The organism is Kroppenstedtia guangzhouensis (assembly GCF_014637345.1).
GTDB lineage: Bacteria > Bacillota > Bacilli > Thermoactinomycetales > DSM-45169 > Kroppenstedtia > Kroppenstedtia guangzhouensis.
In genome coordinates this window covers 114569-171556 of sequence record NZ_BMEX01000003.1, presented here as the reverse complement: position 1 = coordinate 171556, position 56988 = coordinate 114569, and the positions used below count along the sequence as shown (strand labels likewise).

At 53.4% G+C, this 56988-nt stretch carries 65 protein-coding genes (2 of these 65 only partly in view); 57 read left to right on the top strand and 8 right to left on the bottom strand.

Annotated features, from left to right (window positions below):
* Nucleotides 1–405: the beginning of an MFS transporter gene (locus tag IEV46_RS05395; protein ID WP_188430707.1), read on the bottom strand. It extends 891 nt beyond the left edge of the window; the window shows 405 of its 1296 coding nt (coding positions 1–405); it begins with the start codon at nucleotides 403–405; its stop codon lies off the left edge, out of view.
* A gap of 111 nt (nucleotides 406–516) precedes the next feature.
* On the opposite strand from IEV46_RS05395, the gene IEV46_RS05390 reads away from it, so the two are divergent.
* The 32 genes from IEV46_RS05390 to IEV46_RS05235 all read left to right on the top strand — a co-directional run bounded on the left by IEV46_RS05390 (nucleotide 517) and on the right by IEV46_RS05235 (nucleotide 27633).
* On the top strand, nucleotides 517–957 hold the full coding sequence (locus IEV46_RS05390; RefSeq protein ID WP_188430705.1) for a CD1247 N-terminal domain-containing protein: 441 nt from the start codon (nucleotides 517–519) through the stop codon (nucleotides 955–957).
* Nucleotides 958–1107: 150 nt separating this feature from the next.
* On the top strand, nucleotides 1108–2070 hold the full coding sequence (spoIIIAA, locus tag IEV46_RS05385; RefSeq protein WP_188430703.1) for a stage III sporulation protein AA: 963 nt from the start codon (nucleotides 1108–1110) through the stop codon (nucleotides 2068–2070).
* Entirely contained in the window at nucleotides 2064–2582 is a 519-nt protein-coding gene (spoIIIAB, locus tag IEV46_RS05380) for a stage III sporulation protein SpoIIIAB (RefSeq protein WP_188430701.1), read from the top strand. The genes spoIIIAA and spoIIIAB overlap by 7 nt, the downstream gene beginning before the upstream one ends.
* Nucleotides 2583–2600: 18 nt before the next feature.
* Nucleotides 2601–2804 (top strand): stage III sporulation protein AC, encoded by a 204-nt coding sequence (spoIIIAC, locus tag IEV46_RS05375; RefSeq protein ID WP_009708351.1) that lies wholly within the window; start codon nucleotides 2601–2603, stop codon nucleotides 2802–2804.
* A gap of 14 nt (nucleotides 2805–2818) precedes the next feature.
* Entirely contained in the window at nucleotides 2819–3208 is a 390-nt protein-coding gene (gene spoIIIAD / locus IEV46_RS05370; RefSeq protein WP_188430699.1) for a stage III sporulation protein AD, read from the top strand.
* Nucleotides 3209–3219: 11 nt separating this feature from the next.
* A complete protein-coding gene (gene spoIIIAE / locus IEV46_RS05365; RefSeq protein WP_229735915.1) occupies nucleotides 3220–4407 on the top strand; it encodes a stage III sporulation protein AE in 1188 nt (395 codons plus the stop codon).
* 8 nt (nucleotides 4408–4415) lie between these two features.
* Entirely contained in the window at nucleotides 4416–5084 is a 669-nt protein-coding gene (spoIIIAF, locus tag IEV46_RS05360; protein ID WP_188430695.1) for a stage III sporulation protein AF, read from the top strand.
* Nucleotides 5085–5090: 6 nt separating this feature from the next.
* A complete protein-coding gene (spoIIIAG, locus tag IEV46_RS05355; protein WP_188430693.1) occupies nucleotides 5091–5720 on the top strand; it encodes a stage III sporulation protein AG in 630 nt (209 codons plus the stop codon).
* Between the two features lie 19 nt (nucleotides 5721–5739).
* On the top strand, nucleotides 5740–6312 hold the full coding sequence (locus IEV46_RS05350; RefSeq protein ID WP_229735945.1) for a SpoIIIAH-like family protein: 573 nt from the start codon (nucleotides 5740–5742) through the stop codon (nucleotides 6310–6312).
* 283 nt (nucleotides 6313–6595) lie between these two features.
* Nucleotides 6596–7105, top strand: a complete 510-nt coding sequence (gene accB, locus IEV46_RS05345; protein ID WP_188431149.1) for an acetyl-CoA carboxylase biotin carboxyl carrier protein — start codon at nucleotides 6596–6598, stop codon at nucleotides 7103–7105.
* A gap of 20 nt (nucleotides 7106–7125) precedes the next feature.
* Complete coding sequence (gene accC, locus IEV46_RS05340) at nucleotides 7126–8475, top strand: acetyl-CoA carboxylase biotin carboxylase subunit (RefSeq protein ID WP_188430688.1); 1350 nt, start codon at nucleotides 7126–7128, stop codon at nucleotides 8473–8475.
* Nucleotide 8476: 1 nt separating this feature from the next.
* A complete protein-coding gene (locus tag IEV46_RS05335) occupies nucleotides 8477–8893 on the top strand; it encodes an Asp23/Gls24 family envelope stress response protein (RefSeq protein WP_188430686.1) in 417 nt (138 codons plus the stop codon).
* A 31-nt stretch (nucleotides 8894–8924) separates the two neighbouring features.
* Nucleotides 8925–9488 (top strand): alkaline shock response membrane anchor protein AmaP, encoded by a 564-nt coding sequence (gene amaP / locus IEV46_RS05330; protein ID WP_188430684.1) that lies wholly within the window; start codon nucleotides 8925–8927, stop codon nucleotides 9486–9488.
* Nucleotides 9489–9500: 12 nt separating this feature from the next.
* Nucleotides 9501–9716, top strand: coding sequence for a DUF2273 domain-containing protein (locus tag IEV46_RS05325; protein WP_188430682.1), 216 nt, complete (start codon nucleotides 9501–9503; stop codon nucleotides 9714–9716).
* Between the two features lie 55 nt (nucleotides 9717–9771).
* A complete protein-coding gene (gene nusB, locus IEV46_RS05320) occupies nucleotides 9772–10218 on the top strand; it encodes a transcription antitermination factor NusB (RefSeq protein WP_188430680.1) in 447 nt (148 codons plus the stop codon).
* Nucleotides 10215–11186 carry a tRNA (adenosine(37)-N6)-threonylcarbamoyltransferase complex transferase subunit TsaD gene (locus IEV46_RS05315; RefSeq protein ID WP_188430678.1) on the top strand — a complete coding sequence of 324 codons (972 nt, stop codon included), beginning with the start codon at nucleotides 10215–10217 and terminating at the stop codon, nucleotides 11184–11186. The genes nusB and IEV46_RS05315 overlap by 4 nt, the downstream gene beginning before the upstream one ends.
* Nucleotides 11187–11272: 86 nt before the next feature.
* A complete protein-coding gene (gene folD, locus IEV46_RS05310; protein ID WP_188430676.1) occupies nucleotides 11273–12124 on the top strand; it encodes a bifunctional methylenetetrahydrofolate dehydrogenase/methenyltetrahydrofolate cyclohydrolase FolD in 852 nt (283 codons plus the stop codon).
* 132 nt (nucleotides 12125–12256) lie between these two features.
* Nucleotides 12257–13627: an exodeoxyribonuclease VII large subunit gene (gene xseA / locus IEV46_RS05305; RefSeq protein WP_188430674.1), complete on the top strand. Its 1371-nt coding sequence runs from the start codon at nucleotides 12257–12259 to the stop codon at nucleotides 13625–13627.
* On the top strand, nucleotides 13611–13880 hold the full coding sequence (gene xseB, locus IEV46_RS05300) for an exodeoxyribonuclease VII small subunit (RefSeq protein WP_188430671.1): 270 nt from the start codon (nucleotides 13611–13613) through the stop codon (nucleotides 13878–13880). Before xseA ends, xseB begins: the two co-directional genes overlap by 17 nt.
* 2 nt (nucleotides 13881–13882) lie before the next feature.
* The gene (locus tag IEV46_RS05295; RefSeq protein WP_188430669.1) at nucleotides 13883–14779 is read left to right on the top strand and encodes a polyprenyl synthetase family protein; all 897 of its coding nucleotides are present in this window, start codon (nucleotides 13883–13885) and stop codon (nucleotides 14777–14779) included.
* A gap of 587 nt (nucleotides 14780–15366) precedes the next feature.
* Entirely contained in the window at nucleotides 15367–17253 is a 1887-nt protein-coding gene (dxs, locus tag IEV46_RS05290; RefSeq protein ID WP_188430668.1) for a 1-deoxy-D-xylulose-5-phosphate synthase, read from the top strand.
* Between the two features lie 12 nt (nucleotides 17254–17265).
* Nucleotides 17266–18084, top strand: a complete 819-nt coding sequence (locus tag IEV46_RS05285) for a TlyA family RNA methyltransferase (RefSeq protein ID WP_188430666.1) — start codon at nucleotides 17266–17268, stop codon at nucleotides 18082–18084.
* A gap of 58 nt (nucleotides 18085–18142) precedes the next feature.
* Nucleotides 18143–18661 (top strand): hypothetical protein, encoded by a 519-nt coding sequence (locus IEV46_RS05280; protein WP_188430664.1) that lies wholly within the window; start codon nucleotides 18143–18145, stop codon nucleotides 18659–18661.
* A gap of 31 nt (nucleotides 18662–18692) precedes the next feature.
* Nucleotides 18693–19577, top strand: coding sequence for an NAD(+)/NADH kinase (locus IEV46_RS05275; protein ID WP_188430662.1), 885 nt, complete (start codon nucleotides 18693–18695; stop codon nucleotides 19575–19577).
* Complete coding sequence (gene ahrC, locus IEV46_RS05270) at nucleotides 19574–20020, top strand: transcriptional regulator AhrC/ArgR (RefSeq protein WP_188430660.1); 447 nt, start codon at nucleotides 19574–19576, stop codon at nucleotides 20018–20020. Before IEV46_RS05275 ends, ahrC begins: the two co-directional genes overlap by 4 nt.
* A gap of 13 nt (nucleotides 20021–20033) precedes the next feature.
* On the top strand, nucleotides 20034–21728 hold the full coding sequence (gene recN / locus IEV46_RS05265) for a DNA repair protein RecN (protein ID WP_188430658.1): 1695 nt from the start codon (nucleotides 20034–20036) through the stop codon (nucleotides 21726–21728).
* Between the two features lie 155 nt (nucleotides 21729–21883).
* Nucleotides 21884–23254, top strand: a complete 1371-nt coding sequence (gene spoIVB, locus IEV46_RS05260; protein ID WP_188430657.1) for a SpoIVB peptidase — start codon at nucleotides 21884–21886, stop codon at nucleotides 23252–23254.
* Between the two features lie 67 nt (nucleotides 23255–23321).
* Complete coding sequence (spo0A, locus tag IEV46_RS05255; RefSeq protein WP_188430656.1) at nucleotides 23322–24098, top strand: sporulation transcription factor Spo0A; 777 nt, start codon at nucleotides 23322–23324, stop codon at nucleotides 24096–24098.
* A 193-nt stretch (nucleotides 24099–24291) separates the two neighbouring features.
* The gene (gene steA, locus IEV46_RS05250) at nucleotides 24292–25473 is read left to right on the top strand and encodes a putative cytokinetic ring protein SteA (protein ID WP_188430655.1); all 1182 of its coding nucleotides are present in this window, start codon (nucleotides 24292–24294) and stop codon (nucleotides 25471–25473) included.
* The gene (locus IEV46_RS05245; protein WP_188430654.1) at nucleotides 25470–26117 is read left to right on the top strand and encodes a copper transporter; all 648 of its coding nucleotides are present in this window, start codon (nucleotides 25470–25472) and stop codon (nucleotides 26115–26117) included. The genes steA and IEV46_RS05245 overlap by 4 nt, the downstream gene beginning before the upstream one ends.
* Nucleotides 26114–26797, top strand: a complete 684-nt coding sequence (locus IEV46_RS05240; protein ID WP_188430653.1) for a glycosyltransferase family 2 protein — start codon at nucleotides 26114–26116, stop codon at nucleotides 26795–26797. Before IEV46_RS05245 ends, IEV46_RS05240 begins: the two co-directional genes overlap by 4 nt.
* Entirely contained in the window at nucleotides 26794–27633 is an 840-nt protein-coding gene (locus IEV46_RS05235) for a hypothetical protein (RefSeq protein ID WP_188430652.1), read from the top strand. Before IEV46_RS05240 ends, IEV46_RS05235 begins: the two co-directional genes overlap by 4 nt.
* 47 nt (nucleotides 27634–27680) lie before the next feature.
* On the opposite strand, the gene IEV46_RS05230 is transcribed toward IEV46_RS05235, so the two are convergent.
* Both IEV46_RS05230 and IEV46_RS05225 read right to left on the bottom strand, forming a co-directional pair.
* Nucleotides 27681–28781 (bottom strand): M24 family metallopeptidase, encoded by a 1101-nt coding sequence (locus tag IEV46_RS05230; RefSeq protein ID WP_188430651.1) that lies wholly within the window; start codon nucleotides 28779–28781, stop codon nucleotides 27681–27683.
* Between the two features lie 193 nt (nucleotides 28782–28974).
* Nucleotides 28975–29253: a DUF2627 family protein gene (locus tag IEV46_RS05225; protein ID WP_188430650.1), complete on the bottom strand. Its 279-nt coding sequence runs from the start codon at nucleotides 29251–29253 to the stop codon at nucleotides 28975–28977.
* Between the two features lie 119 nt (nucleotides 29254–29372).
* Between IEV46_RS05225 and IEV46_RS05220 the strand changes: the two genes are divergently transcribed.
* The 11 genes from IEV46_RS05220 (at nucleotide 29373) to IEV46_RS05170 (ending at nucleotide 41432) form a co-directional block, all read left to right on the top strand.
* A complete protein-coding gene (locus tag IEV46_RS05220) occupies nucleotides 29373–31445 on the top strand; it encodes a sigma-54 interaction domain-containing protein (RefSeq protein WP_188430649.1) in 2073 nt (690 codons plus the stop codon).
* Nucleotides 31446–31820: 375 nt separating this feature from the next.
* Nucleotides 31821–32921 (top strand): Glu/Leu/Phe/Val family dehydrogenase, encoded by a 1101-nt coding sequence (locus IEV46_RS05215; RefSeq protein WP_188430648.1) that lies wholly within the window; start codon nucleotides 31821–31823, stop codon nucleotides 32919–32921.
* Nucleotides 32922–32961: 40 nt separating this feature from the next.
* Nucleotides 32962–34386, top strand: coding sequence for a dihydrolipoyl dehydrogenase (lpdA, locus tag IEV46_RS05210; protein ID WP_188430647.1), 1425 nt, complete (start codon nucleotides 32962–32964; stop codon nucleotides 34384–34386).
* 28 nt (nucleotides 34387–34414) lie between these two features.
* Nucleotides 34415–35407: a thiamine pyrophosphate-dependent dehydrogenase E1 component subunit alpha gene (locus IEV46_RS05205; protein ID WP_188430646.1), complete on the top strand. Its 993-nt coding sequence runs from the start codon at nucleotides 34415–34417 to the stop codon at nucleotides 35405–35407.
* 12 nt (nucleotides 35408–35419) lie between these two features.
* Nucleotides 35420–36403 (top strand): alpha-ketoacid dehydrogenase subunit beta, encoded by a 984-nt coding sequence (locus IEV46_RS05200; protein ID WP_188430645.1) that lies wholly within the window; start codon nucleotides 35420–35422, stop codon nucleotides 36401–36403.
* 15 nt (nucleotides 36404–36418) lie between these two features.
* Complete coding sequence (locus tag IEV46_RS05195) at nucleotides 36419–37696, top strand: dihydrolipoamide acetyltransferase family protein (protein ID WP_188430644.1); 1278 nt, start codon at nucleotides 36419–36421, stop codon at nucleotides 37694–37696.
* Nucleotides 37697–37898: 202 nt separating this feature from the next.
* Nucleotides 37899–38291, top strand: coding sequence for a VOC family protein (locus IEV46_RS05190; RefSeq protein WP_229735913.1), 393 nt, complete (start codon nucleotides 37899–37901; stop codon nucleotides 38289–38291).
* A gap of 97 nt (nucleotides 38292–38388) precedes the next feature.
* A complete protein-coding gene (locus tag IEV46_RS05185; RefSeq protein WP_188431198.1) occupies nucleotides 38389–38613 on the top strand; it encodes a hypothetical protein in 225 nt (74 codons plus the stop codon).
* Between the two features lie 203 nt (nucleotides 38614–38816).
* Entirely contained in the window at nucleotides 38817–39524 is a 708-nt protein-coding gene (locus tag IEV46_RS05180) for a GntR family transcriptional regulator (RefSeq protein WP_188430642.1), read from the top strand.
* Nucleotides 39521–40471, top strand: a complete 951-nt coding sequence (locus tag IEV46_RS05175; protein ID WP_188430641.1) for a DMT family transporter — start codon at nucleotides 39521–39523, stop codon at nucleotides 40469–40471. Before IEV46_RS05180 ends, IEV46_RS05175 begins: the two co-directional genes overlap by 4 nt.
* 28 nt (nucleotides 40472–40499) lie before the next feature.
* Entirely contained in the window at nucleotides 40500–41432 is a 933-nt protein-coding gene (locus IEV46_RS05170; protein ID WP_308420273.1) for an EamA family transporter, read from the top strand.
* 54 nt (nucleotides 41433–41486) lie between these two features.
* Here IEV46_RS05170 and IEV46_RS05165 read toward each other — a convergent pair whose 3' ends face one another.
* Together IEV46_RS05165 and prli42 are read right to left on the bottom strand one after the other, a co-directional pair.
* Entirely contained in the window at nucleotides 41487–41657 is a 171-nt protein-coding gene (locus tag IEV46_RS05165) for a hypothetical protein (protein WP_188430639.1), read from the bottom strand.
* Nucleotides 41658–41822: 165 nt separating this feature from the next.
* A complete protein-coding gene (gene prli42, locus IEV46_RS05160; protein WP_188430637.1) occupies nucleotides 41823–41915 on the bottom strand; it encodes a stressosome-associated protein Prli42 in 93 nt (30 codons plus the stop codon).
* Nucleotides 41916–42048: 133 nt separating this feature from the next.
* On the opposite strand from prli42, the gene IEV46_RS05155 reads away from it, so the two are divergent.
* From IEV46_RS05155 to IEV46_RS05120, 8 genes are all read left to right on the top strand, one after another.
* Nucleotides 42049–43719 carry an acyl-CoA mutase large subunit family protein gene (locus tag IEV46_RS05155; protein WP_188430629.1) on the top strand — a complete coding sequence of 557 codons (1671 nt, stop codon included), beginning with the start codon at nucleotides 42049–42051 and terminating at the stop codon, nucleotides 43717–43719.
* Between the two features lie 20 nt (nucleotides 43720–43739).
* Complete coding sequence (locus IEV46_RS05150) at nucleotides 43740–44147, top strand: cobalamin B12-binding domain-containing protein (RefSeq protein WP_188430627.1); 408 nt, start codon at nucleotides 43740–43742, stop codon at nucleotides 44145–44147.
* A 1-nt stretch (nucleotide 44148) separates the two neighbouring features.
* The gene (mce, locus tag IEV46_RS05145; protein WP_188430625.1) at nucleotides 44149–44580 is read left to right on the top strand and encodes a methylmalonyl-CoA epimerase; all 432 of its coding nucleotides are present in this window, start codon (nucleotides 44149–44151) and stop codon (nucleotides 44578–44580) included.
* A 237-nt stretch (nucleotides 44581–44817) separates the two neighbouring features.
* The gene (locus IEV46_RS05140; protein ID WP_188430622.1) at nucleotides 44818–46347 is read left to right on the top strand and encodes an acyl-CoA carboxylase subunit beta; all 1530 of its coding nucleotides are present in this window, start codon (nucleotides 44818–44820) and stop codon (nucleotides 46345–46347) included.
* A gap of 16 nt (nucleotides 46348–46363) precedes the next feature.
* On the top strand, nucleotides 46364–46627 hold the full coding sequence (locus tag IEV46_RS05135; protein ID WP_188430621.1) for a hypothetical protein: 264 nt from the start codon (nucleotides 46364–46366) through the stop codon (nucleotides 46625–46627).
* A gap of 113 nt (nucleotides 46628–46740) precedes the next feature.
* Nucleotides 46741–47859, top strand: a complete 1119-nt coding sequence (locus IEV46_RS05130; RefSeq protein WP_188430619.1) for a M20/M25/M40 family metallo-hydrolase — start codon at nucleotides 46741–46743, stop codon at nucleotides 47857–47859.
* A gap of 63 nt (nucleotides 47860–47922) precedes the next feature.
* Entirely contained in the window at nucleotides 47923–48498 is a 576-nt protein-coding gene (locus tag IEV46_RS05125) for a GNAT family N-acetyltransferase (protein ID WP_188430617.1), read from the top strand.
* Between the two features lie 55 nt (nucleotides 48499–48553).
* On the top strand, nucleotides 48554–48865 hold the full coding sequence (locus tag IEV46_RS05120; RefSeq protein WP_188430615.1) for a hypothetical protein: 312 nt from the start codon (nucleotides 48554–48556) through the stop codon (nucleotides 48863–48865).
* Between the two features lie 176 nt (nucleotides 48866–49041).
* On the opposite strand, the gene IEV46_RS05115 is transcribed toward IEV46_RS05120, so the two are convergent.
* Genes IEV46_RS05115 through IEV46_RS05105 form a run of 3 tightly spaced genes read right to left on the bottom strand, consistent with a single transcriptional unit; the run spans nucleotide 49042 to nucleotide 51800 of the window.
* Nucleotides 49042–49911, bottom strand: coding sequence for a diacylglycerol/lipid kinase family protein (locus IEV46_RS05115; RefSeq protein WP_188430613.1), 870 nt, complete (start codon nucleotides 49909–49911; stop codon nucleotides 49042–49044).
* 4 nt (nucleotides 49912–49915) lie between these two features.
* Nucleotides 49916–50695, bottom strand: coding sequence for an SDR family NAD(P)-dependent oxidoreductase (locus IEV46_RS05110; RefSeq protein WP_188430611.1), 780 nt, complete (start codon nucleotides 50693–50695; stop codon nucleotides 49916–49918).
* 13 nt (nucleotides 50696–50708) lie between these two features.
* Nucleotides 50709–51800 carry a class II aldolase/adducin family protein gene (locus tag IEV46_RS05105; protein WP_188430609.1) on the bottom strand — a complete coding sequence of 364 codons (1092 nt, stop codon included), beginning with the start codon at nucleotides 51798–51800 and terminating at the stop codon, nucleotides 50709–50711.
* 166 nt (nucleotides 51801–51966) lie between these two features.
* Here IEV46_RS05105 and IEV46_RS05100 point away from each other — a divergent pair, with 166 nt between their 5' ends.
* The 6 genes from IEV46_RS05100 to ald form a co-directional block, all read left to right on the top strand.
* Complete coding sequence (locus IEV46_RS05100) at nucleotides 51967–53115, top strand: DUF3866 family protein (protein ID WP_188430608.1); 1149 nt, start codon at nucleotides 51967–51969, stop codon at nucleotides 53113–53115.
* A gap of 180 nt (nucleotides 53116–53295) precedes the next feature.
* Nucleotides 53296–53868, top strand: coding sequence for an NUDIX domain-containing protein (locus tag IEV46_RS05095; RefSeq protein ID WP_308420272.1), 573 nt, complete (start codon nucleotides 53296–53298; stop codon nucleotides 53866–53868).
* Nucleotides 53865–55073: an endonuclease Q family protein gene (locus tag IEV46_RS05090; protein ID WP_188430603.1), complete on the top strand. Its 1209-nt coding sequence runs from the start codon at nucleotides 53865–53867 to the stop codon at nucleotides 55071–55073. Before IEV46_RS05095 ends, IEV46_RS05090 begins: the two co-directional genes overlap by 4 nt.
* Before the next feature lie 436 nt (nucleotides 55074–55509).
* Nucleotides 55510–56145 (top strand): stage II sporulation protein M, encoded by a 636-nt coding sequence (gene spoIIM / locus IEV46_RS05085; protein WP_188430602.1) that lies wholly within the window; start codon nucleotides 55510–55512, stop codon nucleotides 56143–56145.
* A gap of 101 nt (nucleotides 56146–56246) precedes the next feature.
* On the top strand, nucleotides 56247–56726 hold the full coding sequence (gene fur / locus IEV46_RS05080; RefSeq protein WP_188430599.1) for a ferric iron uptake transcriptional regulator: 480 nt from the start codon (nucleotides 56247–56249) through the stop codon (nucleotides 56724–56726).
* Between the two features lie 100 nt (nucleotides 56727–56826).
* On the top strand, nucleotides 56827–56988 hold the 5' portion of the coding sequence (gene ald / locus IEV46_RS05075) for an alanine dehydrogenase (protein ID WP_188430597.1). Its footprint extends 972 nt past the window's final position; the window shows 162 of its 1134 coding nt (coding positions 1–162); its start codon is at nucleotides 56827–56829; its stop codon lies beyond the right edge, outside the window.

Here is a 56988-nt window from a genome sequence, read left to right as displayed (position 1 = left end):
CGGTGCTGTCCCCGCCGCCCCAATGCCTTGAATGATCCGTCCCGTGAGCATCAGCCAATAAACCCCTTCCCCCCAGATGGCGGCGAAACCAGTGAGCAATCCCCCTGCCCCGTAGAGGAGGAGGGAGGGGGCGATCACCCTTTTCCGCCCGTAACGATCTGAAAGAATACCACTTAAGGGTATGATGATTCCTGCCGGAATGGAAAACAGGGTAATCAACAGACTGACCTGCAACGGGCTGATTTTCAGATCGGATTGGATGGTGGGCAGAACTGGAATTAACATGGAATTCCCAAGAACCATAATCACGGGCACCGCGCTTAGAATGGCGAGAACGAGTACTTTGCTTTGCTTCTCTTGATGGATTTTTCCGGACGCCGCCACACTGATCACCTCACGACTCATTTCCCTTGGTATAGATTGGCCCAAATCGTCGGGAACTATTTTGATGAATGTCGGAGTAGAAAAATGGTGAATGATAATAGATGCAATCCAACCTGAAGGGATGAGATGTCATTGGAATACCAATCTCATGTTCCATCCAACCGCCTGCGGAGGGATTTGGCCTTCATCAGAGGGTTGATGGAAGGACAGGGAAACGCGGAAGAGACTCCCGAGGGAAAAGTCCTGGGGCGGTTGGTTCATGTTTTGGATGAACTGGCAGAGGAGAATGAAAAGCTGACCGTACGCCTTACTGAACTGGAGGAGTACGTGGAGGCGGTGGACGAAGACCTGAATGAACTGGAACTGATTATTTATGATGGTGAGGAGTTTGACGACGAAGACATCGGTTTTTGGGATGTAAAATGCACTAATTGCGGTGAACCTGTGTTGGTGGACGAGGAAATTTTTGAGTCCGCTGAAGAGGCGGATCTCTTATGTCCCCAGTGTAATACGGTTCTTCGTGTCAATGACGAAGGAAATATCCTGGAAGAATCGGTGCTGATCGAGCAGTGATTGAATTGAATCGATTTTTTGGCCCCATGGGGCCTTTTTTATTTTCAGTCTGATAGATTGACACACTTCTTTTTTGCATGGCGGGGGGAATAATGATTGTCCTCTTGCCATATGGATTAGGTAAATCCAGTGTGGACAGGAGGTCGGAGGATGCTTGCTCCCGTATTGGAAGTGCTCCCTCTGTCCATTCGCGGGTTGGTAGAATCCCTTCCGTCTCGGGTGTATGAATCTCTGGAAGAGATTCGGGTACGTCAGGAGAGTCCGTTGGAGGTGGCGACCCCTTTTCAATCCATGTTCCTCAGCCCCTCAGGTCGGATGGTGACACGGGAGAGGGAAGGGTATCGGCCCAACAGAGAAGATTGTCAGAAGATGCTGAACCTGATCAGCCGCCATTCGCTATATGCCCTGGAAGAGGAGCTGCGAAGGGGATATGTCACAATCCGGGGAGGTCACCGGGTCGGTTTGTCAGGCCGGGTGGTGGTGGAGACCGGAAAAGTGAAACATATCCGCGACGTTACCGGATTCAATCTGCGTGTGGCCCGTCAGGTGAAGGGAGCTGCACGGAGGTTGCTTCCCTGGATCCTTCCGGGGGGACAGCTGGAAAATATGTTGATCGTCTCCCCGCCCCAATGCGGCAAGACGACTCTGCTCCGGGATCTGACCCGGATTGTCAGCTCGGGGGAAACGATCCCGTCCAGGAAAGTCGGGGTGGTGGATGAACGATCGGAAATTGCCGGATGTGTGGAAGGGGTTCCCCAACATGACGTAGGTCCCCGAACCGATGTACTGGATGGATGCCCCAAGGCAGAGGGGATGATGATGTTGATCCGATCCATGTCTCCCGAACTCCTGGTGGTGGACGAGATCGGCCGCCAGGAAGACGGAGAGGCAGTCTTCGAGGCAGTACACGCCGGTGTTTCTCTTTTCACTACTGCCCACGGAGGTTCGATGGAGGAAGTTTGCCGGCGACCTGGTATCGCTCAACTGGTTCGGGAAGGTGTCTTTGCCCGCTATATTCTATTGAGCCGAAAACAGGGACCCGGGACGATTGAAGCGATCTACGACAGGGGACTGAGCCCGGTGAAGGAATCTGGGGTGGAGACGGGATGTTGAAAATGGTCGGGGCGTGTATGATCCTCCTGTCCACCACAGCCTTCGGATTTCGGAAGGCCCGAGCCTATGCGGAACGACCCCGGCAAATCCGGCAGATGCGGGGAGCACTCTCCCTCATACGGACGGAAATCTCTTTTGGTTCCAGGCGGTTGGACCAGATTTGTGAACAGATCGGTCACCGGGAAAAGGAGCCGGTCCGAAGCTTGTATACCCGTTGTGCTCAGTATCTCAGAGAGATGGATGGTGTTTCCACCTTCGAATGTTGGAAACGGGCAGTAGAGGAAACTTGGCCAGCCACTGAATTGAAACAGCCGGAGAAGGAAGTGATCATCGATTTTGGAAAGACCTTGGGGATCTCTGACCGGGAGGACCAACTCGCCCATCTGGCCCGGACACAGACCCATCTGGAAGTGGAGGAAGGCCGGGCAAGGGAGGAACAGGAGCGTTACGAGAAGATGTGCAAAAGCCTGGGGATCCTGGGGGGAGCACTGATCGTGATCCTGATTTACTGAAGGCGGGGGGAGAAACCGATGCCTTATAATGTCGATGCCATCTTTCAGATCGCAGGCATAGGTATTATCGTGGCCATGTTGCACACGGTTTTGAAACAGATGGGAAAAGAGGAATACGCCCACTGGGTCACGTTGATCGGTTTTATCGTCGTGTTGTTCATGGTGGTGGTATTGGTGGAAGATTTGTTTCAAACCATCAAAAACGTGTTTCTATTTTCATAGCAGGGGGCGATCACTTGGAAATGGTCCAGGTGGTGGGCCTGGGACTGATCGCCACCTTTTTGATTCTGGTCATCAAAGAACAGAAACCGGTGTTTGCTTTCCTGTTGGCCACTTTTACCGGTGTGGTGATCTTCCTCAGCCTGGTCGACAAAATTGCTGATGTACTCGGGATTCTGACCCAACTGGCCGAAAAGGCACGGGTGAACTCCATGTTTTTGGAAACTGTTTTAAAAATCATCGGAATCGCATATATCGCGGAGTTTGGGGCGCAAGTGACACGAGATGCGGGTCAGGGGTCCATCGCCTCCAAAATTGAATTGGCTGGAAAAATTCTAATCATGGTGATGGCCATTCCAATTATCACGATGATGATCGAAACTGTAGTGCAAATACTTCCTTCATGAGGATGGTTTCCATGGGTGTTTGGCTCCGTGTGCTCGCTCCGGTGATCCTCCTCCTCGTCACACTTCCCTCTCCCGTTGCGACAGCGGCGGAAGGGGAAGGTTTGGAGGAAAGGGTGGTTCGGACTCAGCTGGACCAACTTCATACGGAGGAGTTGGAATCTTTCTGGGAGGAATTGAGGAGGGAATACGGACGTTTTTTCCCCGGAGATCAGCCCCGGGACCTCTTTGATCTGGCAGGCTCTTCCGGAAAGGGGGCCACAGATTGGAAGTCGTATCTGGTTGCTTTCGGCAGATATCTGTTTCATGAAGTGCTCTATAACGGCAAGTTGTTGGGGACGATTATTGTACTGACGGTGTTCAGCATGATTTTGCGAACATTGCAGACTGCTTTTGAACGGAATCAAGTAAGCAAGATCGCCTATGCCATCGCCTTTATGGTGATTATCATCTTGGCGGTGGACAGCTTCTCCGTGGCGGTTGAATCCGCCCGGACCGCGATTTCTCGCATGATCCATTTGATGATGGCTTTGGTTCCCCTGGTGTTGACATTGTTGGCTTCCATGGGAAGCCTGGGTTCAGTCGGAATGTTTCATCCGATGATCGTCCTGATGATCCACCTCATCGGAACCCTGATCCACGCCGTCGTATTTCCCCTTCTTTTTTTCTCGGCCATACTCGGCATCGTCAGCTGCCTGTCCGACAAATACAAGGTGAACCAGTTGGCGGGGCTGCTGAGAAAAGTGAGTGTGGGGATTCTGGGAAGCTTGTTGACAGTCTTTTTGGGAATCATCTCGGTTCAGGGCGCCACGGCGGCGGTGGCGGACGGTGTGACAGTCCGGACAGCCAAATATGTCACCGGTAACTTTGTCCCGGTGGTGGGCCGTTTGTTTTCCGATGCTGCAGATACCGTGGTGGGAGCTTCTCTGTTGGTGAAAAATGCGATCGGTTTGGTGGGTGTGATCCTCCTCCTTCTGATGATCGCGTTTCCGGCCCTGAAAATCCTTTCCCTGGCTTTGGTGTACAGCTTTTCCGCAGCTGTCATGCAACCTCTTGGAAACAGCCCGATCATCGAATGTCTCAGTATCATATCCAAGACTTTGATCTATATTTTTGCTGCCTTGGCCACTGTGGGGATGATGTTTTTCCTTGCCATCACCATTATTGTGGCTGCCGGCAACATCTCGGTGATGATCCGGTAGGTGATACCATGATCGAACTGTTGAGCGGGTGGCTGAAACAAATCGTGATCCTGGTTTTGATCGCCGCTTTTATGGACCTTCTCTTACCCAATAATTCCATGGAAAGGTATATAAAATTAGTTATGGGATTATTGATTATTCTCGCCATACTTTCACCGGTCTTCCAATGGATCCGTCAAGATTTGGACCTGAACCAACTTGCTTTTGACACGGCACAGATGAAGGAGGAGGGACTCCCTTCTCTGTCCGGGATTCAACAGGAAAGCAAACGGCTGACACAGACGCAGGACCGACTGGTGCGGGAGGAGGCGCAGCGTCGTCTGGAGCAAATGATCACAAAAGAGGTGGAAGAGCGTTTCCGTGTGAAAGTGGATCAAACCCAGGTTCAAACCGAGGAAAGGGAAAAAAGGGTCGGAATCGCCCAAGTGTCGCTCGCAGTGCGTCCGGCTGAAAAGAAAGAGAATGGAGAGTTCCCTGACATCCAAGCGGTGGAGGAAGTGAAACCGGTGATCATTGAGGGAGGCGGGGACCTGGAGAGAGGGGGACGACCAAGGAAAGGTCCATCCTCCACACAAAGTGTGTGGGGGGAGAAAATCACCCGATTTCTGGCGAAAACACTTGGACTCCAGTCCGAACAGGTGGATGTGGAAGTTCTTCAGGGGAATCAGGGGGGGTGATTGTCCATGTTGAAACAGCTCCTGGATCGGGTGGAGAAATCCCTTGGAGACGGGGGAGACGGCAGTAAACGGGTGAATGCCTTTCGTTGGTTGATCATTGTCGGGTGTTTCGGGGTGGCTCTCATGATCCTCTCTTCTTTTTTCTCGGTTCATGAAGAGGTGGGTTTGCCTGAAACCCAAAACCAGGTAAAAAAGGAGGAATCGGCAGTTTGGAACAAAAAGGATGAAAATATGACGATCAAAGATTACGAATCGCTTTATGAAGCACGTCTGACTGAGGTATTGAGCAAAATTGTAGGTGTCGATGATGTGGAGGTGATGGTCAACTTGGATTCCTCGGAAGAGACTGTGGTTGAGAAAGATATCCGCAGGTCCAATCAAGTGACTGATGAACAGGACCAAAAGGGGGGGACCCGGAAGAGCAACCAGGAAAATTCAGATGAAAAGGTGGTGTTGCAGAGAAAAGGGGACGGGGAACAACCGATTGTGCTCAAAAAGTTGAAGCCCCAAGTGAGGGGAGTGCTGGTGGTAGCCAAAGGAGCAGAAAACCTGAAGGTCAAAGCGGCCATGATCGAAGCGATCCAGCGAGTGCTGGACGTTCCGATGCACCGAATATCCGTGATGCCCAAAGGATGAGGAGGGATACAGAGTGAACATGAACAAACAGACGGTCTGGTTGGTGACCATGTTAACGTTGATGGTGGTGTTGTCCGCATATTATATCGTGACAGGTCCGGTGGAGCCCGCAACGGATCAGACAGTGTCGGAGGATTCGGGGGATGTTCAGGTGAAGACGGGTGAGAAAGATGACGGAGGCGAGTTGAAAGAGGAAAAGGGGAAGAAAGCCAAGGATCAGACGGCTTCAGCCGAAACCGACAGTGATTATTTCGTGGGATATCAGCTTCAAAGAAGTTCTCTTCGCTCCAAAATGACGGAAGAATATATGAAAGTGCTGACAGATCCCGAGGCATCCAAGGAAGCGTTGAAAGAGGCCCAAAGCAAGATCGACGAACTGATGAAAGTGGACAAATCAGAATCGGTCATGGAAGATTTGATCCGTGAAGAGGGATTCCGTGATGCGGTGGTGATCACCAACGATGATCATTTTGTCGATGTGATCGTTCAAAGTGATAAACTGAGCAAAAAACAGGTGGTTAAACTGATCGGGATGGTGAAAAAACAGTTGGGAGTTCCAGCCACACAAGTTTCCATTGCACATCGGGGCTGAAGGAAAACCCTCCGAGGGAGGGTTCTTTTCTTGCAATCGGAAAGGAGGGAAGGATGACAAGATTGATTCCGCGGAATCTAAAACGTACAATAAACATAGCGCAAAAGTAAAATACCCGGGGGATGAGGGAACCCTTCGTTTTCAGTTGTGTCGTACTGATGGTTTGATATAAAATCATACGGTGTGACAGAGGGATCCTTTGGGATCCCCCCCCAATCAAGCTTTATGTGTGTGACAAATAACTCTCTTTTCGGGGACAAGGAGGAGTGGTTGGACCGTGCCGATGAAGATGCATGAATTACGGGAACTGATCCGACTGGTTAATGAGTCCAAAATTGAAGAGTTTGAACTGGAGAATGACGGAACCAAAGTGTCGATTAAGAAAGCGCTGTCGGACCGGCGGGCGGTGGTTGCGGACTCCCCGGTCCCTGAAGTACAGCCCGCGGAACCGGAGCAAGTCAACCGGGTGGAAAGCAATCCCTCTCCGGCCCCGGCAATGGAAGCGACATCTCCTCAGCAGCCGTCTGCTGTCATTGAGGAAGAGGACACAAATCTGCACAAGATTGTCTCTCCGATGGTGGGAACTTTTTATCGTGCCCCTTCTCCCGATTCTGACCCCTATGTGGATAAAGGAAGCCGAGTGGATGAAAAAACGGTAGTTTGCATTGTAGAAGCGATGAAACTGATGAATGAAATCGAGGCTGAAGTGAGGGGCGAGATCGTTGAGGTGCTCGTGGAGAACGGGCAACTGGTTGAATACGGTCAGCCGCTGTTTTTGGTTAAAGCCGACTAACAGCGGAAGGAGAGAGAATGATGTTCAAAAAAGTGCTGGTGGCCAATCGTGGAGAGATCGCTGTTCGCGTGATTCGTGCCTGTCGTGAACTGGGGATCGACACCGTGGCCGTCTATTCCGAAGCGGATCAGGAATCGCTTCATGTTACACTGGCGGATGAAGCCTACTGTATCGGGCCGGCAGTATCCAAAGATAGCTATCTGAATATGACCAACCTGATGAGTGTGGCCACACTTGTGGAAGCGGATGCGGTTCATCCCGGATATGGTTTCCTGGCGGAGAATGCTGATTTTGCCGAGTTGTGTGCAGCCTGCAACATTACTTTTATCGGTCCGGATCCCCAAGCCATTGTCAAAATGGGGGATAAAACGACAGCCAGAGAAACGATGAAAGCGGCAGGTGTTCCTGTGGTTCCCGGAACTGAAGGCGTGATCGAAGATTTGGATTTTGCTGTGGAGACGGCCCGTGATATCGGTTATCCCGTCATTGTCAAGGCTACTGCCGGCGGCGGTGGCAAGGGGATGCGGGTCGTACATACGGAGGAGGAGTTGAAGCGGGCGATCCAGATGGCGCAACAGGAAGCGGAGGCCAACTTCGGCAATCCCGGCGTCTATCTTGAGAAATTCCTGGTGGAGCCTCGTCACATCGAAATCCAAGTGCTGGCAGACTCCCATGGAAACACCATCCACTTAGGAGAGCGGGACTGCTCGATACAACGCCGGTATCAGAAACTGGTGGAAGAGGCTCCCTCCCCGGCATTGGATTCGGCATTGCGGGAGAAGATGGGACAGGCGGCTGTGGCGGCTGCAAAAGCTGTCAACTATTCCGGAGCGGGAACGGTGGAGTTTCTCCTTGATAAAGAAGGGAACTTCTATTTTATGGAGATGAACACCCGGATCCAGGTGGAACACCCGGTAACTGAACTGGTGACGGGGATCGATTTGGTGAAAGAGCAGATCCGGTTAGCGGCGGAACTGCCTCTTTCCGTGAAACAGGAAGATGTGATCATCAACGGTTGGGCCATCGAATGTCGGATCAATGCTGAAGATCCTGACCGAAACTTCATGCCCTCGCCGGGGACTATCCGGTTTTATCTGCCACCGGGCGGAGCCGGTGTCCGTGTGGACAGCGGGGCTTATCCCGGCTATTCGATCTCCCCCTTCTACGACTCCATGGTCGCCAAACTGATTGTTTGGGGGAAAGACCGCGAGGAAGCCATCCTCCGAATGAAAAGGGCCTTGGAGGAATTTGCAATCGATGGAGTCAGTACCACAATCCCCTTTCATCTGAAATTGTTGAACCATCCCATGTTCAATCAGGGAGACTTCCATATTCAATTTCTTGAGAAAACCGATTTGGAGGAGAGCTGACATGGAGAATGAGCAGCATCCAAACAGCGAAACAAGGAGCACGGAATTGGGCAAGGTGGAGATCGCCCCGGAGGTGCTTCAGATCATCGGTGGACTGGCAGCCCTTCAAGTGAATGGGGTGGCGGGGACGAGCGGAGGGGTCGTTTCTGACATCACCCAATTTTTAGGGCGAAAAAACCCGAGACAGGGGATCAAGGTGGAGCTGGAAGACGAGGTACGGATCACAGTTTCCATCATTGTCTCCTACGGGTACAACATTCCAGATGTGGGACGAAAAGTGCAGGAACAAGTCAAACACGCAGTGGAGTCGATGACCGGTCTCCAAGTGTCCCGAGTGACGGTTCGCGTAGTTGAAGTCCGTTTTGGGGAAGAAGATGCTGCCGCAGATAATCAGGAGACATCGCAACGGATGAAATAATCATATAAGAGACCGGGAGGAGGTAGAGGGATTGGGTGCACTGAATCGGCTCCTCTTGTTTGCATACAGTCTGCTGTTCCTGATCATCACAGCATTGGGCACCAGCATGGCCTTGAATGTGGGCTTTGGGCAGGAAGAAGTGGTGGGTGACTGGCTGGATCGGTTCTACCGAAACCCGGAAGCCCGCTGGTCGATTCTGGCCCTGAGTATATTGGCCTTGATCTTCAGCCTCCGGCTCCTATGGATTTCTCTTCAAATCCGAAAAGAAGAACCCGGCGTCGACCGATTGACGGAGTTTGGACATGTACGGATCTCCCTGGAAACCCTGGAAAGCCTTGCGGTCAAAGCAGCCCGCAAGGTGCAGGGCATCCGGGATTTGAGTGCCAGGGTCCGGCGGGAGAGAGACCATACGTCCATAGGGATTGGTTTAAAATTGACAGTTGATGGAGAAACTCCCATTCAAGCCCTGTCGGAGCAGTTGCAGCAATCAGTCAAGACCTACGTCGAAGAGATTGCCGGTGTGGATGTCAGCCAGATCTCCGTTTACATTGCGGATACGGTGAAGTCGGAAAGGCCCCGGATCCGCGTCGAGTAGGTGGTGGACTGAGTGAATCGGATATGGGAGACACACTGTGGCAGGATCACAGGATTGATCGCCGGTTTGCTGTTCGGATTTATCTTTCTCTTGGTGGGATTTTGGAAGACCCTGATTTTCAGTCTTTTTGTTCTGTCCGGTTATGGAGTCGGACAGTGGATAGACAGTCGGGGGGAATGGAGGGAAGTCCTAGGGGAGATCGTTCCGGACAAGTGGTTCAGGAAATAGGTTTGTTCCCGGCCTCGGCTGGGACTATTTTTTTAAACGGAAAGGTGAGGTTTCCATGTCCAGGCGTCTGGTGAGAGAAAAAGCCCTGCAAACCCTGTATCAGAATGAGATCAATCCCGACGGGGCGGATCGATCGATGAAAAGGGAAGCCCGCTTCCTGCGCGATGAAGACGGAGAAGAGGCATCCGCTTTCTTTCTTCGCTTGGTCCGGACAGTGATCCGGAACATGCCCCGACTCGATCCGGTGATCCAGGGGTATCTGAAACAGGATTGGACGTTGTCCCGACTCTCCCCTGTGGATCGTGCCATTCTCCGGATGGCGGTTTGTGAGCTCCTCTATGAAGAGGAGATTCCCGAAGGAGTCAGTCTGAATGAAGCTGTGGAACTGGCCAAAACCTTCAGTACGGAGGAATCCGCCCGGTTTATCAATGGAGTGTTGGGCAGCATGGTTAAAAACTTGGATGAAGTCCGGAGATTGGCTGTTTCCGGGGATTTCCTGTGAAAAGGAGTAAGAAGGTTCTGCTCGGGATCGACACTAGCAATTACCGCACTTCCTTGAGCCTGGTGGACGAAGAGGGGGCCCTCCTGTCTGATGAACGCGCCTGGCTGGATGTGGAGGCCGGAGAGCGGGGATTGCAGCAATCAACGGCTTTTTTCCAGCATGTGAACCGCCTTCCGGAGCTTTTCGCACGGATTCCCCTGGATGGGGTCCGTGTGGTGGGAGTGGCTGCCAGTCAGGCTCCCCGTCCGGCGGAAGGTTCGTATATGCCGGTGTTCCGGGCGGGGGTTTCCTGGGGACAGAGCTTGGCTCACGCTTGGGGTGTCCCTTTTTTCGGGACGACACATCAGGAAGGTCACATTGAGGCGGGCATTGCCACCGCAGATCGGAAGCCGGCGCCGGAGCGGTTTATGGCGATCCACCTTTCCGGCGGCACCACGGAACTGCTGGACGTGCGCCGGCAACCGGGAGGTTATGACATCTTGAAACTGGGGGGAACACGGGATTTGAACGCCGGGCAGATGGTGGATCGAATCGGGGTGGCGATGGGATTCTCCTTTCCAGCCGGACCGGAACTGGAGGCGGTGGCAGCGGAGATGGAGGAGGACACCGGTTTTACGGTGCCTTCCAGTGTCAGCGGGCTGGAATGTTCTTTTTCCGGTCCTTTGTCCGCGCTGGAGCGGGCCTGGCAGAAGGGAGGGGTATCCCGGGGAGAGATCGCGCAGGCGACCTTTTCCTGCATAGCCAATACCCTGGAAAAAATGGTATTGAACGCATTTGAGTCGGGGTTTCCAAAGAGCCTCTTGATTGTCGGGGGAGTCGCAGCCAACCGATGGCTGGCAGCCCGTCTGAAGTATCGTTTGGAACATCGGGCCGTCGGTGGGAGTCTCTCCTTCGCGGATCCTCGCTTTTCCGGTGATAATGCCTTTGGTGTCGCCTGTTTGGGGCTGAAAATGCGAATGTTTACTTGATGATTCGGGTTAATGTTCGTGTTTCTTTACATTGCCGACAGGAAAGAGTAAACTGAGTGCAAAGCCCAACAGAGAGGAGCATTCAGGTGAATCGGGGCAATCTTATCGATGGAAAAGGGATAGCGGGACAGATCAAACAAGAGTTAAAGGATGAGATCCAAAGGTGGTCTGCCAAGTCTGGCAGACGTCCAGGGTTGACGGTGATTTTGGTGGGGGAAGATCCGGCTTCCGAGACCTATGTGCGTGGGAAAGTGCGGGATTGTGAACAAGTGGGGATCCATTCGAAATTGATTCAAAAGCCGGATACCATTGGAGAAGAGGAGTTGCTTTTTGAAATACACCGCTTGAACGAAGATCCGGCTGTGGATGGAATTCTGGTACAACTGCCTCTGCCCGACCATATTTCTACCGACCGGATCATTTCCGAGATCCGTCCGGAAAAAGATGTGGATGGATTTCATCCTCTCAATGCCGGACGCTTGAGTACCGGTCTGGAGTCTCTGTTGCCCTGTACTCCCCATGGAATCTTGCAGATGTTGAAAAGAACGGGGATTTCCATCGCTGGCAAACATGCGGTTGTAGTGGGCAGAAGCAATATCGTGGGCAAGCCGATCTCCCTCTTGCTTCAGAAGGAAAACGCCACGGTCACCATGTGTCACTCCCGGACAGAGGATCTGGCCCATCACACACGTCAGGCGGATATTCTGGTGGCGGCGGTGGGACGGTTGCACATCATCACCGGGGATCATGTAAAGCCTGGAGCGGTGGTGATCGATGTGGGAATGAACCGGACACCGGAGGGAAAGCTGGCCGGGGATGTGGACTTTGAGTCGGTTCGGGAGAGAGCGTCATATATCACACCGGTACCAGGGGGCGTGGGTCCCATGACCCGGGCGATGTTGTTGTACAACACGGTTCAGGCAGCCCAGGCGACCTGATCCTTAGAACGTTGTGAATTAGTGCTGACCAGGTCGGTCGGGTAGGGTTTCACATTACGTTCTCTTTGTCTCCATGTGAAACCCAACCCTCCCTGTTTTCACAATGCATTTAGCCGCTGGAGGTGATCGGCGTTGCGGGAGGGTGAACAGGATGTTCTGAGTGTGACCGGGCTGGTACAATACCTGACCCGGGTGATCAACGAGGACCCGGGGTTGTCCCGGGTTTGGGTGCAGGGAGAAATCTCTAACTTCAAGCACCACGGACGTGGGCATATGTACTTTACGTTGAAGGATGATCAGACCCGGATCCGGGCAGTGATGTTTGCGGGAAACAATCGGCGGCTCCGGTTTATGCCGAAGGATGGGGATGAAGTGCTGATCCGAGGGCGGATCGGGGTTTTTGAACGGGACGGACTGACGCAACTCTATGTCACCCATATGCAACCCAATGGGATGGGAGAGCTTTATGTCTCGTTTCAGCGACTGAAAGAAAAGCTGAATGAAGAGGGACTCTTTTCGACCAGTCTAAAAAAAGGACTTCCCTTCTTTCCCCGATGCGTGGGAGTGATCACTTCCGCCCACGGCGCGGCGGTGAGAGATATTATCACCACAATCCGACGTCGGAACCGGGGGGTGGACGTTCTTCTGTATCCGGTTTCCGTGCAGGGACCCCAAGCCCCCCTAGAGATTGCCCAAGCGCTCAATCAGCTGAATCGGGCGGGGGAAGTGGATGTGATCATTGTCGGGCGGGGGGGTGGATCCTTGGAGGAATTGTGGGCTTTCAATGAAGAAGTGGTCGCCCGCAGCATCCATCAATCCCGGATTCCGGTGGTTTCGGCAGTCGGACATGAAACAGACATCACCATCGCCGATTTTACGGCAGATGTCCGGGCGGCGACTCCGACAGCGGCGGCGGAGATGGTTGTCCCCCGTCTGGAAGAGTTGCAAATCGGTCTGAAGGCTGTTCAGGAACGCCTAATCAAAGGGATGAAACAGTGTTTGACTGATGGAAGAGTGAGGCTGAACCACTCGATGGACCGACCTGTTTTTCGCAGGCCCGCCATAGGGGTGGAGCAAGCTGAACAACGTCTCGATATAATGACGGGGGAGTTGGTGCGGGCAGCCAGAGAAGCTTTCGCCCCTGTCCGTTCCCGTTTGGAAAGCCGGACATACCGACTCAGGGGACACCATCCCGCCGCCCGCATCATCCGTCTGAAGGAACGGCTGATCCGTCTTTCGCGTCAATCCGGGGTGGGTATGATTCGCCTGTTGCAGGAATATCGCAGGCGATGGCTGGGAAGGGTGGAGCATTTGGATGCCTTGAGCCCGTTAAAAGTGATGAGTCGGGGATACGCTCTCCTTTATCGTTATAACGGGCGAGAATTGATCAAATCCGTGGAACAGGTGCAAGCGGGGGATCTGGTCCGGATCCGTTTGTCGGACGGAAGGCTGAAATGCCAAGTCTGGGGAATGGAGGAGGATTCCAATGAAGAAAGCGGATGAGAAGAAGGAAGCCGGTTTACCGGAAAACCTCTCCTTTGAAGAAGCGATGGATCGCCTGGAAGAAGTGGTGGAGCATCTGGAAAACGGAGAGCTTCCCTTGGAAGAATCGATCCGTCTCTTTGAAGAGGGGATGAAATTGTCCCGTTACTGCGGTCAAAAATTAGAAAAAATGGAGCAGCATGTGGAGATGTTGGTCAGGGAAAACGGGGAATGGGTGAAGAAACCCTTTCAACCGGAGGAGGAAATGGAATAACCGTGGAGGAAATCCAAGGATATCTTAAAGAAAAAGCGAAAAGTGTCGAATCCAGATTGAAAGAGTATATGGAGAGCCCGGAGGGAATCCCTGAAACGTTGCGAGAGGCTATGACCTACTCCCTGCTGGCCGGGGGAAAACGTCTCCGACCTGTTTTGACCTTGGCCACTGCCGAGGCTTTGGGAGGGGATGAGGAGAAGGTTTTGCCTTTCGCATGCGCTGTGGAAATGATACATACATATTCCTTGATCCATGATGATCTTCCGGCAATGGACGATGATGATTTTCGCCGGGGAAATCCCACCAATCACAAGATTTACGGGGAGGCGATGGCCATCCTGGCCGGGGATGCCTTATTGACCCAGGCTTTTGGCGTGATGGCCCAAGGAGCCTTGGATGCCCAACTCCCTCGGGAGACGGCGCTCACCCTCATCCGGGAATGCGCTGTTCGGGCGGGAGCGGAGGGAATGGTAGGCGGACAGGTGAAGGATATTCAGGGAGAAGGTCGGGAGGTCTCCTTGGAGGAGTTGCAGGATATCCATCGTTCCAAGACCGGGGATTTGATTACTTGGTCCGTCCGCATCGGGGCGATGGTGGCCGGAAGCGGAGAGGATGAACTCCAGGCGCTGACAGGATACGCTGAACGGCTAGGGTTGGCCTTTCAAATCCAGGATGATGTTCTTGATGTGATTGGGGACCGGCAAAGGTTGGGGAAGCCCGTGGGCAGCGATGAGGTGAAAAACAAATCCACCTATCCCTCCCTTCTCGGATTGGATTCCTCCAGAGAAAGGATCCGGTCATTGGTCGAGGAAGCCAAACATCTGATTATGGCACAAGAACGGATCCGTCCGGACCGCTTGTTGGCAATCGCCGATTATCTGACCGTGCGGGACAAATGAGCCCGGCTCCTTCATTTGTCCGGGATCACAAGGTTATGATATAATGTCTGCAATTCAGGAGTTGTGTAGTGTTCCAGATGGTTCACCCTACCTTAGAGGCGGAATGAAAATCCACCAAAGGGTATTGGATGTCGTTTGTGGTTTTATTTTTCAATATAGATGTGCCAGTCTGTTTCCACTCTATGATCGTTTTCATAACATATCCTGTGTGAATGGTAAATCCGGTCAGATCGGCCGTGGCAGACCGGCGGAAAGCCGTTGGTCAAGCCGGAACGGAATGCCGGCCGCCGCATGCGGCCGGCATTCCGTTCTTTTTGTCATCATCGATCTCTGCGTCGGAGGGATCGGTTCTCAATTTTTGCAATTACACCATCTGGGAGATGAAGGTACGGTCGGTGGCGCTGCCAGTTTTGCCACTTTGATCTCCCTCCTGAACCCGTCCAGGTGAGAAAAGTAACAGAAACTATGTAATATGGGAATGAAATCATCTTCGGGCTGGGTAAAGTTTTTTATATACCTGGAGAAAAAGCTTTGAATCGATTTGGTGAGTAAAACCAGCAAACGAAAACGAAAGCGAGGCGTTCTTCGTGCACCTCGAGCAGATTAATTCACCGGAACAATTAAAAAAACTTCCTGTCCGGGAACTTCCCCGCCTGGCGGAGGAAATCCGTCATTTTCTGATTGAGAGCTTGTCCGTGACAGGGGGGCACTTAGGGTCTAATTTGGGTGTCGTGGAACTGACCCTTGCATTACATTATCTTTTTGACAGTCCCAAGGATCGTTTGCTGTGGGATGTGGGGCATCAGGCCTATGTCCACAAGATTCTGACAGGGCGAAGGTCTCAATTTGACACCCTCCGCCAATACAAGGGGTTGTGCGGGTTTCCCAAAATGGCGGAGAGCGAGCATGATGTCTGGGAGACAGGTCATAGCAGCACCTCCCTTTCGGGAGCGATGGGGATGGCGGTTGCCCGGGATCTGAAGGGAGAAGATTACCGGGTGATCCCGATTATCGGTGATGGGGCTCTCACCGGAGGGATGGCGCTGGAAGCGCTGAATCATATCGGAAACGAAAAACGGAACATCATGGTGATCCTCAACGACAACGAGATGTCCATCTCCCCCAACGTGGGTGCCATCCACAATTACTTGGGCAAACTGCGGACGCATCGTCACTATCACAAACTGAAAGAAGAAGTGGAGTATTTTCTCAAAAAGATTCCCTCGGTGGGAGGCGCCTTTGCAACTGCTGCGGAACGAATCAAAGACAGTATGAAATATCTGGTGGTATCCGGGGTGTTGTTTGAAAAATTGGGCTTCACCTACCTGGGACCTGTCAGCGGCCACAACTTGGATGAATTGATGGAGTGTTTGCGACAGGCGGATCAGACGAAAGGGCCGGTTCTGGTTCATGTGGTCACCGTGAAAGGAAAAGGATACCTGCCGGCGGAAAATCATGCGGAAAAACTGCATGGCGTATCCAAAGGTTACAAGCTGGAATCGAACAAAGGGAAAAAAGAAGAAAGTCCTGTTAAATATCCCAAGGTGTTCGGAGACACCCTGATTCATCTGGCAGAGACAGACAAGCGTGTGGTGGGAGTCACTCCGGCGATGTTGGGGGGGTCCGGGATGAATGAATTCGCCTCCAAGTTTCCGGACCGTTGTTTTGATGTGGGAATCGCTGAACAACATGCGGGTACCTTTGCAGCGGGCTTGGCCACTCAAGGGATGAAACCTGTACTGGCCATCTATTCCACCTTTCTGCAGCGTGCCTATGATCAGGTGATCCATGACATCGCCCGTCAAAATCTGAACGTTGTGCTGGCGGTGGACCGGGCCGGTTTTGTCGGGGCTGACGGGGAGACGCACCAGGGGGTTTACGATATCGCCTATCTGCGTTGCATTCCCAATTTGGTGGTGATGATGCCCAAAGACGAAAATGAATTCCGACACATGTTGTATACCGCCTATCGATATAACGGACCGATCGCTGTCCGTTTCCCCCGGGGGACGGGTCTTGGGGTGGAGATGGACACGGAACTGAAGGAGCTTCCCATCGGCAAGTCCGAAATTCTGCGGGAGGGTGGGGATGTGGCTCTGCTCGCTTTCGGAACGATGGTTCCCTTGGCGATGGAAGCGGCGGAGCGGCTTGCAAATGAAGGGGTGGAAGCGAAGGTGGTCAATGCCCGTTTTGCCAAGCCCTTGGATACGGAGCTACTGGATCGTTTGAACATCGAAGGAACCCCCGTGGTGACCATCGAAGAGGGGTGCGTCAGTGGCGGTTTTGGCAGTGCCGTGCTGGAATATTTTTCGATGCGGGGAGATTCCGGTGTTCCGGTGAAAATCATGGGTGTGCCGGACTATTTTGTCGAACACGGAGATGTAAAGGAGCAACTTTGCGAAGTGGGTCTGACTGTGGAGAACATCGTCCAAAACGCCCATCAGATGATCACCGTCCATCGGCAGCGGGTCTGAGGAGGAGGGATCGTGGCTAAGGAACGGTTGGACCTCATTCTCGTCAACAAAGGGTATTTCCCCACTCGTCAACAGGCGCAACGGGCGGTCATGGCGGGATTGGTTCGGGTGAATGGAGAACGGGCGGACAAACCGGGCACCCGGATTCCTCCAGGCGTGGAGGTGGAGGTTGCCGGACCGGAACATCCCTATGTGAGTCGGGGAGGGATCAAGCTGGAGCAGGCCCTGAAGGTGTTTCGCCTGGATCTCGGCGGCCGGGTGGTGCTGGATGTCGGGGCTTCCACCGGGGGGTTCACCGATTGTGCCCTTCAAAATGGGGCAGCCAAGGTGTACGCTGTCGATGTGGGCTATGGGCAACTGGCCTGGAAGCTGCGTCAGGATCCGCGGGTGGTTGTGATGGAGCGAACCAATTTTCGTCATATGAAACCGGCGGACTTGCCTGGGGAGATGGCTGATATTGCGACGGTGGATGTTTCCTTTATCTCCTTGTCCCTGATCCTGCCCCCGCTGACCGCTTTGCTGAAAGCGCCTGCGGATGTGGTGGCCCTGGTGAAGCCGCAATTCGAGGCGGGCAGGGAACAAGTGGGTCGCAAAGGAATTGTCAGGGATCCGGGGATTCACCGGAAGGTACTCGCTCGCTTTGCGGAAACGGCAACGACGGAGGGATTTTCCCTCAGAGGATTGGCCCCGTCCCCCATCACCGGCAGTGGGGGGAACATTGAGTTTCTCAGCTGGTTGCGGCGAAGTTCGCCGGAAGATCCTGTTCGACTCCCAGATCTGGAAACCATAATCGGGGAAACCGTGGAGAAAGCACATTCCCGCGAGGATTGAACAGGGAACAGGATTTCCCGTTTTTGGGTTGAATAAGTAGAAAAAGGGAGGGATTCCTTTGTTGAAACCCGGTGATGCTGTAGTCCTTTTTCTGCTTATGGTCCTGTTTTTCTGGATGTTGTTCCGGTCATGGCGGAGAATGAGGATCCGTCCGTTGGTTTTGGACTCCCAACAACCGGTGCAGGGGGAGATTCCCGATTGGCTGGAACGGGAGGGTTACGAGGTGGTTGCGGCAAAGCAGCGGTTGCCTCTTTGGATTCAGGTCGGTGAGAACCAATATGAAAGCAGATTATATGCGGACTACGTAGCCCTGGAAGGCGAAGAGGCCTATGTAGTCATCCTGGCCAAAGCCAAAAAAACTCTTCGACTGTCCGGTGCAGCGATACGTGACCGGTTCCTCGGACATGTTCTCGCCTTTCAAGCCGCCGGTATCTTATATGTTGACCCCGTTCAGGGAACCTTGAAAAAGATCACCTTTGATATTAAGGGAGTACGTACTCCGGGGAGACGGCGGGGGGTCGCCTCCCATCTCATTATGATGGTTCTGGGAGCCTTGATCGCCATTCTGGTCCGATAAACCCGTCCGGACGGATGGAGGTGGAGTCGATTTGAAAAGGTTCGGTATCCTTGTAAATAAGGGCAAACCAAAAGCGAGGGTGGTGCTGAAAGAGCTGGTGCTCCTCCTGGAGGAGCGGAGGGTGGAGGTATGGCTGGAACCCGACATCGCTCAAAGCATCGATCGCCCCGATCTGTCCTTGGCGGTGAATCGTTTTCCTGATGTGGTGGAGATTGTGTTCGTATTGGGCGGGGACGGAACGTTGCTCGGCGTGGCGCGACGGTTTGCCGATTTTGACATCCCGATCCTGGGATTCAATTTGGGAAATCTCGGGTTTCTGTCGGAGGCGGAACCGGACAGTCTCTCCACTGCTGTCGACCGGATCTTGTCCGGAGACTATTACATAGAAGAACGATTGATGTTGGATGCTGAGGTGGTCAGGGACGGGAAGGTGTTGGAGAGAAGCGTTGCCCTCAACGATGTGGGGATTGCAAAGGGATCCTTCAGCAGAATGATCACAGGGACGGTCTATATGGACGGTGTGTATTTGGGTACCTACTCGGGAGACGGGTTGATCGTATCCACTCCGACGGGATCGACAGCCTATTCCCTCTCCTGCGGGGGCCCGATCGTCTGGCCCGGAGTCCAGTGCATCCTCCTGACCCCCATCTGCCCTCACACGCTGACGGCAAGGCCGATGGTTCTTCCGGCGGACAGTACATTGGAAATCCGGGTCAGTGCCACTCACCGGGATCTCGGAGTCACCATCGACGGACAGCTCGGTTACCGACTGAGAGTGGATGATGTGATCCGGGTGGCGAAATCCCGGCATTACACCCCTCTGATCAAATGGGAAGAAAGAGATTTCTTTGAAGTGGTTCGCAAAAAGTTGCAAGGTGAACAGGATGAAGGGGAAGGGCTGGAGGGCAGGATATGAAGGCACAACGGCACATCAAAATTCGTGAAATCATCACCCACCGGGATGTGGAAACACAGGAGGATCTGGTGGCCGAGTTGAAAAAAGCGGGGTACAATGTAACCCAGGCAACCGTATCCAGGGATATCAAAGAGTTGCATTTGGTGAAAGTCCCGACCAATAACGGGTCATATAAATATTCCCTGCCGGCGGACAACCGTTTCAATCCACATCAAAAGCTAAGGCGGATGTTGTCAGAAGCCTTTGTGGGAATTGATTTGAGTGAAAATCTGATCGTAATGAAAACCATGCCCGGCAACGCCCACGCCATCGCCGTCCTGATCGACCATCTCGCATGGCCCGACATCCTGGGAACGATCGCCGGGGATGACACCATCATGTTGATCTGTCGGGATCGGGAGCAGGCTCCCCACATCAAGAACCGTTTCATTGAAATGTTGTAGGAGTGGATGACCGATGCTGCGGGAAATCTCCATCCGTGATTTTGCGATTATCGAACAGGTGAATATCACCTTCGACAACGGATTTCATGTGTTGACAGGAGAGACGGGGGCAGGAAAATCGATCCTGTTTGATGCCCTCAGCCTGGTGACCGGCGGCCGGGGCTCAACCGATTTTATCCGGCATCATGCCAAAAAAGCCATGGTTGAAGCCCTGTTTGAGCTCCGGGAAGGCCATCCGGCCCGGACGGTGCTGTCCGAGTTGGGTTTGGAAGCGGAAGACGATCATCTTCTCATCCGGCGGGAGATCTCCATTTCAGGGAAGAGTACTTGCCGAATCAACGGGCAAATGGTCACCTTGGCGATGCTAAAACAAGTGGGAACCCATCTGGTGGAGATTCACGGGCAACATGAGCATCAGAAGTTATTGCAGGTGGAAGAACACATAAAATGGTTGGATGCTTTCGGGGGCTCCCGGCTGAAAAGGCGTTTACAGGCGTATCGGCGCATATATCAGGAATACCGGGACATTGTGAAACAGCTGGAGCGAATCGATGCCGATGAAAAAGAGGTCAGCCGACGGATCGATATGTTGACCTTTCAAAGGGATGAGATCGCTGCTGCCCGTCTGGAAACCGGGGAAGATGAAATGCTTGAGCAGGAGCACGGCCGTCTGGCTCATGCTGAGCGTCTGATGCAGAATGCCGCCGACTCTTACGAAGCATTATACGGGGAAAATCGGGGGGCGGAAAGTATCAATCGCGCGGTTCGAGATCTGGAGGAGATCGTCCCATACGATGAATCCTTGAGCGGCGTACTGGAATTGATCCAATCCGCCTATTACCAGGTGGAAGAAGCTGCCCGGCAATTAGGGAGATACCGGGATGGATTGGAATTTGATCCCACCCGTCTCGCTCAAGTGGAAGAACGGTTACGCTTGGTTGATGATCTGAAACGAAAATATGGGGAAACGGTGGATGAGATTCTCGCTTATGGGCGAAGTGTGGAAGAAGAGCTGGAAAAGTTGGAACACCGGGATGAAAGAAAGGCGGAACTGGAAGAAAAGCGTGATCAGCTGATCACTCAGTTGACTGAGCAAGCTGAAGAGTTGAGAACTTTGCGACGGACTGCGGCCGCGGAACTGGAACGTCTGGTGGAGTTGCAATTGTCGGATCTCAATATGAAGGGGACCCGATTTTCCGTCGCCTTTCATCCGGCAGGTACACTTGATTTTACACCTCACGGGATCGATCAAGTGGAGTTTTTGATCTCCCCCAATCCCGGGGAGCCCCTTCGCCCCTTGGTGAAAATCGCTTCCGGCGGTGAGCTTTCCCGGATCATGCTGGCGATGCAAAGCATCTTCTCGAAAGTGGAAGGTGCGGCGGACACATTGATCTTTGACGAGGTGGATACGGGGGTCAGCGGGAGAGCTGCACAAGCGATCGCTGAAAAAATCGCCCGTCTCGCCCGCAATTGCCAGGTGTTGTGCGTGACTCATCTGCCCCAGGTGGCTTGCATGGCGGATGTTCATTTCCAGATTTTCAAAGAAACCGTCGGGGAATCCACTCGTACCCGGGTCAAACTGCTGACCGAAGCCGGCCGGACGATGGAACTGGCACGGATGCTGGGGGGCGTGGAAGTGACGGACACGACCAAAAACCATGCTTTGGAGATGCTCCGTCTGGCGGAACAAACGAAAAAAGCGATATGATTCAAGTCCATCCCTCCAACCAGGAGGGATTTTTTAGAAAGAAGTGGCTGAGGAATCATTTGCGTAACATAAAAGGAAACAGGGCGCGGCAAACTGACAAATACGATGGGAACATCGAGGTGGAGGTGTAGGCAGGAAGCAGGAGAGTGAGACGTGTGGGGCACAGAAAAAAATACAAGAAGTGGGCAGGCGTGCTTTTGGTTTTGTTGTTGATACTGGGGGGAGTGAGTACACCTTTTCGTCAATTTATGGCTCTTCCCGCGGAAATGCGACTGTTTACAGGAAATCCGAAGGAACTTCACCTGACCCTTCCCGCATCAGCCACCGTTTCCATCGCCAATCCCGATGTGTTGGCAGTAAACGGAGCCCGGCAAAATCCGGTTCGTGTGAACTTGAGTCAGCCGCTGATGTTAATGTCCAAACAGTTGGGGCAAACACAGCTCACTTTGCGTCTGTTTGGGAAAGTCCCTTTAAAACGGATGATGGTGCGTGTGCTGCCGGAGATCCGGGTGATTCCCGGAGGACAATCCATCGGGGTGAAACTGGCCTCGGATGGGGTTTTGGTCGTCGGACATCACTTGGTGGGAAGCACCCGTCCTTCCCCAGGGGAAAAGGCGGATATCCGGGTTGGGGATTACATTGTGGAAATGGATGGAGAACCGGTGAATGAAGTGAATCAAGTGGCGCGGATGGTGGAAAAAGCAGGTGAAGAAAAACGGTCGCTCAAAACCGTCATTCGCCGGGGGCATCATCGGAAGACAGTGTCCTTGCAACCTGAACTGGACCGGAAAGAAAACGCATTCCGAATTGGCTTGTATGTGCGGGACTCGGCAGCCGGTGTGGGTACGTTAACTTTTTTTGATCCCGGACGAGGGGTTTATGGGGCTCTGGGACATGTGATCACCGATATGGACACCCGGCAACCCATTCAAGTGGGGGGCGGAAAAGTGGTTCACTCCAATGTCACTTCCATTGAAAAAGGACAGACGGGAGATCCCGGAGAAAAACGGGCTATCTTTTTCCGTGAGAATCAAGTGTTAGGATCGATCTCGCGCAATACACAGTTCGGCATTTTTGGTAAAATGGACCAAAATCCGACCTCGGGATTGTATGAAAAGGCGATTCCAGTGGGTTTGTCGGAGGAGGTCAAAGAAGGTCCCGCTGAAATCCTGACCGTGGTGGAAGGGCAAAAGGTGGAACGGTACAGCATAGAAATTGTCCATCGGATTCATCAAAAGTTTCCCGCCACCAAAGGAATGATCATTAAGGTGACCGATCCGCGATTATTGAAAAAAACCGGTGGAATTGTACAGGGGATGAGCGGGAGCCCGATCATACAACAGGGGAAATTGGTGGGTGCAGTCACCCATGTATTCGTCAATGATCCTGCATCGGGATACGGTACCTATATCGAGTGGATGCTGAAGGATGCAGGGGTATTGGAAAAAACGGGTCTCCATGATGAGGCCCGTTTTTTTATAAAGAATTCCTGCAACAGGAAATTTCAAAGGGTTAGGAAGGAATGACCGTTTTTTTGTCGAAGCCATGTAATAAAGCGACGAGGACGATTTTGCCAGAGAAGGAGGGGCCGGTTTGGATAAGATGCGTGTGCTGTTGGCTGATGATAACCGCGAATTTGCGGATCTTCTGAGAGAACATCTGGATTTTCAGGAAGATATCGAAGTAGTCGGTGTCGCCTATAATGGAAACGAAGTGATCGAACTACTGGAAAAAGAGAAGCCGGATGTACTTGTCCTGGATATAATCATGCCACATCTGGATGGTCTTGGTGTTTTGGAGAAGCTGAATGGACGGCCGGAACCTATGCCGAAAATCATCATGCTGACGGCCTTTGGTCAGGAAAATATTACACAGCGGGCGGTGGAATTAGGGGCGGCATACTATATCCTGAAACCCTTTGACATGGATGTGTTGACAGATCGGATCCGGCAAATGCAAGGGCGGCCCGTCACATCCACCCAGGGGAATGCAGTTGCTGCGACAGGCGGACGGTCGGACAATCTGGACGCTCACATCACAAGTGTGATTCACGAAATCGGTGTTCCGGCTCATATCAAAGGCTATCTGTATCTGCGGGAAGCGATCACCATGGTGTACAATGAAGTGGAGCTGTTGGGGGCGATTACGAAAACGTTGTACCCCCGGATTGCGGAAAAATACAACACCACCCCGAGTCGTGTCGAACGGGCGATCCGCCATGCCATCGAGGTTGCCTGGAGCCGGGGAAACATGGACTCCATCCGCAAGCTCTTTGGCTACACAATCAACGTCAGTAAAGCGAAGCCCACCAACTCTGAGTTCATCGCCATGGTGGCAGATAAACTGAGGATTGAACACAAGGTGGGGTGAAGGATCGGAATGTGGATGGAGACGGTATGCTGTGGGGGCATGCCGTTTTTTACTTGGCATCTTTTAGCAATCTTTAATAACGTCGGGGTGGCTGTTAAGAAGGAGGGAGGTGTGATGGATAATTCAGGTATGAAGAGGGGGAAACTCTTACATAATATAAAAAGCCAATTGGAGACAAAGGAGCCTGTCTTCGATGCTGTTTTCTCGATTTCCGGCCCATAAACGGGTTTGTCATGGATCCGCAGCGGTGGACCGTCAGACCAAACGGTTGATTCACCGGGTCCGTCCCGGTCAGATCGCAGTAATCAATCACCGGGATCTAGATGAAGTGGCTGCGGAGGGTCTGATCAAGAAGAAGGTTGGCGGGGTGGTGAATGCCGCTCCCTCCATCGGAGGAACCTATCCTGCCCGGGGACCGGGTTTATTGCTCGATGCCGGGATTCCTTTGCTCGATGTTACAGGGAATGAAATCCTGGAGAAGATTGTGGAGGGAGACGTACTCTGTATCCACAGGGACCGTCTGTACCAAAAACGGGCGGGATGTTGGGTGGAGGTGGCCCGCGGTCATCGCCTGGATCGTACCCATTGGCAACAGAAAGTGGAAGAGGCGGCGGATCATCTGGATGGGACCCTGGACTCCTTTGTGGCCAACACCCTTGATTATGCCCGACGGGAACGTTTCCTCATCAGTCAACGATTGCCCATTCCTTCCCTGATCACGGAAATGCAGGGAAGAGATGTGGTGATTGTGGTGCGAGGGGGCGGCTATGAACGGGACTTACGAATGTTGCGCCCCTATCTGAAAGAGGCGAATCCGGTGTTAGTGGGTGTGGATGGGGGAGCTGATGCTTTGTTGGAGAGCGGTTTTCGTCCGGATTTGATCCTGGGGGATATGGATTCAGTCTCGGATCGAGCTCTTTTAACCGGCTCCGAGCTGGTGGTGCATGCCTATCCTGATGGACGGGCCCCGGGATTGAAAAGAGTGGAGAGCTTGGGGTTGGCTGCTCATCTGATTCCCTGTCCCGGGACAAGCGAAGACGTGGCCATGTTGATGGCTGACCAGGAAGGGGCACGGCTCATCGTGGCCGTCGGTTCCCACTCCCATGTCATCGATTTTCTGGAGAAGGGGCGGAGAGGAATGTCCAGCACGTTGCTGACCCGAATCAAAGTGGGTCCCAAACTGGTGGATGCCAGAGGGGTTCATCGACTGTACAGCGGGAGCAAAAAACTTCCGATCAGAGAGATTGCAGGGTTGATCGTTGCCTCCGCTTTCCCGATTTTGGCTTTGACGGCAGTGAACCCGCGCTTGTTTTATATGGCCAAACTGGTGTGGTTAAACGTCAAAATCTTTTTTTCCTGGGTGGGGATGCCATGATTTCGAACCGTACCCTTCTCCATACTCTGATCGCGGTTTTTTTGTCCCTCGGAGTGGGGATCCTTCTCGGAGGAACCGGAGGCCACTCCTGGTTTGAACAACGGGAGGGAGTTCTGTTGGACAAACTGGAACAGAGGATGGACCAGCTTTCACAGGAGCAGGACCGTCTCCGGAAAAATCTGCAGGGGAGGGAGGAAAACCTGGAACGTCTCCGCGGACAAAATCGGGTTCTGTTGCGGGAGGCTGTCAAAGGTCGGTTAAAGGGTTGCCTGGTTCTCGTGTTCGGAGGATCGGACCGGGAAGCGCGCCGGTTGGGAGAGGCCATCCGGGCTGCGGGAGGGGTGATCGCCCGTCCATCGGCTTTTCCAAGTTTACCAGATCGCTTTGATGCCATCGTTCTATTGCCGGATGCCGCCGAAAGAAACTTTCACTATCCCCGATTGATCCGGGATGTTCGGATGAGTTATTCCGGACCGGTGCTCATCCGGCAATGGGGGGAGGAAACTTCCCGCCCGGTGTTCGGAACGGATGAGAACCGATCTTTCTCCCTGCCTGGTCCCTATACGGGGGAGTCCCTGCAAACCTTTGAATGGATCAAGTTGATCCAGGATGCGACCAATAGAGGAAAAGAGGCATCATCATGAGAGACACTCCTCTTGTCAGTGCCATCATTCCCGCCTTTGACGAGGAAGAACGAATCGAAAAGACATTAAGATCCCTTCAACAGGTAAGAGAAGTGGATGAGATCATCGTCGTGGACGACGGGAGTCGGGATCAGACAGCCCGAAAAGCGGAGCCTCTTGCGAACCAAGTGATCCGCCTTCCGCAAAACGGGGGCAAAGGGGCCGCTCTCACTAAGGGTGTCGAAGCAGCTGCGGGAACTGTTTTTTTGTTTGTGGACGCAGATCTGGAGGAACATGCCCGGCTGTGTGGTGCCTTGGTGGGACCCGTTTTGAAGGGGGAAGCGGATATGACGATCGCCTCCTTCCCCGCCGCCCGGAGAAAAGGGGGATTTGGATTGGTCAAAAAACTGGCCCGCTACGGGGTTCGGCGATTGACAGGAACGACCGTGGAAGCCACATTGTCAGGACAGCGGGCGGTCGCCAGGGAACTGATGGAAAATATGGGAACTGTTTCTGAGGGGTTTGGAATTGAGGTGGGTATGACCGTTAGGGCTCTTCGGAATGGATTTACCATCAAGGAGATCCCGTTGCCGCTCAGTCACCGGGAGACAGGTCGGGATTGGCGGGGATTTGTACATCGGGGTAAACAGTTTGCGGCGATCTTGGGGACATTGATCCGGCTTTGGAGGCAGCTTGCATGAATCTGTTTCTTTCCGTCTTTCTGTTGCTGATATCATACGGTGTAGGCCGACTCTCCCTCAATCCGGGGAGGAGCTTTCTGTTGTCTGCGGGAGTGACTTCTGTCAATTACAGAGGGGAGCGGATTCCCACTTCTCTGGGAGGACTCCTGGCGGTTCTCTTATTGTTTTTATCCGCAGTGCCTCTCGGTCTGTCTCGATGGGTTTCTTTGTTTTCCTTTCCTCTCTTTTCTGTTGTGATGTTGGCATCGGTCACGGTGGCCTTTCTCGGGTGGCTGGATGACACCTTGGGAAACCATCGGGACAAGGGATTTATGGGACATTTTCGAACATTGATGGAGGAGGGAAGGTTGACCACCGGATTGCTGAAAGCGGTGGGAGGTGGGGTGGTTGCAGCGGTAGCGGCCACCGTCACCGCTGAGGGGTACGGGTTCCTCTGGTTGTTACATACACTTTTGATCGGATTGATGACTAATTGGCTCAACTTGTTGGACCTTCGCCCAGGACGGGCCTTGAAATTTTATCTGGTGCTGGGGGGGACGCTTTTCATTCTTCATCTGGGTTCAGGAGAGAGTCTGTTGTTTCTCCCGCTCCTCGGCCTTGCGGCTGCGGTGTTGAAGGGGGATTTGTCGGCCCGGTTCATGTTGGGGGACAGCGGCTCCAATCTCCTTGGAATCCAATTGGGAATCTGGCTCGCTTGGATCTCTCCCCCATGGTTGATTATTTTGCTGGATATTCTGCTGGTGGTCGGCCACGGTTTGGGTGAGGCCGTCTCTTTTACTCAGGTCATAGAGAACAGCCGTTTTCTCTCTTACCTGGACCGGGTGGGAAGGCGATAAACCTTCGGGAACCAAAAAACCACAGGGGATGCCCCGTGGTTTTTTGGTTATTTGACGATTTGGAGTTCCTTCGGAAATCGGGTTAGCACCTGATGACCATCGGCGGTAATTACCAGGTCGTCCTCGATCCGGACACCACCGATTTCGGGGACGTAAATGCCCGGTTCCACGGTGATGATCATCCCCTCAGACAAATGATCACTGTTTTTTCCGTGAAGAGAAGGGTACTCATGAGCGGAAATCCCGAGCCCATGGCCGATCCGGTGGGGGAAATGAGCGCCGTAACCGGCTTCTGCAATCACTTGGCGGGCGGCACGGTCCACTTCCATCATCGGCGTTTTCGGACGGCACTGGGCTAGGGCCGCTTCCTGGGCTTTCCGTACGGTTTCATAAATTCGACTCGCTTCCTCGCTGATGGATCGAAAGGCGACGGTTCGGGTAATATCGGAGGCGTACCCATCGAAGATCACGCCCAAATCAAACAGCACCAAATCCCCTTCCTGCAACGGTTGTGTACCCGGGATGCCGTGGGGATCGCCTGATTTTTTCCCAAACAGAACCATGGTGGAAAAGGACATTTCCCGGATTCCTTGTCGTTTCATCTCATATTCGATTCGGGCCACCACTTCCAACTCCGTACACCCGGGTTTCAGTGCCGCGATCCCGGTTTCCACGGCCATATCGGCGAACCGGGCGGCTTTTCGGGCAGCGCGGATTTCGGTCTCATCTTTGATGACCCGCATCGCCCCCAGATGAGTGGAGACGGAGACTAACTTGGCTTCCGGGGATAAACTGAGCAGGGATTGCGCTCGGGCGTAAGTCAGATGTTCCAGTTCCACCGCAGCCCTTTGGAAGGAGAGAAGTTTCCGGTCAGCCAGGAGGGAACGGATGATGTGCCACGGGTTGTCGGAGTCTCCGTAGGCGGTGATCCCGTGGGTCCATCCGGAATTTTTCAAGCGGTCCATCTCCAGCTCCGGCAAAATCATGAACGGCTCTTCCCCAGGAAAGGAAAACAGGGCTACCAGCCGTTCATGGGGTTCGCATTCAAATCCGGTGAGATAAAACAGATTGGCGGGATCCTGGATCATCGCCAGCTCCACTCCCTCATGCTTCAGCCAACCGGACAGTTTTTCCAGACGGTGGTTCAATCTGAATCGGCCTCCTTCGAATTGTGATCCATTCTCTCCCCTATTCAAGGGGGTTCTTAACAAGATAACACTCCATGAAATAGAGCGGAAGGGGGTTACGCTGGCCCATGTTTTTCAAGGATATTGCCCACTGTGTGTCAAAGGTAGGAAAGAAGGGGTTTCGTAAATCAGCGAAACCCCTTCTTTCCTGCCTCTATTTTTCCGCTCCTTTTTTGGGAGGAAGCTTTTTCTTTTTTGGGGGGAGGAGCATGGGTTGCACATAGTTTCTTTTGGCATCCCGGTAGAAGAGAAAACCGGCGGTGAAGAACAGTCCGAGAATAAAGAGGAGCAAACCTCCCAGAAAAGGCAACCAGGCGAAATCCTTTCCGGCGAGGGTTTCGAAGATGATGTCCTTCATCAAGGTCCAGCCGTAAATTCCGGCCGCTCCGGGGATACACAGCAGGGCTATTGCCAATAATCGTTGATAAAGCATGAGACCACCCCTTATTCACTCCTTATCCTACCTTATTTCAACCGGGAATGCCATGCCCCATCCCTTGCCCCGGGTTGTGATAAGATGAATAACGGAGAATGGAAACGGGAGGACGGCCGATGAAAAGGTTTCTGATCGTGGGCGGGGGAGAAGGCGGCACCGCTTTTTTCCGGACACTGATCCAGTTAGATCGGATCCGCGTGACTGGCGTGGTCGATCTCAGACCGGAAGCACCGGCGATTCTGGAAGCGAAACGGCATGGGATCCCGACAGGACAAAAGGTGTATCCATTTTTAAAAGAAAATCCCGATGTCGTTCTGGAGGTGACAGGGGATCCTGCTGTTTACCGGCATCTGTGCGATATCAAAGGAGAAGGAACTTTGGTGGTTCCTGGGGAAGTGGCCAATCTGATCATGCAGTTGATCGCGGAAAAAGAACAATGGTTTGAAGCTTGGCGGGTGCGCCAGCACGAGCTGGATGCCATCGTAAATTCAACCCATGATGGCATGATCGCCGTAAACCGTGAAGGGAGGGTCACCCTGTTCAACCGGGCTGCAGAACGTTTGATCGGAAAATCGGCAGACCAGGTGATGGGGAAGAAAATCGGAGAGGTGCTTCCCGATACCTGTCTCGATCAGGTGTTGCAAACGGGAAAACCGGAGCTGAACCAATCGTTGGAGTTGGCTAACGGAAAAAAAATTGTGACCAACCGGGAGCCGGTGACCGACCGGGAAGGAAAGGTGATCGGAGTTGTTTCTGTTTTCCGGGATATCACGGAAGTGACTTCCCTGGTCCAACAGGTGACAGACTTGAAAAGTATGAAAAGTCAATTGCAAGCGATCATTGATTCCTCCGATGATGCCATCTCTGTTGTGGACACGAAAGGACTTGGAGTTTTAATCAATCCGGCCTATACACGTTTGACGGGACTGACGCCTCCGGAGGTGATCGGAAAACCGGCGGATACAGACATTTCCGAAGGGGAGAGCATGCACATGAAAGTGCTCCGGACGGGAAAGCCCGTCCGGGGGGTGCCGATGAAAGTTGGATCTCACCGGAAAGATGTGGTGGTCAACGCCGCCCCGATCACAGTGGAGGGCAAATTGAAAGGGAGTGTTGCCATCATTCAGGACATGTCGGAAATCAAGGAATTGTACCGAGAACTGGAACGATTTCGCCGGCTGGTCCGCACCCTGGAGGCAAAATACACTTTCGATGACATTATCGGTGAAAGCGAAGCGATGCGGCTGGCGCTGAAGGAAGCTCGCCAAGGTGCCCACACCCGGGCAACCGTTTTGTTGCGGGGAGAGTCGGGAACGGGAAAGGAACTTTTCGCCCATGCCATCCACAATGCAAGTGACCGGAAATACAATCAATTTGTCCGGGTCAACTGTGCCTCCATTCCGGAGTCTTTGTTGGAGAGCGAACTGTTCGGCTATGAGGAAGGAGCCTTTACCGGTGCCAGAAGAGGCGGCAAAAAGGGCTTTTTTGAAGAGGCTGACGGCGGAACGATTTTTCTGGATGAAATCGGGGAGCTCTCCCTTTCCACCCAGGCCAAACTGCTCCGCGTCTTGCAGGAGAAAGAGATTGTCCGGGTGGGCGGAGCCAAGCCCGTCACCGTAGATGTCCGCGTAATCGCCGCCACCCATGTGGATTTGGAGCAAGCGATCAAAGAAAAGCGTTTTCGGGAAGATCTCTATTACCGGCTGAATCTGCTGCCCATCCACATCCCACCTCTCCGTCAGCGGGTCAGTGACATCCAGGCACTCTCTCTTCACTTGGTGAAAAATTTCAACCAGGAGTATGGGCGAAATGTGATTTCGATTCATCGGGATGCTCTCCATGTATTGGAAACTTACAATTGGCCCGGAAATGTCAGAGAGCTTGAAAATGTGCTGGGGCGGGCGATGATCCACATGCACCACAGTGAGCGGGAGATCTGTAAGGAACACTTGTTGCCTCTTCCTTCCTCCATGGCACCCCCGGCATTTCAGGAGGGTGTTACAGAGGAGGGTGAGACATTGCAACAAGTGGTTTCCCGAACGGAGCGGGCTCATATTCTTCGGGTTTTTGAGGAGACGGGGGGCAACAAAACGGAAACAGCCCGGCGACTCGGAATCTCGGTGAGAAATCTCTACTACAAGTTGGAGAGATATCAGATTTCAAACAGAGAGACCGAATCGAAGACTTAGATCTCGATTGCAATTTTTTGCAGGAAAAAGGGAGCAGGGTCACTGCAAGATTTTGCAGACATTTTCTCCTGAGAGTCCAATTTGAAGCCAAAGTCCCGTTCATTTTACTCTTGGTATGGATATTGCTTTACTTACAAGGGGGTGATGGCATGAGAAAGGAAAGGGGGGCACTTGATCGATATGAGGGAAAGCGGATTTCCTGTGGGGGAAAACGCTTTCATTTTAATTCTCCTTTCTCGTCATATCATCAACAATCCATCATCAGGTGGGCTCCCGGGGTCCTGTCACTTCCCGTTTTTGGATTCGTGATGTGACAGGGCCGATGCGTCAGCCGCGGGAACCATATATCAAAGGCATGAAGGAGGCGGATTTGCTGTGAAAATCTTCGATTACATGGGCAAATATGATTACGAACAACTCCTGTTCTGTCATGATGAAGCGTCCGGTCTGAAAGCGATCATCGCCATCCACGACACCACTTTGGGTCCAGCTCTGGGGGGAACACGAATGTGGACGTATGCCTCGGAGGAGGAGGCTATTGAAGACGCGCTCCGCTTGGCACGGGGAATGACCTATAAAAACGCGGCGGCCGGCCTCAACCTGGGCGGCGGAAAAACAGTGATCATCGGAGACCCTAAACGGGATAAAAACGAGGCGATGTTCCGGGCCTTTGGGCGGTTTATCCAAGGGTTGAATGGACGCTACATCACTGCCGAAGATGTGGGCACCACGGTGGAGGATATGGACCTGATCCATGAGGAGACCCACTATGTCACAGGAATCTCTCCCGCCTTTGGCTCCAGCGGAAATCCCTCCCCCGTCACTGCCTACGGCGTCTATCAGGGGATGAAAGCGGCGGCCAAAGAGGCCTTTGGGAACGATTCCTTGCAAGGGAAGACAGTGGCGGTACAGGGTGTGGGAAGCGTGGCCTACAATCTTTGCCAGTATTTGCACGGTGAAGGGGCGAAGCTGATTGTCACCGATATCAACAAGGAAAATATGGAGCGGGCGGTTCGTGATTTCGGAGCGGAGACAGTGGCTCCCGACGCGATTTATGATGTGGAGTGCGATATATTCTCCCCCTGTGCCCTGGGTGCCGTGATCAATGATGACACCATCCACCGCCTCAAATGCAAAGTGGTTGCAGGATCCGCCAATAATCAGCTGAAAAGGGATGAGCACGGAGATATCCTGATGGAAAAAGGAATCGTCTATGCTCCCGATTATGTGATCAACTCTGGTGGCGTTATCAACGTGGCGGATGAGTTGTTGGGTTATAATCGGGAACGGGCGATGAAAAAAGTGGAGGGGATCTACCAGACGATCAGCCGGGTGTTCGAAATTGCCAAACGGGACCACATCCCCAGCTACAAAGCTGCCGACCGCATGGCCGAGGAACGGATTGCGACCATGCGCCGATCCCGCAGCACGTTTTTGCAAAATGAGCGGAGTATCCTGAACATGCGGGTTCGCTGAAAACCATCGACAGGGAGAAAAAGGGAGTGGAAAAGCAACCATGGCGGATAACTACGATCTTGTCGTCCTGGGGGCAGGCCCCGGCGGCTATGTCGCCGCCATCCGGGCGGCCCAACTGGGCATGAAGACGGCGGTGGTGGAAAAGGAGAAAGTGGGCGGTGTCTGTCTTCACAAGGGGTGTATTCCCAGCAAGTCCCTCTTGCGGAGTGCGGAACTCTATCACGAGATGAGAAAGAGCGAGGAGTACGGGATCCGGGTCGGGGATGTCCGACTGGAGATGAATCTGGTTCAAGCACGCAAAAACCGGGTGAAGGACCAGCTGCAAAAGGGGATCAAACATCTTTTGAAAAAAAACGGGGTGACTGTGGTCAAAGGGACCGGGCGGATTTTGGGACCCTCCATCTTTTCACCCATGCCTGGAACGATCTCCGTCGAAAAGGCGGACGAAAGCGAAGCGCAGATGCTGGTGCCCGAGCACGTGATCATCGCTACCGGTTCCCGTCCCAGGTCTCTCCCCGGCTTGGAAGTGGACGGAGAGCATGTCATGTTCTCCGATCATGCTCTGGAGATGGAAAGCCTGCCTCAATCGATGGTGATTGTCGGGGGGGGTGTGATCGGGGTCGAGTGGGCCTCGATGTTGAATGACTTTGGTGTCGAGGTGACCGTGGTCGAGTTTGCCGACCGGATTCTTCCTTTTGAAGATCCGGATGTGAGCAAAGAGATGACCCGTCTGTTGAAAAAGCGGAAAGTGAGAATCCTCACTGGGAGTCGAGTATTACCGGAGTCGGTTCAGGTGGAGGAAGGACGGGTGGTGCTACAGGTGGACAAAGGCGGGGAAAAAATGCCTTTGGAAGCCGAACGGATGCTGGTTTCCGTGGGACGCCAGCCCAATACGGAAGACATCGGATTGCAAAACACATCGATTCAATTGGAAAAAGGACTGATCCGGGTCAATCCCTTTATGCAGACCGCAGAATCCCATATTTACGCCATCGGGGATGTCATCGGCGGGTATCAGCTGGCCCACGTCGCCTCCCATGAAGGAATTCTGGCAGTGGAACATATGGCGGGAAATCACCCCCAACCCTTGGAACCCACACAGGTCCCCCGCTGCACCTACAGTCGCCCGGAGGTGGGGAGTATCGGATGGTCCGAGGAAGAGGCGAAGGAGAAAGGGTATGACGTGAAAGTGGGGAAATTCCCCTTCCGCGGTGTGGGTAAATCGCTAGTTTTCGGGGAATCCGACGGGTTTATCAAGCTGGTGGCCGATAAGAAGACAGAGGATATTCTGGGGGTTCATATCATCGGTCCCCATGCTACGGATCTGATCTCTGAAGCTGGACTGGCCAAGGTGTTGGATGCCACCCCATGGGAAATCACCCAAGTGATCCATCCCCATCCAACCTTGTCGGAAGCGTACGGAGAGGTTTCCATGGCTTTTGAAGGGCTGCCGATCCATTCTTAAAAGAAGATCAAGAAGGAGGGATCCGTCTATGGGTAACGAGCGACACAAGGAGCTGGGCCTGACCGATGATCAGGTGTTGGAAATGTATCGCTTGATGTTGATGGCCCGCAAAGTGGATGAGCGGATGTGGTTGTTGAACCGGGCGGGGAAGATTCCTTTTGTGATTTCCTGCCAGGGGCAGGAAGCGATCCAAGTGGGAGCGGCTTTCGCCTTGGATAGGGAAAAAGATTGGCTTTGTCCATACTATCGGGATCTGGGAATGATGCTGGCATTCGGCCAAACGGCCCGTGACCAGATGCTGTCCGCATTTGCCAAGGCGGAGGACCCCAACAGCGGTGGCCGGCAGATGCCAGGCCATTACGGGGACAAACGATTCCGGATCGTATCCGGCTCCAGCCCCGTCACCACCCAACTGTTGCACGCTGTAGGCGTGGCTTTGGCGGCCAAGATGGAGAAAAAAGATTTTGTGACTTTGACTACCTTTGGGGAAGGATCCAGCAACCAAGGAGATTTTCATGAAGGACTCAACTTTGCCGGTGTCCACAATCTCCCCGTAATCTTTATGTGTGAAAACAACAAATATGCTATTTCCGTGCCGGTGGAGAAACAGCTGGCCGGGGGCAGCGTCGCCGCCCGGGGACAGGGGTACGGAATGCCCGGAATCCAGGTGGACGGAAACGATCCATTGAAAGTATTCAAGGTGGTGCGGGAAGCCGCCGACCGGGCCCGCCGGGGGGAAGGTCCCACCTTGATCGAAGCGATCTCTTACCGACTGGTTCCCCATTCCAGCGATGATGACGACCGAACATACCGAAAGATGGAAGAAGTGGAGGAAGCCCGCAAAAAGGATCCGTTGGTCCAATTCAAACAATACTTGCAGGATGTCGGATTGTTAGACGAAGAGAAAGAAGGCAATCTGAACCGGGAGATTGCCCGATTGGTAGATGAGGCGACGGAGTATGCGGAGTATGCGGCCTACCCCGAGGCAGAGCAGACTTACACTCATGTCTATGCAGAATAGGAGGAGAGAAACATGCCGGTGATTTCCTATATCGATGCGGTGACCCAGGCCCTCCGGGAAGAGATGCAACGGGATGAACGGGTGTTTGTGCTGGGGGAGGATGTGGGTGTCCGGGGTGGAGTTTTCCGGGCCACCGCCGGTCTGATCGAAGAATTCGGCGCCGAGCGGGTGTTGGACACTCCCCTGACCGAGTCGGCCATCGCCGGGGTTGCGATCGGAGCCTCAGTCTACGGGATGCGTCCGGTGGCGGAGATGCAGTTCGCTGACTTCATTATGCCGGCAGTCAATCAAATTGTCAGCGAAGCGGCCAGAATGCGCTATCGATCCAATAATGATTGGCATTGTCCGATGGTGGTGCGAGCTCCCTACGGAGGCGGGGTTCACGGGGCACTCTACCATTCTCAAAGCGTGGAGAGTCTTTTTGCAGGGGTGCCGGGGTTGAAGATCGTCACCCCTTCCACGCCATACGATGTGAAGGGTCTTCTCAAGAGTGCGATCCGGGATGAGGATCCGGTTCTCTTTTTTGAACATAAACGGTGTTACCGCCTTATCAAAGGGGAGGTGCCGGAAGATGATTACACCCTCCCCATCGGCAAGGCGGAAGTAAAACGGAAAGGCACTGATGTGACCGTCATTTCCTATGGCCTGACCCTCCACTTCGCGTTGAAAGCGGCGGAGGAACTGGAGAAAGAGGGGATCAGTGTCCATGTGTTGGATCTGCGGACCTTGATTCCCCTGGACAAAGAGGCGATCCTGGAAGCCGTGGCCCAAACGGGGAAGGTCTTGATCATCCACGAAGACAACCTGACCGGCGGATTTGGCGGAGAAGTGGCGGCGGTGATTGCACAAGAAGCATTCTTTGAACTGGATGCTCCCGTCCGCCGTCTTTGCGGTCCGGATGTGCCGGCGATGCCTTACAGCCCGCCTTTGGAAAAGGAATTTATGCTCAATCCTGAAAAAGTGACCCGGGCCATCCGGGAGTTGGCGGAGTTTTAAAGGAGGAGGTAAAGGATGGCGACCGATATTACAATGCCCCAGCTGGGGGAGAGTGTGACGGAAGGGACGATCACCAAGTGGTTGAAGCAACCGGGGGATGCTGTCGCCAAGTATGAGCCCCTCTGTGAAGTGGCCACAGACAAAGTAAATGCGGAAGTTCCCGCCACTATCAGTGGTACAATGACGGAGATCGTCACGGAGGAAGGGAAGACGGTGGAGGTCGGAGAGATCATCTGCCGCATTCGGGAAGAAGGAAAAGGAGAGGTGACGGCCCCTGCTCCGGAAAGGGAGAAAAAGCCGGAAGCGGCATCATCTGCAGTGGACGGGAGCGATAAATCGATGAAACGCCGCTATTCCCCGGCAGTGCTCCGTCTCGCCCAGGAGAACAACATCGACCTGGAGCAGGTGGAGGGAACAGGAAGGGGCGGTCGAATCACACGCAAGGATCTTCTGCAACTGATCGAATCCGGACAAACCGGAGACGCCCAATCCCGTAAGAAACCGGTGGAAACGGCGACACCTGCTCCGGCATCGGAGACCGCCCGGGCCGCCGCACCTGCTCCCGCTGTGGAACCAAAGACTGTCCCGAGCTTGGAGTCCGGGGATCAGGAGATCCCTCTCACCAGCGTTCGCAAGACTATCGCTCAACGCATGGTGAACAGCAAACATGAAGCTCCCCACGCCTGGACGATGGTGCAGGCAGATGTGACCGGTCTGGTGAAACTGCGGCAAAAGATGAAGGAGGAGTTTAAACAGAGGGAAGGCCTCTCCCTCACCTATCTGCCTTTCTTCATCAAGGCTGTGGTGGATTCCCTGAAGGAATTCCCCCATCTCAATTCGGTCTGGGGTGGGGATCGGATCATCCTGAAAAAACGGATCAACATCTCCATCGCCGTTGCCACAGAGGATGCTCTCTATGTCCCGGTGATCCATGATGCCGACGAGAAAAGCATTCTCGGTCTGGCCAAGGAGATCCACCAACTGGCGGAGAAGACCCGGGCCGGCAAGCTGACCATGAACGACCTTTCCGGGGGAACCTTCACCGTCAACAACACCGGCTCCTTCGGTTCCATCGCCTCCCAGCCGATCATCAACCATCCCCAGGCGGCGATCATCTCCATGGAGTCGATTGTGAAACAGCCGGTCATCAAAGACGACATGATCGCCGTCCGCGATCTGGTCAACCTCTGCCTCTCCCTCGACCACCGTATCCTGGACGGCTTGATGGCGGGCCGCTTCCTGCAGCGGGTGAAAGAACGCTTGGAGTCTTATGGTCTGGATACGCAGATTTAAACGTTTTCGATCGCTCAGCACCCTGTTATCGGGGTGCTTTTTTGCGAATGAAGGAGTTGTTCCATTTTTTGATGAATAAGAGTTGAAAGCGGTATATGAGGAGCCATGCAACCGGAAGTCATGGGGCAAGGTGGATGGCATGATGAGGAGATTGGGGTTTTTGTGTGAATGGATACGGTGACAACCAAGAAAGGTGGGGGGGATGATGTTCATCCGGAGTTTGGATCACCTTGTGTTAACTGTAAAGGATATTGAAAAAACGCTCAGGTTTTATACTGGTGTGCTTGGAATGGAGGAAGTGACCTTTGGTTCAGGGAGAAAAGCCCTGCGTTTTGGTAATCAAAAAATAAATTTGCATGAGGCAGGTAGAGAGTTTGAACCGAAGGCAAAGCATTCCGCGCCCGGTTCAGCAGATTTATGCTTCATTTCCGATGGGATAAAAACGGAAGAGTTGATGAGCCATCTCAGAAAAAATGGTGTGAAGGTTGAAGAGGGCCCAGTCAAAAGGACAGGTGCGTGTGGACCGATAATATCGGTGTACATTCGGGATCCGGATCAAAACTTAATCGAAATTTCACAGTATATTGGTAATTAAGGCCGTTTCTCGGCAGCACACCTCAATCCCAAGTCCCCGATACCCGGATCTAAAGCGCTTCAATCTTTCAGTATCCAGTTATCGGGGTGCTTTTTTTGTGAGGGGGTGCATTCGGGTCCACTACATTGGAGCCGGAGACTTTTATTATGCTATATCTTTTCATGAAGAGATTGACGGAAAACATTCACCGCTGGACTATGCTCTTGAAAAAGCTGTTGGCTTTGGTATGCCTTCGTTAATTTCATGCTTACCTGACAGGCTTGCTTATTTTGAATCTGAACAGGTGTTTGGCCCGCCTGAAAGATTTATTTTGAAAAAATGATCAAGTGTAGATCTCTTCCTCCTTTCTTCAGAAACTGATATGCTTTGTGCTTTGGATCAATATAGCTGTAAAGCGATCAAAAAAGTCCTATTGCCGCCATCCTTTCGATGGTGGCGCTTTTTTCTACGTGATCAGGCATTGCCTTTGATACCCAATATGCGATATATTGCATATGACAGCTGGAACGATCAGGGGGGAGTAGGGTGCCTATTCCGGGAGAATTGGAAAAATACAGACGGGTGTCGGCGAAGGATCGGGTGTTGAGGTTGTTGCAGGAGTGGATCACAGACGGGACGTTGCAGCCGGGGGAGAAAATCGTGGACGGGGAGTTGGCGGAAGCGATCGGTGTCAGCCGCACCCCGGTTCGGGAAGCGTTGCAGATGTTGGAGCTGCAGGGGTTTGTGGAGATGAAGCCGGGAAAGGAGACCCGGGTGACCGGATTGAGCCGTCGGGATGCGAACCATCTGTATCCCACGTTGGCGGCGCTGGAGTCGCTGGCGGCGGAAGGAGCGGCGGGTCAGATTACACCGGAGACCCTGGCATTGTTGAAAAAGTACAATGAAGAATTTGCCCAGGCAATTTGGGATCAGGACCGGAAACGGGCGTTGGAGTGGGATGAAAGGTTTCACCGAAGCATTGTGGAGACGGCGGCCAATCCTTATATCTCCGATTTCACCACTGTCTTGCAGTTGCATATCAAACGGCTGAAGTTTGTCTTCTTCGGATCTTCCATGGTTCCGGCCCAAGTGTCCGTGACAGAACACCGCGAGATCATCGAGGCGTTGGAGCTACGGGACGGAGCCCGGGCGGCCCGAGGGGTCAAACAAAACTGGCTGCGGGCAATGGAGACGGTGTTGGAGCAACTCCGGAGGGGAGAAGAAGAGTTTTTGAAGGAGGGAGAGGGAGAATGAGCGGGAAGCCGGAAGGATCCACGGGACGGATCTATCTGTTGCTTGTGCTGACCACGGTTTTCTGGGGCAGTGCCTTTACTGCATCCAAAGTGGCTGTCGCCTCGGTCTCGCCCACGGTGGCGGCCTTTTTCCGGTTCGGTCTGGGAGCGCTCTTTATGCTCCTGATTTTGAGGTTGGGGAAGAGAGAAACGCGCAACATTCCCAAGCAGTTTAGGGGATCGGTGATTCTGTTGGGAGTCACAGGGGTCGCTCTATACAATTTGTTCTTCTTTTGGGCTCTCCACTTTTCAAAGGCTTCAGACGGAAGTATGATCATTCCCACGATGAGTCCGGTGATCACTGTATTGTTAGCTGCCCTTTGGTGGAAAGAAAAGCTGCAACGATCTCGGCTGGTGGGACTGGCGGTCGCATTGGCGGGAACGCTCCTCTTTTTTTCAGGAATTTTGATGGGAGATGGGGTCGGAGGGGGAGAACGGCTGATCGGGGGATTGTTTTTTCTATTGTCCGCAATCTGTTGGGCTTTTTATACATTGTACGGAAACAGGGTGCTGAAGGAGCTGGATCCTTTTCCGGTGACCGCTTATGCGATGTTGACAGGAGCAGTACTCTTGGGTCTGTTCGCCGCTTTTGATCTAATGAGAGTTTCTTGGTCATCTCTTGAACCGGGATTTTGGATCAACCAATTTTATCTGGCCCTGTTTCCCAGTGTGCTGGCCAATTGGTTTTATTACCGGGGTGTGCAGTCGGTAGGGGCTTCCCGTGCTGCGATGTTTATGTATATTGTTCCCGTTTCCGGGGTGTTGTTAGCGGTGGCCCTGTTGGGGGAACGGTTGACGCTGGTGCAGATGTTCGATTCCCTGCTCATGGTTCTGGGGATTTGGCTGGTCAATCGACGTGGGGAATCGTCGCCGGCGGGGAAACTGGCGAACCGCTCTGTTCCGGAGTGAGGATGGTGGAAAAGGGGAGCTGAAGAAGGTGTCATTACGTAAAAACAATCGGATCAAAGGTTTTTCCATGGTGTTGGGTGCGGCAGTGCTATGGGGATGTACCGGCACCGTGGCCCAGCATCTTTTCCATAACCAACAGGTGGATCCCGGTTGGCTGGTGACAGTTCGTCTGCTGGTGTCGGGAATCCTACTCCTCCTGTTTATCTCTTTGCGCAGAGAGGGGAAACAAGTGCAGGCGGTCTGGAAAAGCCCCCGCGATCGGCGGGAGCTTCTGTTGTTGGGAGTCGTGGGGATGATGGGAGTTCAATACACATTTTTCGCGGCCATCGATACAGGAAATGCGGCCACAGCAACCCTGCTTCAATACTTGGGTCCGGTACTGTTGACGGCTTGGATAGCCCTGTCCATGCGGCGGATGCCGGAGAGACGGGAGTGGGCGGCGGTCAGTTTCGCGTTGATGGGTACTTTCTTTTTGGTGACCGGCGGCAATCGGGCCTCTCTCTCGATTTCACCCGCCGCCTTGGTCTGGGGATTGCTGTCAGCGGTGACGCTTGCCTTTTATACGGTGTATCCTTCCCGATTGTTGAAACGATGGGGTTCGGCACCGGTGGTGGGGTGGTCGATGTTGATCGGGGGAGTGGCCTTGTCTTTCTTCTACCCGCCTTGGACGGCACCTTGGTCCGACTGGGAGATGGGAACGATTCTGTTAATTTTGCTGGTGGTGGTGTTTGGGACGTTGGTTCCTTTTTTACTGTATTTGGACAGTCTTCGCTTTCTTCAGCCGTCTGAAACGGGATTGCTCTCCTGTGCCGAGCCCTTGACCGCTGCTGTACTAGCCGTATGGTGGTTGGGTGTTCCCTTCGGACCGGGAGAGTGGCTGGGAGCCCTGCTGATCACGGGGACGGTGATTCTCCTTTCCATCGAAAGCCCAAAGAAAGAGTTTTTTTCCAAAGAGGCTTGAATCCTCCTCAAAGCGAATCGGCTTCCATCATGGAAGCCGATTCGCTTTGAGGGATCACTGGATCCCGATCAGTTCGTCATAGACTGCGAGGAGGGTGACACCGATGGTGGCCAGGGTCAACAAACCGCCAATGTAAAATCCGGGTTTGTTCCCCTCCCGTTTATTGGTCAGGGTTCCTCTGATCGCGAGCACACTGATGAAGATCAAGATGACAGTCATATACATTTGGCTGTTTCACCCGCTTTCCGATTCCGGTTCTGTGGTTTGGGGGCGCAACCCCGGTATCCGGCGCCCATAGGATTTCCATTCTCCATGTTCAGTATACTGTCGTGTTGATGGGAGGGCAAGAGCCCAGGCGGCCATTCCGTTTTCACGGATTTGTGAACATCATCAAAAGATGGTCAGCGCCCCGCTGATCAGTGTGGTGAGGAGAAGGGTGACGATGATGACATAGACGATGGTTTTAACCCAGATCGGCTGCATGGAATCACCTCTGATCATCTATTTTAGCCGAGGGGAACGTCGCCTGTCCAACTACAGTCGGGATCTATTCACCCAGCAAGGGTCATTTTTGATATATTAAGATGTGAGAGCGCTTTATTGTTCATTTATCCGGATGGGAGGGAGATTTTTGACAACAGGGAACTTTGATGAGTTGTACCGGGAATGGGAAGAGAAGACCCGGCAACTTCTCGAAAAATATCCGGAACAGCGGGAACGGTTTGAAACGCTGTCCGGAATTGAAGTGAAACGCTTGTATACGGCCCGGGACCGGAAGGGGGAGGAGATGGAGAAAATCGGCTTTCCCGGAGAATATCCCTACACTCGGGGGATCCGGCCCACCATGTACCGCTCCCGGAATTGGACGATGCGTCAATATGCTGGATTCGGTTCGGCGGCAGAAACCAACCGCCGGTTTCGGTATCTGCTGGAACAGGGGCAGACGGGTTTGTCCGTCGCCTTTGATCTGCCCACCCAGATTGGATATGATTCCGACGATCCGATGGCGGCGGGGGAAGTAGGAAAAGTCGGGGTGGCGATCGATTCCTTGGAGGATATGGAGCGTCTTCTGGAGGGAATTCCCTTGGATCAGGTCAGCACTTCCATGACGATCAACGCTCCCGCCTCCATTCTGTTGGCAATGTATATCGCGGTGGGGGAGAAGCAGGGGATTCCGGCGGAAAAGCTGACCGGCACCATCCAAAACGATATCCTGAAAGAGTATATCGCCCGGGGAACTTATATCTTCCCGCCTCAACCTTCCATGCGCCTGATCACGGATATCTTCGCCTATTGTGCCGAGCGGGTTCCCCGTTGGAACACGATCAGTATCAGCGGGTATCATATCCGGGAGGCGGGTTCCACGGCGGTTCAGGAGGTGGCCTTCACGCTGGCTGATGGGATCGCCTATGTTCATGCGGCGGTGGAAGCCGGATTGGATGTGGATCGGTTTGCTCCGCGCCTTTCCTTCTTCTTCAACGCCCACAACCATTTCTTTGAAGAGGTGGCCAAGTTTCGAGCCGCCCGGCGACTGTGGTCCCGCATCATGAAAGAAAGGTTCGGAGCGAAAAATCCCCGTTCGTTGCAATTGCGGTTCCATACCCAGACAGGGGGATCCACCTTGACTGCTCAGCAGCCCGACAATAATATCGTCCGGGTTACCTTGCAGGCCTTGGCGGCGGTGTTGGGGGGAACCCAGAGCCTGCATACCAACGCTCGGGATGAGGCCCTCGCCTTGCCGACGGAGGAATCGGCGCGGGTGGCTCTCCGAACTCAGCAGATTATCGCTTATGAGAGCGGAGTGACTCAGACGGTGGATCCAATGGGGGGCTCTTGGTATTTGGAAACGCTTACCGATGAGATCGAAGAACGGGCCCTCGCCTATATTGAACGTATTGATGAGCTGGGAGGCGCCGTGGCCGCGGTGGAGCAGGGATATATGCAGCGGGAGATCCAGCGGGCGGCCTTGGAAACCCAGAAGGGGATCGAATCCGGCGAGGAAGTGGTGGTCGGGGTGAACCGCTTCCGTCTCGATCAGGAAGAGCAACCGGAGTTATATCGGGTGGATCCGGTGTTGGCCCGGGAACAGGTTGAGCGGTTGGAGTCTCTGCGGCAACGTCGAAACGGGGAGGAGACGAACCGACGGCTGGCGGCTCTGAAGCGGGGAGCCGAAGGAACGGAGAATCTGATGCCCCTGATTCTGGATGCTGTCCGTGCCTATGCGACTGTAGGGGAGATCGCAAATGCATTGCGGGAAGTCTTCGGTGAATATGAGCCGATCGGATAAAAAGAGAGGGGATGAGGAGGATGGATCGACCGATACGTGTGCTGGTGGCCAAACCGGGTTTGGACGGGCACGACCGCGGAGCACTGATTATCGCACAGTCCCTGCGGGATGAAGGGATGGAGGTTATTTATAGTGGATTGCGTCAATCACCGGCTCAGATTGTGGCCACGGCGATTCAGGAAGATGTGGATGTGATCGGACTTTCCTGTCTGTCCGGGGCCCACAATGAACTGTTTCCTCAGGTGACACGTCTTTTGAAAGAGCAGGGAGCAAAGGATATCATCGTAGTGGGAGGCGGCGTCATCCCCCAATCCGACATCCCATTTCTGAAAGAACGCGGGATTCAGGAGATCTTTACTCCCGGCACCCCAACCAAGGAGACGGCGGAGTTTATTCGACGGGTTGTCCGGGAAAAGGAGGGGATTTGACATGAGGCCGGCTGTCTCTCCGGAGAAAATCGACCATGTGGGCATTGCGGTGAAAAACCTGGAAACAGCGGTTCCCCTCTACCGTGATATCTTGGGATTATCCTATCTCGGGGAAGAGACTGTGGATAGCGAACAGGTGCGTGTCGCCTTTTTCCGGCTGGGGGAAGTCAAGGTGGAATTGTTGGAACCGACTTCTCCGGAGAGTCCCATCGCCCGTTTTATCGAGAAGCGAGGAGAGGGGATTCACCATATCGCCCTCTCGGTGAAGGATATGGAGGCGGAGTTGGAAAGACTGGCAGAGGCAGGTATCCGCCTTATTGACGAGCAGGCCAAGCCTGGCGCTAACGGAGCCAGGGTGGCTTTTCTTCACCCCAAATCGACACTCGGTGTTCTCTACGAATTGTGTCAATTTGAAGGTATGGTGAAAAAATGATCGATGGGAAAGCCGATTCCCGACTGACCGAAGCAAAGTAAAACTCATCCCCCTTCAACAGCCCTCTTTAGATTGGGATTGAATATGGATGGGGTAGCGAGCACCAGTAGTTTTTGCAAGAGTTCGGAGATGATCCGCCCTTTGGCCTTCTCTGACAAACCAAGAGATCCTGTAGAGAAACCAGTTGTAGAAAGCAGGATGGATCAGGAGAGGAAAACTGAACAGGGAGGACCCTCAATGTACAAAAAACTGGATGAACTGGCCGAACGTCGCCGCCGGGTGGAAATGGGCGGCGGCGAAAAGAAAATCCGTTCACAGCACGATAAAGGGAAACTAACTGCAAGGGAGCGTATTGACCTCCTGGTGGATGAAGACACCTTTGTGGAATTGAATCCCTTTGTGGAGAACACCACTGCCGAGATCGGGGAGGCGCCGGGGGAAGGAGTGGTGACGGGGTACGGAAAAGTGAACGGTCGACCTGTCTACGTCTTCGCTCAGGATTTTACCGTTTTCGGAGGGGCGTTGGGGGAGATGCATGCCTTGAAAATCGCCCGTCTGATGGATTTGGCGGCAAAGAACGGGGCTCCGATCATTGGTCTGAATGATTCCGGCGGCGCCCGGATTCAGGAGGGTGTTGTCTCTCTGGACGGGTATGGACACATCTTTTACCGAAATTCCATCTATTCCGGCGTGGTGCCGCAGATCTCGGTCATCATGGGTCCCTGTGCAGGTGGAGCCGTCTATTCCCCGGCCATCACCGACTTTGTGTTTATGGTGGAGGAAACGAGTCAAATGTTTATCACTGGTCCCAAAGTGATCGAGACCGTCACTGGGGAGAAGATTTCCTCAGAAGACCTGGGCGGTGCCGGAGTTCATTCGACCTTGAGCGGGAACGCCCATTTTACCGCTGCTTCGGAGCCGGAAGTGCTGGATCAGGTGAGGAGATTGCTCAGTTTCTTGCCTCAGAACAACGTGGAGGATCCTCCCCGGATCTACGCCAAAGAGGACGATGGCTGGGTGGAGGATTTGATCGATGTGGTTCCGGTGGAAGGGACCAAGGTGTATGATGTGCGCCAGGTGATCGATTGTGTCATCGACCGGGGGGGCTTTATGGAAGTGCAGGAGAAATTCGCCCGAAACATTGTTGTCGGTTTTGGCCGGATCGACGGACAACCGGTGGGCATCGCCGCCAACCAGCCCAAAGTGATGGCTGGGGGATTGGATATCGATTCCTCCGACAAATTGAGCCGGTTTATCCGGTTTTGTGACAGTTTCAACATTCCGGTGATCACCTTTGTGGATGTGACCGGGTTTTTCCCGGGGGTGAATCAGGAGCACCGGGGGATCATCCGCCACGGAGCAAAGATCTTGTATGCCTATTCCGAGGCGACAGTACCCAAAATCACTGTCATCACCCGCAAGGCTTTTGGTGGTGCTTATGTGGCTCTCAACAGCAAGGCGATTGGGGCGGATATGGTTTACGCCTGGCCTTCCGCGGAGGTGGCGGTGATGGGGCCGGAAGGGGCGGCCAATATCATCTACAGCCGACAGATCCGGGAAAGCGATGATCCAGCGGCCACCCGCGCTGAGAAGATCGAGGAGTACCGCAACAAATTTGCCAACCCTTACGTGGCGGCATCTAAGGGAATGGTGGACGATGTGATCGATCCCAGGGAAACCCGGCAAAAGTTGAAACAAGCCCTGGAGATGTTGCGGAACAAACGAGAGGACCGGCCTGCGAAAAAACACGGAAACATTCCGCTTTAAAAAGGAGGATCCGGTCATGGGCGAAAAAAATCCGATTCCGGTCCACCTGTTCCGCGGATTCCGACGGGAAAGCCTTCCCAACCGAAGGGAGACCGTGTTGAAACCCTGTCGCAAACTGCGCTTGTTGCATTCTTTTCAAGTCCGATTCATCCGCGGTCCCCGGGATGTCTCTCCCTGGCGGGAGTCAGGGAGGAGACATCTCCTGGGATTGGAGAGAGGGATGGTGCGTCCGGTCCGGAATGATTGGGGATCCCAATGGAGAAAAAGGCCGTTCCGATAACCCTCTGAATGGGGGGCGCTCAAGATATGGCCTCCCGTCGGAGCGAGGGATTTGATGGTTGGTCCCGGATGCCCGGCCTTTGGATGTAAAACAGAAACATTGGAGGAATCAGCATGATCAATGAAAAGCGTTTGTTGGAAGAATTTTTGGAGTTGGTTCGGACCGACAGCGAGACCGGAGACGAGCGGGCGATTTGCGATCTGTTGAAGGAGAAGCTGACCGAAATGGGATTTGTGGTGACTGAAGACGATTCCGCTCAAGTGACCGGTCATGGGTCAGGGAACCTGATTGCCACATTGGCAGGGGATGATCCCGCTGCACCGGCGATCTATTTCACCGGCCACATGGATACTGTTGCTCCTGGTGTCGGAGTGAAGCCCCGGGTGGAGGGGGGCTATGTGAAGAGTGATGGGGCCACCGTATTGGGGGCCGATGACAAAGCCGGCTTGGCTGCGATCCTGGAAGGGATACGCACTGTGAAGGAGAAAGGGATTTCCCATGGCTCGATCCAGTTGATCATCACTGCCGGCGAGGAATCGGGACTGGTTGGTTCCAAAAATCTCGATCCCGGGTTGCTGAAAGCGGACTTCGGTTTTGCTGTGGATTCCAACGGCCCAGTAGGGGAGATTATCACCGAGGCTCCCTCCCAAGTGCGGCTCGATGTGGTGATCCGGGGGAAAGCCGCTCATGCGGGGGTGAATCCGGAAGACGGTATCAGCGCGATTCAGGTGGCCAGTCGGGCCATCTCCAAGATCCCTCTGGGTCGGATCGACGGGGAAACCACCGCCAATATCGGCAAGTTTAAGGGGGGTACTGCTTCCAATGTGATTCCCGAGACGGTTGAAATCCTCGCCGAAGCCCGCAGCCGGGATGAAGCCAAATTGGAAGCCCAGGTCGACAAAATGGTGAAGGGCTTCAAAGAGACGGCATCCGAGCTGGGTGCTGAGGCGGAAGTAAAAGTGACCCGGATGTATCCGGCTTTTAAGTTCGGAAAATCAGATCCCGTCGTCCAAAAGGCAATCGCTGCGGTGAAAAAAGTGGGCCGTCAACCGAAATTGCTGGCCAGCGGCGGCGGAAGCGATGCCAATGTCATCGCTGGTCACGGTATCCCCACGGTCAATCTGGCCATCGGGTATGAAGAGATTCACACCACCGAAGAACGGATGCCAATCGCAGAGTTGAACAAGGCGGCGGAACTGGTGGCTGCCTTGATTGAGGTGAGCCGGGAATGAACGGGGACAGGCACACGGATAAGACATCCGTGAGCCTTTTTTTGGGGGGATGAGAAAAATGGGATGATTCAATCGCGCAAACAGCGATGCAAAGCAGGCTGTCTCCTCATCCGGAGTGCTGTCCCGGAGGATGCCGCCGCTCTTCTGAACCTCACCCGGTCTGTGATTGCGGAAGAGCGATACCAGGTGACGGAATTGAGTGAGTTCCGGACGACGGTGGAGCAGGAGGAGAAATGGATCAGGAAGATTTCTGACTCTCCGGACGGATTGTTGCTGGTGGCGGAAGCGAGGGGGGAGATTATAGGGATGTTGAACTTTCACAGAGAGAAAAAGAAACGCCTTCGTCATACCGGTTTTTTTGGAATGAGTGTGTGCAAAGAGTGGCGAGGCAATAAAGTGGGCTTCACCCTGCTGCGAACATTGTTGGACTGGGCCAAAGCCCATCGGGTTATCGAGAAGGTGTGTCTGGAGGTGCTGGCGGACAACGATGCGGCCATCGCTCTTTATCACCGGTTGGGCTTCCGAGAGGAGGGTCGGTGGATTCGACAAGTGAAGATGGGAGAAGGAAGATACATGGATCTGATTCAGATGGGGCGGTTTGTGGAGGAGAAAGAGCAAACTGCTGAACAGTCTGGATAGAATCCCCCTGTATTTCACACACTTTTAAAGATGGTGAGTGAAAGGGGATATCATTGTGAAGCGTCTGATGCAAGACGGGGTCAACCGGAGATACTCATTTTGTCCAAGTTGGTTGCATTTGAATCAGGTGGACCGATCACCCACCTCTGCCGTTCCCGTGAAGGAAGAAATGATTGACGACTTCAATTGGAAAATCAAAGGTCGAGAGGTTGGAGTTATATGGAGGTACACGCTCTGGAAGTGCACGGACTCGACGGGGAACATCCATTGGGTGGAAACCAGCCGTGGCACTTTGAACCTCTACTTTTTCTCCATTCCACTGATCGGCGAAGAGCGGGCTCTGTCCATCTCTCCTGATCCGGTTTGATGCTTTGATTTCCGATGGAGAAGTGGCCGTTTTGATAATGTACTGGCTATGAATATCCTTATGGATTATATGAGTGTGCTGCTGAAGCCGCATCAAAAGGAATTTGTGGCTGCAGGTAGAGCTGTCGCTTTCCTTGCAGCTTTTTACTTGCTGAAGACAGTCCATTCGTCAGGCTTTCACAAAACGGCCAAGGATCGGGGATAAATTTCGATGGACAGAGGGGTTTTTCCGATAATCTCTCCATCCGTATGGACGACAAGGGGTGGGTCGGAGCGGAGTGTGATCCGGCGTCCCTCCAGAAGGAGGACGGAAGGGTGGGAGGTATGTCCGCCTTTGTAGACGGAGGGAAAGAGTTTTATGAGCTCTCCTCTGGTCAACCCGTGAACGCAGCAGAGATCCAGGACTCCGTCATCATGGCGGGCGCCGGGGCAGATCTGCATGCCGCCGCCATAATTGGGTTGGTTGCAGATGGCCACCATCCACACTTGTTCAAAGGTTTGTTCGATTCCATCCGTCATCAACGTCACCCGAGCTGGTTGGAATTGTCTCAATGTCTGGAGAAAGCCGAACAAATATGCGAAGCGGCCAAGGCGTCTGCTGAAGGAAGATTGATTTACCAATTGTGCCACTTGCCCGTCAAATCCGATTCCTGCAAAGCCGATCAGGAATCGATTTCCAATCCGTGCGGTATCCATCTGTTGTATTTTGTTTTGGAGCACACGTTGCAAAGCTTTTTTCGGATGCAGTGGAATTCCTTGGGCTTTAGCAAAATCGTTTCCCGACCCTGCCGGAATATAGCCGAGGGGAATCTCCGAATCCACCAGTGCATTTCCCGCTTCATGTACTGTTCCATCCCCTCCTACCGCCACCACTGCCTGAATGTCGCGGCCGATCATCGACCGGATCAGTTTCACGGCATGACCGGGGGCGTTGGTAAAGTGGACCTCATAGGGGGTCTGATTTTGGATGAGCCAACTTTCCACCTTGGACCAGACCCGTCGTCCCCGGCCGTTGCCGGCTACCGGGTTGATGATGAAGACATACATAGGATCACACCTCGATATCCTGCTTTTTCCACGTTCCATACAGCAGTCGGTTCAGTTGCAGAAAAAGGCCGGGAGCCCACCGGCGCAGGCGCATCGCCCAGCTCAGGCTGTGGGGGATGACCCTCATACGGGGACGGTCGATCAACTTTAGGGCATGGCGGGCGACAGTGTTGGCATCCAACAGTTGCCGGGCAATCAAAGGCGGAAATAACCTGGAAGGATCTCTATCGCAAAAGAAGGGGGTTTGCACAGGTCCTGGACACAGAACCCCCACCTGGATCACGGGGGCATACTCCAGGTGGAGTGACTCTGAAAATCCGACCAGAGCAAATTTGGAGGCGACGTAGGCGGCCAGATTGGGACTTCCGGAAAGTCCCGCCACCGAGGCGATGTTTACCACCCGGCCCCCGCCCCGCTCCAACATATGGGGAAGAAGGGTCAGAGTCATGCGAACCGCCCCAAGGTAGTTAGTCTCCATCATCGCCTGGTAATCAGAAAGTGGAATTTGAAGGGCTCCGCCAAAGCGGCCGAATCCGGCGTTATTGATCAGTACATCCACCTGTTGGTGGCGCTGGATGATTTGGTCTGTCAAGTTTTCCACTTCTTGTTGGCGGGTTACGTCACAAGTGAATACTTCTCCAGTTCCCAGCTCTTCTCTCAGATGGTGGAGAGATCGTTCGTTTCGGGCCACCAGCAGGGGAAAATCCCCTCTGGCAACCAGTTCCCGTGCGATTTCCTTGCCGATGCCGCTGGAAGCCCCGGTGATCAAAACTTTTCGTGTCATTTGAACCCCCCGTTCACGTCATCGGGACCTGGGGGAGAATGTTGCCGTCAATCCGTTCAAAGATATCATCCAGACTCCGTCCGGTGATCGTCAATCCGTGGTTTTTCAATCCTACCACCGCACGGGAAGGATCCTCCGCTTTCCGGATCTGATCTGCCACCGCTTCCGCCAGTTGTACTGTGCCGCAAGGAAAGTTGATTTCTGTCGAAGGCACCCCGTCCATCCAGGCATGTATATGGATAATGGCCCCCACCTCAGGATGTTCCGTATAGATCATCCAGTGTTCAATTGCATCGACGGAAGCCCGTTTGGGTTCGATATGAGGAGGTACGCTGATTTCCATAGCCGGGGTGGTTTCATCAAAGCCTTTGATCAACAGAATGTCCCGTCCGATTTGGTGGAGGTTGCCTTTATTGACTCCGCGTGCGCTCATCCAGAATTGGTTTTCTTCTCTGCGTGCGCTCAGATTTCCATAGCTGAGACCGCCGATTCCGTATAATCGTTGGATATGCCGATAATCTTTGGGAGGCAAGAGCTCCTGGATCGGGAAAGGGGCGGGCAGCAAGTTCATCTTATCCAGTTTTTTGCCGGCCCGGTGAATGTCCCGGGTGATTCCGTCCCCTTCCCACAATGGTTCCGGGAGATCGGGAAAAAAGGTGTTATCGATGACCAATTGTGAGGTGGCCAAAGGCTGCAACCGCTCAAACACCTCTTGAAAGTAACCTTCTGTACCGAAGGTTTCCTTTACAGGGTAACACCCCTGTTCCAAGGTGATAAAATAGGTTTCCGGTTCCTTGTTGCCGGTGGAAAGATAGATCATCAGGTTCCCGAGGGAACGGATCAGAACAGGGTACGCTGTATGTAAAATATTGTTTGTCTGTGGTTTGCCTTCGGCCACTGTCACAACAAATGTTCCTTTTCCACTCCGGCGAAAATGACGGGGGGAGGCCGCATCAACAAAATTGAAGACCAGCTGGATCTCTGGCGGGATTTCCTCATCCAACTGATGATACCCGTTGGTTTCCATTTCCCGTTGCAATCCGGAAGCAAACTCTTTCAAAAAGGAGGATTGATCCCGGGGTCCGGTCATTGCGAAGGTATTCATCTTATTCATCCCTCCTGAGATACCAATGTTTGTTTTTTATTTTTCCCTATAAACCCAAAATATACCTAAAATGAACCGACTCGTTGTCTTGCAGTATCATCCATGCAGCATAAACCTGGGAGCTTGCGCATACTCCCTTTCCGAAGGAAGAAAAGGGGGAATTGATGTGATTATTTGGAGACAAGGGACGGTTCTTAGGGTGGTGGAGGAAGAGACTAAGGTGCAATGGTTGGAAGTGAGAGGGGAGGAGGGAAAAGAGGAAACGGCGGTTCATTATCCATTCCTGTTTGGACGGTGTAAACCGGGAGATCGGGTGTGGCTTAACACCACCGCGGTCCGGTTGGGTCTGGGGACTGGTGGGGTCCACTTTGTGGCGGGTCTGGTGGATCGTCCACCCAAGCCGGAACCGGTGCAGGGTCACATGATGAAATTGCGTTACACCCCCTGGCAGGTGGCCTTGGCGACCGGAGAAGAGCCGGGGAGCCGTCATTCCAACATTCTGAAAGAAAGGCGCTCACTAGAGGGTGCACCGGTTTTGATCGGGGAGTTGCACAGCATGTTGCCTGTGGTTGTAACCACTTGGCGGGGCTTGGCTAGCAGTGACAAACTGCCCCGCATCGTCTATGTGATGACGGACGGCGGCGCTCTTCCGGCCCCCTTCAGCCGTCACATTCAGACGTTGAAAGGGATTGGCTGGCTGACGGGTACAGTCACCTGTGGCCATGCTTTCGGAGGGGATCTGGAAGCGGTCAATCTCTACTCCGGGCTGTTGTTGGCCCGTCATGCCCTGAAAGCGGATCTGATCTTTGTATCCATGGGACCGGGAATCGTCGGGACCGGGACTCCTTTCGGCTTTTCAGGCGTGGAGCAGGGGCAAGCGGTCAACGGGGTTCACAGTCTGCAGGGGCTGCCTGTGGTGATCCCCCGGATCCAATCAGTGGATCCGAGAAGACGACATCTCGGATTGAGCCATCACACGGTGACCAACCTCGCGTCGGTGGCGCTGGCCCCTGCGGTGGTTCCCTTTCCGCAGCCTTTGCCCGAAGAGATTCTTGGAGAGATCAAGACGTTGCGGGAGCGTTGCGGGGTGCGCCACCACTGGTTGGATGTTCCCATCACCGTCGGAGAAGTGGAAGACCGTCTCCTGGATTATCCGAAGAAGATCCGCAGTATGGGGCGCGGCATCCAGGAGGATCCGCTTTTCTACCGGACCATCTCCGCTTCGGCTATTGTTGCCTTTCAACTGTGGAAACTGATCGATTCCGGCTGGACTGCCGCCGACGCAACAGCTCATCTAATGTCCCTTGGTGTCTAGACCATTGCCGTAGCCAGGCCCGTACCTGCCAGCCTTTCCCTATGATCCGAAGCTGTCTTTCCCCCAGCTCCACTTTCATTTTCCCACCTCCGGTTCACTGATTTGCCACCAGTTTATCTGGGGAGAAGGAAGATTATACCTGCCTATTTTCGGCGGCGATGACGACATCGTGTATAATGGATGCGGAGGACAAAGGAGGCGCTGAAGTTGAGCAGACTGGAAGAGAAAACGATCCAAAGTCATACCATCTTTGAGGGCCGGGTGATTCGGGTGGAGCTGGATGAAGTGGGACTGCCCAACGGTAAAACCTCCACCCGGGAATTGGTCAGGCATCCCGGGGCGGTCTCAGTGCTGGCTGTCACGGAGAAAGGGAAGATCGTCTTGGTGCGGCAGTACCGGAAACCCTTGGAAAAGGAGATTCTCGAATTACCCGCAGGCAAGCTGGAGCCGGGAGAGAATCCCGCAGAATGCGCTCTGCGGGAGCTGGAGGAAGAGACTGGATACCGGGCGGAGGCATTGAGACATCTGGTCTCCTTTTACACTTCTCCCGGGTTTGCGGACGAGCTGTTGCACCTGTATGAGGCTCAGGGGGTGTCAGAGGGTACCTTTCAACCCGATGAGGATGAATTTGTGGAACGGGTAGAGCTGACTCTGGAAGAAGCCTTTGAGCGGATGGAGTCCGGGGAGATCTGTGATGCCAAGACCGTGACCGCTCTTTATATACTGCAAGGCCGGGAGCAGAGTACCCGATGAACCTGAAGCCGATCTTTGCCGACCTCCATATCCACATCGGCCAAACCGAAGATGGACTCCCTGTGAAAATCACCGGTGCCCGCAATCTCACCTTTGACAATATTGTTCAAGAAGCGTCTCACCGCAAAGGAATCCGCATGATCGGCATCATCGACGCTCATTCACCGCCGGTACAAAAAGAGATCGCCCGCAATCTGGATGAAGGACGTTATGAATCCCTGGCCGGAGGAGGCATCCGTTACCGGGATACCACCGCGATTCTCGGCGTGGAGATCGAAGTAAGGGAGAGGGGAGAAGGTGCGGCCCATCTTCTCGCTTATTTTCCGAACTTGGATACGATGCGTGCCTTCAGCGGTTGGATGTCCCGTTTTGTAAAAAACATGCAGTTGTCCACTCAACGCTTTCACGGATCTCTGCGGGATTTGGAAGGAAAAGTGGCGGACTTGGGCGGGCTGCTGGTGCCGGCCCATGTGTTTACCCCCTTTAAGAGTGTGTACGGCAGTGCGGTCGACCGGATGTCCGATCTGTTGGATCTGGACCAATTGGCCGGAGTGGAGCTGGGCTTATCCTCTGATTCCGACATGGCCGACCGGATTTCGGAGCTGGAACGGTTTACCTTCCTTACCAACTCCGATGCCCATTCACTTCCGAAAATCGGTCGGGAGTACAATGAGCTCCTGATTTCTGAGCCTACTTTTCTTGAACTGAAACGGGCTCTCTACCGTCAGGAGGGGCGACGGGTACTGGCCAATTACGGACTAGATCCCAAGTTGGGGAAATATCATCGGACGCGTTGTCTCAATTGCGAAGAATTTCTTTCCCTGACAGTTTCCGGCCGTTGCAAATACTGCGGAAGCACCAAAGTGGTACGGGGAGTGTCGGACCGGATCAATCAGCTGGCCGACCGTCCGACACACCACCCGGATCACCGGGCTCCCTATATTTATCAGGTCCCTTTGGAATTCATCCCCAAGCTGGGACCCAAGACTCTGCAAAAATTGCTCAATCGGTTCGGGACAGAAATGGAGATCCTGCACCGGGCCCCGCTGGGGGAGATTGCGGAATTGGCGGGAGCATCGGTGGCGAATTATATCCGCCTCGCCAGGGAACGGCGTCTGGAGTTTGAAGAAGGAGGCGGCGGCACCTACGGCCGGATCCGGTCGCTAGGGAAAGATCGGGGTGTGTCCGGTGATTCAAGTGTCTGAAGGATATGCGGTATCATCCGGTCTACCCCAAACAAAACCGGCCCGGCCCGGGATATGATTTATCAGACAACTCCTAGTACTACCTTGAGCCTTACTTTAAGAGTGTCAATCGATGTCGAACATAGTCTGTATTGTGGGTGTGGAGCGAGCTCCAAAAGCAGAATCACTGTCTGTTTTCAATTGACTCGGGACAACATTCGACATTTTCTTGAGTAAAATTCATCAACACTCAAAGCAGTACTAGGAGCGTTATGAAAAAGTCGTTCACAGGGAGGGTTGGGTTTCACATGGAGTGATTTTGGCAGTTCAGAACAACGAAAAGGTCATGTGAAACCCAATCCGGACCGACTCGGCCGGCACTCATTCTCAATGCTTCTAGTCTATCTTTCCTGATCCACTCATAGAGATAGAGTGAGTGGACAAGGAGGGATCCGAGATGAGGAAGAAGGGAATCCGCCATACGTTGCGGTTGCATGTGGAGAGCCAGATGTCTCTGTATCTGTTTGTGGGCGTGCTGTTTATGATGGGTGTGATCTTCGGGGCGGTGATCGTCAACACACTGTCCCCGGTTCAAAAGGAAAACCTTATCGGCTATCTGGGACACTTTTTCAATGGACTGGATGATAATGGAATCTCCGATCCGAAAATCGCCTTTCAACACTCACTCGGGGGACATTTTAAAACCCTGGGACTGATGTGGATCCTGGGGATATCCGTAATCGGGATCCCCTTTGTCTTCGTCCTCATGTTTTTGAAGGGTTTGGTGATCGGTTTTACTGTCGGTTTTCTGGTGAACCAGCTTTCCTGGGAGGGGCTGTGGTTTTCACTGTCTGCAGTGGTGCCGCAAAATCTGTTGGTTGTCCCGGCACTGACGGTGGTCGCGGTAAGTGGAACGGCTTTCTCCGTGTTATTGGCCAAAAATCGGTTAATTCAGCGCAGAGGAACGATCTACCCGCAATTTTTATCCTACTCGATCTTGGTGACGCTCATGGCGTGCATTCTGGTGGTGGCCTCCCTGTTTGAGGCCTATGTATCTCCCGTGCTGATGCGAATGGCGGTGCCCCATCCCTGACAGATTAAAATCTTTATTAAATGATATTTTTTATCGGTTGAATTGACTTCCTTGTTCTCCCTCTTCTATAATGAGATCAGGAGTGCAGGGGGGTGTTCCAGATGGAAAAGCGTGTAAAACAGATTAAACAGCAGCTTTCTGCTCACAATTACAAGCTGACCCCCCAACGGGAAGCAACGGTCCGTGTTCTGTTGGAGAACGAAGAGGACCATCTGAGCGCGGAGGATGTCTACCTGTTGGTGAAGGAGAAGGCGCCGGAGATCGGCCTGGCCACAGTCTATCGTACCCTGGAGCTCCTCAGCGATCTCCAGGTGATCCACAAGTTGAATTTCGGTGACGGCGTCACCCGATATGAATTTCGTGCCGAGGGGGCTGAACATCATCATCACCACCTGATCTGCCTCCATTGCGGCACCGTGGATGAAATCATCGATGATTGGCTCGGTCCGATTGAAAGGCGGGTGGAGGAAGAGTTTAATTTTCAGATAGTGGATCACCGGTTGACTTTTCACGGGGTCTGTCACCGGTGCAAAAACGAAGTCAAGGATCCCAAAAAGTTGGTTGGTTCCAAGGTGACGTGAGATCCGGGATGATCTCGCGTTTTTTGTTGCCCAAAACCGAAAGCGGTATGAAGTTGGATTGGCAAGTGGTATGATATGATTGGAAAAGGAGGAGTGCATCATGATTATTGGAGTTCCCAAAGAGATAAAAGATAACGAAAACCGAGTGGCGATCACTCCTGCGGGAGTGGACGCACTGGTGGGAGCCGGTCATGAGGTTCTGATCCAAAAAGGGGCCGGTATTGGCAGCGGTTTCCCGGATGAGGCCCTTTCGGAACACGGA

Coding starts and splice junctions, on each gene's coding strand:
- mce (WP_188430625.1), top strand. CDS start 44,149: ATGAGGCCGGCTGTCTCTCCGGAGAAAATCGACCATGTGGGCATTGCG.
- IEV46_RS05115 (WP_188430613.1), bottom strand. CDS start 49,911: ATGTATGTCTTCATCATCAACCCGGTAGCCGGCAACGGCCGGGGACGA.
- IEV46_RS05125 (WP_188430617.1), top strand. CDS start 47,923: ATGATTCAATCGCGCAAACAGCGATGCAAAGCAGGCTGTCTCCTCATC.
- IEV46_RS05200 (WP_188430645.1), top strand. CDS start 35,420: ATGCCGGTGATTTCCTATATCGATGCGGTGACCCAGGCCCTCCGGGAA.
- xseB (WP_188430671.1), top strand. CDS start 13,611: ATGAAGAAAGCGGATGAGAAGAAGGAAGCCGGTTTACCGGAAAACCTC.
- IEV46_RS05095 (WP_308420272.1), top strand. CDS start 53,296: ATGCGGAGGACAAAGGAGGCGCTGAAGTTGAGCAGACTGGAAGAGAAA.
- IEV46_RS05335 (WP_188430686.1), top strand. CDS start 8,477: ATGGAGAATGAGCAGCATCCAAACAGCGAAACAAGGAGCACGGAATTG.
- IEV46_RS05190 (WP_229735913.1), top strand. CDS start 37,899: ATGATGTTCATCCGGAGTTTGGATCACCTTGTGTTAACTGTAAAGGAT.
- spoIIIAC (WP_009708351.1), top strand. CDS start 2,601: ATGCCTTATAATGTCGATGCCATCTTTCAGATCGCAGGCATAGGTATT.
- IEV46_RS05130 (WP_188430619.1), top strand. CDS start 46,741: ATGATCAATGAAAAGCGTTTGTTGGAAGAATTTTTGGAGTTGGTTCGG.
- steA (WP_188430655.1), top strand. CDS start 24,292: ATGCTGTTTTCTCGATTTCCGGCCCATAAACGGGTTTGTCATGGATCC.
- IEV46_RS05235 (WP_188430652.1), top strand. CDS start 26,794: ATGAATCTGTTTCTTTCCGTCTTTCTGTTGCTGATATCATACGGTGTA.
- IEV46_RS05110 (WP_188430611.1), bottom strand. CDS start 50,695: ATGACACGAAAAGTTTTGATCACCGGGGCTTCCAGCGGCATCGGCAAG.
- spoIIIAG (WP_188430693.1), top strand. CDS start 5,091: ATGTTGAAACAGCTCCTGGATCGGGTGGAGAAATCCCTTGGAGACGGG.
- prli42 (WP_188430637.1), bottom strand. CDS start 41,915: ATGCAGCCGATCTGGGTTAAAACCATCGTCTATGTCATCATCGTCACC.
- IEV46_RS05165 (WP_188430639.1), bottom strand. CDS start 41,657: ATGTATATGACTGTCATCTTGATCTTCATCAGTGTGCTCGCGATCAGA.
- spoIIIAA (WP_188430703.1), top strand. CDS start 1,108: ATGCTTGCTCCCGTATTGGAAGTGCTCCCTCTGTCCATTCGCGGGTTG.
- recN (WP_188430658.1), top strand. CDS start 20,034: ATGCTGCGGGAAATCTCCATCCGTGATTTTGCGATTATCGAACAGGTG.
- IEV46_RS05175 (WP_188430641.1), top strand. CDS start 39,521: ATGAGCGGGAAGCCGGAAGGATCCACGGGACGGATCTATCTGTTGCTT.
- IEV46_RS05140 (WP_188430622.1), top strand. CDS start 44,818: ATGTACAAAAAACTGGATGAACTGGCCGAACGTCGCCGCCGGGTGGAA.
- spoIIIAF (WP_188430695.1), top strand. CDS start 4,416: ATGATCGAACTGTTGAGCGGGTGGCTGAAACAAATCGTGATCCTGGTT.
- IEV46_RS05205 (WP_188430646.1), top strand. CDS start 34,415: ATGGGTAACGAGCGACACAAGGAGCTGGGCCTGACCGATGATCAGGTG.
- nusB (WP_188430680.1), top strand. CDS start 9,772: ATGTCCAGGCGTCTGGTGAGAGAAAAAGCCCTGCAAACCCTGTATCAG.
- IEV46_RS05105 (WP_188430609.1), bottom strand. CDS start 51,800: ATGAATACCTTCGCAATGACCGGACCCCGGGATCAATCCTCCTTTTTG.
- IEV46_RS05350 (WP_229735945.1), top strand. CDS start 5,740: ATGAACAAACAGACGGTCTGGTTGGTGACCATGTTAACGTTGATGGTG.
- lpdA (WP_188430647.1), top strand. CDS start 32,962: ATGGCGGATAACTACGATCTTGTCGTCCTGGGGGCAGGCCCCGGCGGC.
- IEV46_RS05090 (WP_188430603.1), top strand. CDS start 53,865: ATGAACCTGAAGCCGATCTTTGCCGACCTCCATATCCACATCGGCCAA.
- spoIIM (WP_188430602.1), top strand. CDS start 55,510: ATGAGGAAGAAGGGAATCCGCCATACGTTGCGGTTGCATGTGGAGAGC.
- fur (WP_188430599.1), top strand. CDS start 56,247: ATGGAAAAGCGTGTAAAACAGATTAAACAGCAGCTTTCTGCTCACAAT.
- IEV46_RS05245 (WP_188430654.1), top strand. CDS start 25,470: ATGATTTCGAACCGTACCCTTCTCCATACTCTGATCGCGGTTTTTTTG.
- accB (WP_188431149.1), top strand. CDS start 6,596: ATGAAGATGCATGAATTACGGGAACTGATCCGACTGGTTAATGAGTCC.
- IEV46_RS05135 (WP_188430621.1), top strand. CDS start 46,364: ATGGGCGAAAAAAATCCGATTCCGGTCCACCTGTTCCGCGGATTCCGA.
- spoIIIAE (WP_229735915.1), top strand. CDS start 3,220: ATGGGTGTTTGGCTCCGTGTGCTCGCTCCGGTGATCCTCCTCCTCGTC.
- spoIIIAB (WP_188430701.1), top strand. CDS start 2,064: ATGTTGAAAATGGTCGGGGCGTGTATGATCCTCCTGTCCACCACAGCC.
- IEV46_RS05150 (WP_188430627.1), top strand. CDS start 43,740: ATGGATCGACCGATACGTGTGCTGGTGGCCAAACCGGGTTTGGACGGG.
- IEV46_RS05220 (WP_188430649.1), top strand. CDS start 29,373: ATGAAAAGGTTTCTGATCGTGGGCGGGGGAGAAGGCGGCACCGCTTTT.
- IEV46_RS05240 (WP_188430653.1), top strand. CDS start 26,114: ATGAGAGACACTCCTCTTGTCAGTGCCATCATTCCCGCCTTTGACGAG.
- IEV46_RS05225 (WP_188430650.1), bottom strand. CDS start 29,253: ATGCTTTATCAACGATTATTGGCAATAGCCCTGCTGTGTATCCCCGGA.
- IEV46_RS05195 (WP_188430644.1), top strand. CDS start 36,419: ATGGCGACCGATATTACAATGCCCCAGCTGGGGGAGAGTGTGACGGAA.
- IEV46_RS05155 (WP_188430629.1), top strand. CDS start 42,049: ATGGGAGGGAGATTTTTGACAACAGGGAACTTTGATGAGTTGTACCGG.
- accC (WP_188430688.1), top strand. CDS start 7,126: ATGTTCAAAAAAGTGCTGGTGGCCAATCGTGGAGAGATCGCTGTTCGC.
- ahrC (WP_188430660.1), top strand. CDS start 19,574: ATGAAGGCACAACGGCACATCAAAATTCGTGAAATCATCACCCACCGG.